This window comes from Flavobacterium sp. W22_SRS_FK3 (assembly GCF_052113665.1).
GTDB lineage: Bacteria > Bacteroidota > Bacteroidia > Flavobacteriales > Flavobacteriaceae > Flavobacterium.
Map to the genome: position 1 here is coordinate 288,358 of NZ_JBGQOF010000003.1, position 56,255 is coordinate 344,612.

38 protein-coding genes (1 of these 38 running past the window's edge) are annotated in these 56,255 nt (G+C 34.2%); 25 read left to right on the forward strand and 13 right to left on the reverse strand.

Translation table 11 applies throughout. From position 1 onward, the window contains the following. The 4 genes from ACEN2I_RS04405 to ACEN2I_RS04420 form a co-directional block, all read right to left on the reverse strand. A protein-coding gene (locus ACEN2I_RS04405) for a hypothetical protein (RefSeq protein WP_441764900.1) crosses the window boundary here: on the reverse strand, positions 1–495 show its 5' portion. Its footprint begins 186 nt before the window's first position; the window shows 495 of its 681 coding nt (coding positions 1–495); it begins with the start codon at positions 493–495; its stop codon lies beyond the left edge, outside the window. A gap of 111 nt (positions 496–606) precedes the next feature. Continuing rightward, positions 607–1,467: a helix-turn-helix domain-containing protein gene (locus ACEN2I_RS04410; protein ID WP_441764901.1), complete on the reverse strand. Its 861-nt coding sequence runs from the start codon at positions 1,465–1,467 to the stop codon at positions 607–609. Positions 1,468–1,505: 38 nt separating this feature from the next. Further along, positions 1,506–1,754, reverse strand: coding sequence for a hypothetical protein (locus ACEN2I_RS04415; protein WP_441764902.1), 249 nt, complete (start codon positions 1,752–1,754; stop codon positions 1,506–1,508). Positions 1,755–1,756: 2 nt separating this feature from the next. After that, entirely contained in the window at positions 1,757–2,488 is a 732-nt protein-coding gene (locus tag ACEN2I_RS04420; protein WP_441764903.1) for a hypothetical protein, read from the reverse strand. 352 nt (positions 2,489–2,840) lie between these two features. Between ACEN2I_RS04420 and ACEN2I_RS04425 the strand changes: the two genes are divergently transcribed. From ACEN2I_RS04425 to ACEN2I_RS04435, 3 genes are all read left to right on the forward strand, one after another. Then, a complete protein-coding gene (locus ACEN2I_RS04425; RefSeq protein ID WP_441764904.1) occupies positions 2,841–4,511 on the forward strand; it encodes a tetratricopeptide repeat protein in 1,671 nt (556 codons plus the stop codon). A 264-nt stretch (positions 4,512–4,775) separates the two neighbouring features. Continuing rightward, on the forward strand, positions 4,776–5,246 hold the full coding sequence (locus tag ACEN2I_RS04430; RefSeq protein WP_441764905.1) for a JAB domain-containing protein: 471 nt from the start codon (positions 4,776–4,778) through the stop codon (positions 5,244–5,246). 157 nt (positions 5,247–5,403) lie between these two features. Continuing rightward, entirely contained in the window at positions 5,404–5,580 is a 177-nt protein-coding gene (locus tag ACEN2I_RS04435) for a histone H1 (protein WP_441764906.1), read from the forward strand. 438 nt (positions 5,581–6,018) lie between these two features. Here the strand turns inward: ACEN2I_RS04435 and ACEN2I_RS04440 are convergent, their stop codons facing one another. The 3 genes from ACEN2I_RS04440 to ACEN2I_RS04450 form a co-directional block, all read right to left on the reverse strand. Next, positions 6,019–6,216, reverse strand: coding sequence for a YqaE/Pmp3 family membrane protein (locus ACEN2I_RS04440; RefSeq protein WP_441764907.1), 198 nt, complete (start codon positions 6,214–6,216; stop codon positions 6,019–6,021). Positions 6,217–6,364: 148 nt separating this feature from the next. Beyond that, positions 6,365–6,985 carry an NADAR family protein gene (locus ACEN2I_RS04445; protein WP_441764908.1) on the reverse strand — a complete coding sequence of 207 codons (621 nt, stop codon included), beginning with the start codon at positions 6,983–6,985 and terminating at the stop codon, positions 6,365–6,367. Between the two features lie 20 nt (positions 6,986–7,005). After that, on the reverse strand, positions 7,006–7,128 hold the full coding sequence (locus ACEN2I_RS04450) for a phosphoribosyltransferase-like protein (protein ID WP_441764937.1): 123 nt from the start codon (positions 7,126–7,128) through the stop codon (positions 7,006–7,008). A 345-nt stretch (positions 7,129–7,473) separates the two neighbouring features. Here ACEN2I_RS04450 and ACEN2I_RS04455 point away from each other — a divergent pair, with 345 nt between their 5' ends. From ACEN2I_RS04455 to ACEN2I_RS04485, 7 genes are all read left to right on the forward strand, one after another. Next, entirely contained in the window at positions 7,474–8,199 is a 726-nt protein-coding gene (locus tag ACEN2I_RS04455) for a DUF6577 family protein (protein ID WP_441764909.1), read from the forward strand. A 28-nt stretch (positions 8,200–8,227) separates the two neighbouring features. After that, on the forward strand, positions 8,228–9,274 hold the full coding sequence (locus ACEN2I_RS04460; protein WP_441764938.1) for a nucleotidyl transferase AbiEii/AbiGii toxin family protein: 1,047 nt from the start codon (positions 8,228–8,230) through the stop codon (positions 9,272–9,274). 38 nt (positions 9,275–9,312) lie between these two features. Next, positions 9,313–12,204: a type I restriction-modification system subunit M gene (locus ACEN2I_RS04465; protein ID WP_441764910.1), complete on the forward strand. Its 2,892-nt coding sequence runs from the start codon at positions 9,313–9,315 to the stop codon at positions 12,202–12,204. Between the two features lies 1 nt (position 12,205). Then, positions 12,206–13,420 (forward strand): restriction endonuclease subunit S, encoded by a 1,215-nt coding sequence (locus ACEN2I_RS04470; protein ID WP_441764911.1) that lies wholly within the window; start codon positions 12,206–12,208, stop codon positions 13,418–13,420. An 11-nt stretch (positions 13,421–13,431) separates the two neighbouring features. Further along, complete coding sequence (locus tag ACEN2I_RS04475; protein WP_441764912.1) at positions 13,432–16,632, forward strand: type I restriction endonuclease subunit R; 3,201 nt, start codon at positions 13,432–13,434, stop codon at positions 16,630–16,632. Between the two features lies 1 nt (position 16,633). Next, entirely contained in the window at positions 16,634–17,308 is a 675-nt protein-coding gene (locus ACEN2I_RS04480) for a M48 family metallopeptidase (protein WP_441764913.1), read from the forward strand. Between the two features lie 88 nt (positions 17,309–17,396). Further along, complete coding sequence (locus ACEN2I_RS04485; RefSeq protein ID WP_441764914.1) at positions 17,397–18,653, forward strand: putative phage abortive infection protein; 1,257 nt, start codon at positions 17,397–17,399, stop codon at positions 18,651–18,653. A 54-nt stretch (positions 18,654–18,707) separates the two neighbouring features. Here ACEN2I_RS04485 and ACEN2I_RS04490 read toward each other — a convergent pair whose 3' ends face one another. Further along, entirely contained in the window at positions 18,708–18,962 is a 255-nt protein-coding gene (locus ACEN2I_RS04490; RefSeq protein ID WP_302097365.1) for a helix-turn-helix domain-containing protein, read from the reverse strand. A 515-nt stretch (positions 18,963–19,477) separates the two neighbouring features. Between ACEN2I_RS04490 and ACEN2I_RS04495 the strand changes: the two genes are divergently transcribed. From ACEN2I_RS04495 to ACEN2I_RS04505, 3 genes are all read left to right on the forward strand, one after another. Further along, positions 19,478–22,507 carry a SusC/RagA family TonB-linked outer membrane protein gene (locus tag ACEN2I_RS04495; RefSeq protein ID WP_441764915.1) on the forward strand — a complete coding sequence of 1,010 codons (3,030 nt, stop codon included), beginning with the start codon at positions 19,478–19,480 and terminating at the stop codon, positions 22,505–22,507. 88 nt (positions 22,508–22,595) lie between these two features. Then, positions 22,596–23,942: a RagB/SusD family nutrient uptake outer membrane protein gene (locus ACEN2I_RS04500; RefSeq protein ID WP_441764916.1), complete on the forward strand. Its 1,347-nt coding sequence runs from the start codon at positions 22,596–22,598 to the stop codon at positions 23,940–23,942. A gap of 10 nt (positions 23,943–23,952) precedes the next feature. Next, complete coding sequence (locus tag ACEN2I_RS04505) at positions 23,953–26,604, forward strand: alpha/beta hydrolase family protein (RefSeq protein ID WP_441764917.1); 2,652 nt, start codon at positions 23,953–23,955, stop codon at positions 26,602–26,604. Positions 26,605–26,665: 61 nt separating this feature from the next. Here ACEN2I_RS04505 and ACEN2I_RS04510 read toward each other — a convergent pair whose 3' ends face one another. The 3 genes from ACEN2I_RS04510 to ACEN2I_RS04520 form a co-directional block, all read right to left on the reverse strand. Beyond that, positions 26,666–26,932 (reverse strand): DUF6520 family protein, encoded by a 267-nt coding sequence (locus ACEN2I_RS04510; protein WP_441764918.1) that lies wholly within the window; start codon positions 26,930–26,932, stop codon positions 26,666–26,668. A 101-nt stretch (positions 26,933–27,033) separates the two neighbouring features. Then, positions 27,034–28,518 carry a MauE/DoxX family redox-associated membrane protein gene (locus ACEN2I_RS04515; RefSeq protein ID WP_441764919.1) on the reverse strand — a complete coding sequence of 495 codons (1,485 nt, stop codon included), beginning with the start codon at positions 28,516–28,518 and terminating at the stop codon, positions 27,034–27,036. Positions 28,519–28,848: 330 nt separating this feature from the next. Continuing rightward, on the reverse strand, positions 28,849–29,139 hold the full coding sequence (locus tag ACEN2I_RS04520; protein ID WP_441764920.1) for a hypothetical protein: 291 nt from the start codon (positions 29,137–29,139) through the stop codon (positions 28,849–28,851). A 692-nt stretch (positions 29,140–29,831) separates the two neighbouring features. Between ACEN2I_RS04520 and ACEN2I_RS04525 the strand changes: the two genes are divergently transcribed. The 5 genes from ACEN2I_RS04525 (at position 29,832) to ACEN2I_RS04545 (ending at position 35,593) form a co-directional block, all read left to right on the forward strand. Further along, positions 29,832–30,227, forward strand: a complete 396-nt coding sequence (locus tag ACEN2I_RS04525; RefSeq protein WP_441764921.1) for a plasmid mobilization protein — start codon at positions 29,832–29,834, stop codon at positions 30,225–30,227. Next, positions 30,212–31,516, forward strand: a complete 1,305-nt coding sequence (locus tag ACEN2I_RS04530; protein WP_441764922.1) for a relaxase/mobilization nuclease domain-containing protein — start codon at positions 30,212–30,214, stop codon at positions 31,514–31,516. Before ACEN2I_RS04525 ends, ACEN2I_RS04530 begins: the two co-directional genes overlap by 16 nt. Positions 31,517–31,533: 17 nt before the next feature. Beyond that, positions 31,534–33,516, forward strand: a complete 1,983-nt coding sequence (mobC, locus tag ACEN2I_RS04535; RefSeq protein ID WP_441764923.1) for a conjugal transfer protein MobC — start codon at positions 31,534–31,536, stop codon at positions 33,514–33,516. Between the two features lie 18 nt (positions 33,517–33,534). Beyond that, complete coding sequence (locus ACEN2I_RS04540; RefSeq protein ID WP_441764924.1) at positions 33,535–34,503, forward strand: PDDEXK nuclease domain-containing protein; 969 nt, start codon at positions 33,535–33,537, stop codon at positions 34,501–34,503. Between the two features lie 100 nt (positions 34,504–34,603). Next, entirely contained in the window at positions 34,604–35,593 is a 990-nt protein-coding gene (locus ACEN2I_RS04545) for a YiiX/YebB-like N1pC/P60 family cysteine hydrolase (RefSeq protein ID WP_441764925.1), read from the forward strand. A gap of 69 nt (positions 35,594–35,662) precedes the next feature. On the opposite strand, the gene ACEN2I_RS04550 is transcribed toward ACEN2I_RS04545, so the two are convergent. After that, complete coding sequence (locus tag ACEN2I_RS04550; RefSeq protein WP_441764926.1) at positions 35,663–39,919, reverse strand: NACHT domain-containing protein; 4,257 nt, start codon at positions 39,917–39,919, stop codon at positions 35,663–35,665. 358 nt (positions 39,920–40,277) lie between these two features. Here ACEN2I_RS04550 and ACEN2I_RS04555 point away from each other — a divergent pair, with 358 nt between their 5' ends. The 7 genes from ACEN2I_RS04555 to ACEN2I_RS04585 all read left to right on the forward strand — a co-directional run bounded on the left by ACEN2I_RS04555 (position 40,278) and on the right by ACEN2I_RS04585 (position 55,944). Continuing rightward, a complete protein-coding gene (locus tag ACEN2I_RS04555; RefSeq protein ID WP_441764927.1) occupies positions 40,278–40,664 on the forward strand; it encodes a single-stranded DNA-binding protein in 387 nt (128 codons plus the stop codon). 30 nt (positions 40,665–40,694) lie between these two features. Next, positions 40,695–41,756, forward strand: a complete 1,062-nt coding sequence (locus tag ACEN2I_RS04560) for a DUF932 domain-containing protein (RefSeq protein ID WP_441764928.1) — start codon at positions 40,695–40,697, stop codon at positions 41,754–41,756. A 324-nt stretch (positions 41,757–42,080) separates the two neighbouring features. Next, the gene (locus ACEN2I_RS04565; protein WP_441764929.1) at positions 42,081–42,782 is read left to right on the forward strand and encodes an outer membrane beta-barrel protein; all 702 of its coding nucleotides are present in this window, start codon (positions 42,081–42,083) and stop codon (positions 42,780–42,782) included. Positions 42,783–42,796: 14 nt separating this feature from the next. After that, positions 42,797–43,528, forward strand: a complete 732-nt coding sequence (locus ACEN2I_RS04570; RefSeq protein WP_441764930.1) for an outer membrane beta-barrel protein — start codon at positions 42,797–42,799, stop codon at positions 43,526–43,528. Positions 43,529–43,559: 31 nt separating this feature from the next. Beyond that, a complete protein-coding gene (locus ACEN2I_RS04575) occupies positions 43,560–45,524 on the forward strand; it encodes a T9SS type A sorting domain-containing protein (protein ID WP_441764931.1) in 1,965 nt (654 codons plus the stop codon). Between the two features lie 41 nt (positions 45,525–45,565). Next, the gene (locus tag ACEN2I_RS04580) at positions 45,566–55,387 is read left to right on the forward strand and encodes a SpvB/TcaC N-terminal domain-containing protein (RefSeq protein ID WP_441764932.1); all 9,822 of its coding nucleotides are present in this window, start codon (positions 45,566–45,568) and stop codon (positions 55,385–55,387) included. Further along, complete coding sequence (locus ACEN2I_RS04585) at positions 55,384–55,944, forward strand: hypothetical protein (RefSeq protein ID WP_441764933.1); 561 nt, start codon at positions 55,384–55,386, stop codon at positions 55,942–55,944. The genes ACEN2I_RS04580 and ACEN2I_RS04585 overlap by 4 nt, the downstream gene beginning before the upstream one ends. A gap of 77 nt (positions 55,945–56,021) precedes the next feature. On the opposite strand, the gene ACEN2I_RS04590 is transcribed toward ACEN2I_RS04585, so the two are convergent. Continuing rightward, the coding region (locus ACEN2I_RS04590) for an integrase core domain-containing protein (RefSeq protein ID WP_441764934.1) at positions 56,022–56,255 on the reverse strand (234 nt) is incomplete at its 5' end.

Here is a 56,255-nt window from a genome sequence, read left to right on the forward strand (position 1 = left end):
TAATTCATCGGATGCCCTTAATATTAAGGCTGTTTGATCGGTTGATAGTTTACATAAAACTTTACCAGAAAAGCCATTCATTATTAAAGGACTAGTTGTCTTCCTTTCAACAATTTGAAAAGGTGCAGTTAAATAGTTTGCGAATCTTGATTCTACAAAAATTATTAATTCATTCAAACAGGATATTAAAGTAGTTGTTACTTCTTTTAGACTATCCCTGTGTAAATCATTACTATTATTTATTTCTGTGATTTTATCTAAAAGAAATAATAATGTGGAATAATAATTTCCAACTAAAATTTTTATCTGTTTCTCCTTAGTAAGTGAAAAAACCTGTATAGTAAACTGTGACTGAATAAAAAATGTTTGTTCATTCGCTTTTTCAATAATCTCTCTTGATTGAATTGGAGAAATCATAGTAAGATCGGTTTTGTTGGGATTAAGGGTTGAAGTCACCGTTAAGTCCATCCATTCTAAAAGATAGGTTTGAGTCATTTCTTTTACTTTTATTTAGTAAATATTTCTCTCGACTTGCAATCGACAGTACTCTAAATCATTGCTTATAGAACATTCTTAACCCAGTCAAAACATTTATTATATTAGTATTTAATTGAAATTTAATTGTAAACGGTATTCGGAAGGAGACAGGGAAGTATGCTTCTTAAAAAAAGTACTGAAAAAAGAAGTATTGGCAAATTTCAGTTCTTCTGAAATATATAAAATGGTTAAATCATTATTTTGAAGCAGGATTTTGGCCTCCAGAATGATTGCATTTTCTATGCATTGTTTCGCTGTGATTTCCGTAATCCGTTTGACAGTTTTAGTAAGATGTCCTGTAGAAACATTTAGGCTATTTGCATAGAATTTCACACTGTGTTCTTTTCTGCAGTTTAGTTCTAATAACCTAAAAAAATGGATAACTATTTTTTCATTACCGGTATGTTTGACATTATCATACCAGGATGATCGATAATATGTTCCAGCCAGTTCGTAAAGGAAAAGATTAAAACTCAAAAGCAATGTTTCTTTTTTCAAAATATTCTTATTTGAACTTCTGACCTTACTATTGATTAATTTAAGTAAATCTACAAGTAATCCAATTTCTTTATTTTTGAGAAAAATCTTGGAAGTATTTTTTGCAATAAAAAATTCAAAATATCCTATGTGTGGCCATCTTATACTATTAGCAAAAGCAAACTCCGAAGAGAATGAAAGCTGGCATATTTGCAATTGATTGCTCATTATTAAAACTTCACAAATAGACTTTTTTGGAATAACGATTAGTTCATTGATAAATAAATGAATCTTCTTACTGTTGATCAACAGGCATACTGCTCCGGAATTTATAATCAAAACGGTAAATCGATTCAATATAATTGATTCTTTAAAAGCAATTCTGGAGGAGAACGTTTCAAAGATGTAGACTTGTAAGCCTGATGGGTTGTATTTTGATTTTAGAGATGCCAAAATAAGCGCTTTAAAATGTTTAATTGTGCTAGAAAGTATTACTTATCGAATAATCTGGCCATCAATGAAACGCAAACGAACAATAAATTTGAAATGCCGTTTACAAAAAATAGATATGCCAATTTTCTGGGAGAATCAGTTTTTATCCCGCCGTCGGTTAAATAGCCTATTATTTCATCATAGGATAATAGATCTATGATGAAATAAAGGCTCACAATATTGAAAAGAATCAAAAACACGCAATACACATATTGCAATTGTTTTTCGATCGACTCTGTTATATACATAACTATTCTGTTTGGAGATTTTGAATTATGAGTCCTGTCACTATTGATTTATTAATTGCAGTTGAAGAATTTGCTACTGCACCTTGTACCGCTCCAACACGATTTCCTACAGAAGTTTCCCAATCCTTATCTTTACGTTCTTTAGCATAATACGCTGAATATCTTGCTATAGAGGAAGTCGTGAGAATGATCCTCTTATCCTCATTGCTAAACTGTGTGTTGGATATAACGAGTGCCTCGAATGAGATTATGGATTGATGAATGACAGCATATTCATTAGTTTCCCATAACAGTATGGAATCCATAAAATTGGAAAGAGAAATTTTAGCGGCATTTGTCATTGAGGAATTTGCAATCGCCTGCTCTAATTTTATTTGAGGATCATCGATAGTTTCTTGAATTTCCTGAAAATTGCAGGGAAGACTTATTGCCATATTTAAAAGATCGCTATTCAAAACTGAGATAGAATCTACTTTTTGGCTAATTTGAGCAATCGTATTGAAAGGATAATTTTCAGACAGGTAAACATCAAGGATGTCATTATGTATTTTACCTGCTATGTCATATGCATTAGCCGGATTTTCAGGGCTCAGGTTCTGAAGCAGTTTTGCCGTTTTTTTAGACTCCTCTTCTGTTAAAGTACTACCTAAAACTTCTGTATTGTCAATATTATCATTGGTACAAGAAACGGATAGTGATGTAAGGATCACTAGCAATAATAAAAAAATTTTCATGATAAAAGTGTTAAATGTAAAGACTGCTTTTTTTCAGTCAGTTCATTTCACCCGGGTTAGCAGAACTTTAATCCGGCACGATGCCAAATGTTTTTGCTATTGAATTCAAGACAAATCTAGAAGTAGAATTTTTTATTTGCAAAACGTTGTATGTGGATTTTCCGAATTTAGGATATCGATTTTCCGAAAATTGACATACCTTTTTTAATTGAAAACACACTAATTATCAATATATTACGTTGTTAATGATGCTGTTTTAAACAAAACACAATATTATATTTGCTCTATAGTGTTTTTAGCTGATAAAAATGCATTTTCATTTCAAGTAATGTCTCATTTTTTAATTTAACTTATGATTAAAAATTATATATTATTAGTAATTATTTGCTTTGGAAATCAATTGTATGCGCAGGAAATGGAATCGAAAATTTCCGATACGCTTCAAAGAAAAAATTATGATTACCTTTTTGAATGTATAGAAGCTACGGCTGAGGATAAAATAAAACAAGCATATTATCTTCAATACTTTTTGAGCAAGGCAAAAACGGATAAAAATTCCAAGGAAATTGTAAATGGATATAAAAATTATTTATTCTATTCTCCTGAAAAATTAAAATTGGTATATGCTGACAGTATGATTTATACTGCTAAAAAAGCCACTGATAATGCTCTTATTGGCTCTGCTTATCTTTCAAAAGGAATTGTTTACTATGGACAGAAAAAACATAAACATGCTCTTGATAATTATCTTGTAGCCGATAATTATATTTCGAAAACCAGCGACAAGTATCTGACTTATAAGGTTAAATACAATATTGCAGGTGTAAAGTATTATCTCGGATTCTATGATGAGGCAATTTCGCTCTATACCGAATGCATTGATTATTTTAAAGGAAAGAATTCAAGAGCATATTTGAATTCATTGCATTTGCTTGGTTTGTGTTATAACAGAATTGGTAATTACGGCTTATGTTCTGAAATAAATGAAAAAGGTATTCAGGAAGGAATAAGATTAGACAATAATGAAATGAAAGATTACTTCATTCATTCAGAAGGTATTAATCAATATTTTAAAAATAATTATAACACAGCTATAAAAAAGATTACCTATTCAATTCCGACCATAAATAAAAACAAGGATTTTGCAAATGAGTCTGTTGGTTATTTTTACATTGGAAAAAGCTATTGGGATCTCCATAAACCAGAAATGGCTTTGCTGTATTTTTTAAAAGTTGATAAGATTTTTGATGATAAAGGATATATACGTCCCGACTTGCGTCAGAACTATGAACTGATTATCAAATATTATAAATCTAAAAACAACTTGCAGAAACATCTTTATTACATTGAGAAATTACTTAAAGCAGACAGTGTGCTGGATAACAGGTTTAGATATCTTTCCGGCAGAGTTCGCAAAGTGTATGATACAAAAGTCTTACTAAAAGAGAAGCAGGATATTGAAGATTTATTTAATAAGAGGAAGTATAATGATTTTATTTTTACTGGTATCGTAGTAGTATTATTTTTAATCGTATCATTCATTGCTTACAGGCATATCAGAAATAAGAATGTTTACAGGCAAAAATTTGAGGAATTGATGGCAAAAAACGAGGCTGTTTCTAAAGTAGAATTCAGAAATGAAAATAAAGGAATTGGAAATATAAATAAAGATACCGTTGCAGATATACTTAAACAATTGGAAAAATTCGAAAAAGATAAAAAATTTCTAGCAAAGGACCTGACTTCCGCAAAGCTTGCTACTATATTCAATTCCAATCCAAAATATTTATCACAGATAATTTATCAATTCAGAGGAAAAAAATTTGTGAAATACATTGCTGATCTTAAAATCAATTATCTAATAAAGTTGTTAAAAGAGGATAGTAAAATAAGGAAATATTCCAATAGTGCATTGGCTGAAGAAGTTGGCTTTAGCAGTACTAAAACATTTACTCAGGCTTTTTTTGCAGAAGCCGGATGTCCAACTTCTTATTTTATTAAAGAAATAAATAAGAAAAATTAATTCAAAAACAGGTAAAATCTTATTTGCCTAACAGTAATACCGCCACTTGATTTCTTTGTAGAAAACATGGATTGCTAATTGTCATTTTTCAAGAACACTATTCTGTCAATTAATACTATTACAAAGTTCGGGTAATGGCTAAGGTTCGCTACAAAAAATTCCCCCATAAATGCCAGGTATGCACCTGACTTTATTGCGTTGCTTTTTGCGCTCGCTAACCACTACCCGCCAACGGTACTATTATTAATTCAAAAATATAGTATCATGGAAAATTCAGTAGCAACACCAAATTTATTAATCGTTTCGGAAATCGAGCTATCCTATAAAACAAGAGTGAAAGCCATAGACAGACCAAAGATAACCTCTTCGGTTGAGGCCTATAATATAACGATGCAGTTATGGAATGCAAATACGATAGAGTTCTTCGAAGAATCTAAAATCTTACTGCTTAATAACAGTAATAAAGTATTAGGAGTTTACACCATCTCTTCAGGAGGGATCTCAGGGACTTTAGTAGACCTAAGATTAATATTTGCAGCAGCATTAAAAGCCAATGCTACAGGAATTATCTTGATTCATAATCATCCCTCTGGTCAACTAATAGCTAGCGAGGCCGATAAGGCAATTACCAGAAAAGTAAAAGAAGCAGGTAGTATTTTAGAAATAACCCTTCTGGATCATCTCATTATTACTAACGAAAGTTACTTTTCCTTTGCAGATGAAGGGGTTTTATAACCCCTTTTTTTGAGGTTGCCACTTTCACTTTTTAGAATGTTCCAACGTATTCTAAACTGGGGGCTAAAAAAGCAATTAGAGGATTAATTTTAACAACATCTTTAGAGTCTATAAACACTAAAATTTTACTTTTGCATTTTTAATTAAAAATTGTATCATGAAAGATCTAGTTGCAAAAATCAATGCAGAAATTGAAACATTTAAAACAGAGTCTGAATCACTGGTTGAAAAAGGAGTGAAAGCTGCCGGAGCAAGAGCTCGTAAATCAACTTTAGAGATTGAAAAACTTTTAAAAGAGTTTAGAAAAGTTTCTATTGCAGAGTCGAAAAAATAATTCAATCTTACTTTACTTAAAAAGCCTTTCATATTTTCTGAAAGGCTTTTTACTTTGATGAAATCAGATAATAAAAATATAGTTGTCACACATCATGTACCCACTTTTGTGAATTATCCAGAAAAATATTGCAATAGTAAAATCATTATTACTGACTGCTGAAGATGATTTTATTCTGCCGGAGAGCATTAAATTTGATATCGAAAATTTTGTAGAAGTTGTTAAAGACGATTTACCGGACAAACAAATTTTTAAAGAAAGAGGGGTAGGAAATGTCAATGTAAAAGAGTTGTTTGAGCTTGTAATTCGAGCTTTTACTATTCAGTAAACTTAAATATAAAAATTTATGGTCTTTCAGAATCACAGAAAGCTTTTTATTTTCAAGTTATGATATGAAGCTCGAATATTATGTATAAAGCGTGGACACTAAATTTATAATTATTTAGATTTCATAGCCTTTATTAGTTTGTTGTTGCGCTTATCAGCTCTGGCATTTTGTAGTGAAATAACAGCCCAAATGGCTGCCGGAATCCAACCAATCAAGGTGATTTGCAGTATCAGACAAAGAATCGATGTTAATATTCTCCCTCGTAGAAAAAAAGAAAGAAAAGGAAAGAAAATAGCAATTAGTGTCATAGGTTTCCGTTTATTCGTTAAAGTATGTAGTCATTTAATGAGTGTGAGAACTCGCGCCAGTGGAATACTTTCACTCATAAATAAGCTTAAATCTAATTAGATATTTTGATGAAAAATGTATTAGTATCTAAAATTAGATTTAAATAAACTAAGCATAATCTAAATCAAAAATAAAGTGATTTTCATATTCAATTTCCGGATTGCAGACCGTCTCAATTTCTGAACCATAAAGAAGAAAACCATTAATATTTAATGGGCTAACGCAATCAATAGAATTATTCTTATGCACAAACTCAGATCGTAATTGCATTAACAATCTTCCCAGTGCATTTTTACCTCTTAAGGTATTATGTCCTTCGGGAACCACAGCCCAATCTTTATCCTTGCTAGATAATTCAACTATTGGGGAATCTGCAGTTTTTTGTAAGAGGTTGTAAAACTTCTCTGAGTTCTGAGAAAGCTTTACCTTCAATACCCAATACATGATATCATATTTTATTTCTTCCCAATCTTGTCTTGTATGTCCATGATATTTACGGCTGATCATTTTGGCAGTCATAGGACTATTTTGAGATATTATTTCTTCTTGAATTTGAGGAAACAAAGGGAATCTGCAGACTTGATATAATGCTTCAGCAGAAGGTATAATTATATCATTAACACGTAAAGAATACCCGGGAGCCATATTAGATAATCCTCCAAATTCTTCCTTAGTACTTTTAAAAGCTATAACATCAGAGCTGTTATATGTTCTTTCAGATATTTTCATATTGCAAATTAATGAAAAAATTAATTAGTTCCTCTGTTCCTTAAACAAAATAACGGAATCCAGTCGTGACCTGGTACATCCCACCAAAATATAACGGGACATGTATTAGATATATTTCTCCATGTAAAAAAAGAGTGCCTAATTCATATTGCTTGCCCTATTTAGTATGTAGCTGCACTCTCACAGTAAATCTCTTCATAGTTTATTATTTTTAATTAAAATTTTGATAAAAGTAATAATTGGAAAAATCTATCTTTTACGGTTTTCCGTAAGGCACTTTTTAATTAGCAAATTAATTCTTTTGATTAATAAAATTATCAAGTATAAATACCTGTTTTTAAATTTTTATTACAATATTAATATGCATGTATCATTGCAAGCATTATCTGAAGAACATCTATATAATATTGGCAATTAATTATTTTTTTTGCCGAAATTATATTTATAATTGAAAAATGATTACTTTCACATTTCAAAACTGATATAAGTTGAATAAAACTCTAGAACATAAAATTCATTATTACTTTGGTAACAATAAGAAACTTTCAAAACCGGAGTTTGTTTTAGCTATCAAAAAAGATTTTCCATCTTGGTCAGGAAACACCATTAACATGTATCTATCTCAACTAAAAAAAGAGGGTATTATTCATAATACTTCAAGAGGTATTTACGAATTAGGCAGTAGCGAAAAGTTTAAACCAATGATTACTCCATCGCTAAAAAAAATATATAACAGAATACACAAAGACTATCCATTTGTAAACTATTGCGTTTGGAATACTTCCTGGATTAACGACTTAATGCGCCACCAGCCTTTTAAAACTTACACAGTAATTGAAGTAGAAAAAGAAGCAGTAGAACAAATTTTCAATAGTTTTAATGATAATTTTAAAAATGTTTATCTAAATCCTGATGAAGAGATATTTGATAGATACATAAGTTATGCCGATGATGTCATAATAATAAAAAACTTAATTTCAGAAGCTCCAATTGAAACAACAGATAAAGTTAGCATACCAACTTTAGAAAAACTATTGGTAGATATGCTTATTGATGATCGACTTTTTGCAGCACAACAAGGGGAAATAGATTTTATTTTTAAAACTGCACTACAGAAATATCCATTAAATAGATTAAAAATGAAACGATATGCAATGAGAAGAAATCGCGAACATGAATTAGAGAATATTTTTAATATAATTTCGGCAAAATAATTATTTTTTTGCCAATAATATATAATTGATGATCAATAAAGAAACCCATAAAATAGAATGGATACTTAACTTAAAAAACAAGTTAGGAAAACGAGTAGATCCCAAATTAATTGAAAAAGTAATTTGGGCATTAACACTATTGGAACAACTGAAGATAAAAGGATTAAACTTTACTTTTAAGGGAGGGACAGCATTATTACTAGCTACTGAAGTACCTAAACGATTCTCCATAGATATTGATATTATTACGGAGCACTCCGAACAGGAAATCATTACTGTTCTGCAAAAAATTGTAGATGAAGAGGTTTTTCTAAGCTGGGAAGACGACAACCATCGTAAACATACCCCAGATGCACCAATTGGGCATTTCAAAGCGTATTATATAAGCGTTGTAGACGGAAATATTGAACCTATTCTTTTAGATTTGTTATATACACCAAATCCGTATCCGGAAGTTCAAAAAGTACCAATAAAACATAGTTGGTTATCTACTTCCAAAGACGAAACTATAATTACAATGCCTACCTTTGCCGCAATCTTAGGAGATAAACTGACTGCATTTGCTCCCAAAACAACAGGAATCCTTTATAGTAAAAATCGTCCTGTTGAAATTATAAAACAGCTATACGATATAGCATTTCTTTTCGATAACATAGATGATTTAGAAATAGTTAAAAGTAGTTATAATAAAGTAGTTCACGAAGAAATTGGTTTTCGAAAATTAGCAATAACTCCACAAGAAGTTTTAAATGATACATCACAAGCATGTTATGTCCTAGCCGAAAGAGATTTAAAGTCTGAAGAATTTTATCATTTACAAATGGGAATTAAAAACTTTACCAATTTTATTATTGACAGATTTGGTATTGACGAAGCCATAATAGCCGCTGCTAAAGTCGCTTATCTAACTAAATTGATTCAATCAGAAGACCAGATAAAAATAGAGAGATTTAAAAATCCTCTAGAAATTAAGGATTGGTTAATTGAAGACCAAAACTATAATAAACTAAACAAATTAAAAAAGAATAACCCGGAAGCTTTTTACTATTGGTATAAAAGTTTTAAAAAACAATAAATTTAAAGTAATCACATTTTACTTTATAAAAATGAAAAATGAAAAACGATAAAATAAAACTCTCTCAACTTGAAGGCTTTTTAATGAAAGCGGCCGATATTTTGAGAGGAAAAATGGACGCATCAGAATACAAAGAATTTATATTTGGAATGCTTTTCCTTAAAAGAATGTCTGATATATTTGAACAAAAAAGGGGACAATATAAAAAAAACGATTACGCACATTTAGACGAAGAAACACTTGCAGTCGTTTTAGAGGATAAATTAACTTACGGTGATACTTTCTTCGTACCCGCTCGAGCAAGATGGAATGATGGATTTATTGACGAAAATGGCAACCCACAACCACCAATAAAATATTTAAAAAACAATATTGGTCAAATGCTAAACAAAGCATTAGATGCAATTGAAGATTCAAATTCTGAAACGTTGTCTGGTATTTTTAAAGGTAGGATTAATTTCAACAAAGAAGTAGATGGAAAGGCAATTGTAAAAAACAACGACCTTATCAAAATGCTGGAACACTTCAATTCATTTCCTGCATTAATCAATGAGAATTTTGAGTTTCCAGATTTATTAGGTGCTGCTTATGAATACTTATTAAAACACTTTGCGGATGAAGGTGGAAAAAAAGGAGGGCAGTTTTACACGCCAAACCAAGTAGTTAGATTATTAGTACAATTGATGAAACCCGAACAAGGAATGTCAATTTATGATCCAACAGCAGGTTCGGGAGGTATGTTAATTCAAGCACATCAATACATCGAAGAACAAGGGCAAGATGCAAATAATTTAGAATTGTTTGGACAAGAAATGGACCCGACTGTAGTTGCAATTTGTAAAATGAATATCATTTTGCATAACATTTCAAAATACACAATTGAATATGGCGATACTTTAGAAGAGCCATTAAATGAAAAAGATGGTCAGTTATTGCAGTTTGACAGAGTAATTGCAAATCCTCCATTCTCTCAAAATTACAAAGAAGCCGAGATGAAATACAAATCTCGTTTTCCTTATGGTTTTGCCCCAGAAGATGGTAAAAAAGCTGATTTTATGTTTGTACAACATATGTTGGCTAGTTGTAAAAAGAACGGTAAAGTTGTCGTTGTAATGCCTCACGGAGTTTTATTTAGAGGTGGTAAAGAAAAGGAAATCAGAGAGGGAATGTTAAAAGATAATGTAATTGAAGGTATAATTAGTTTACCTCCACAATTGTTTTATGGCACAGGTATTCCTGCTTGTGTGATTATTTTAAATAAAAACAAACCTGACTACTTAAAGAATAAAGTGTTTTTCATTAATGCAGACAAAGACTTTGCAGAAGGCAAAAAACAAAATTCATTACGTCCAGAAGATATTGAGAAAATAGATTATGTTTTCACAAACAAGGTTGAAGAACCTAAATATTCTAGATTAGTTGATTTAAAAACTATTGAAGAAAACGAATTTACCTTGAACATCAGAAGATATGTTGATAATACTCCAGAACCTGAACCCGAAGATGTAAAAGCGCATTTAGTTGGTGGTATTCCAATAACTGAAATTGAAGCAGTACAAAACTCCATTTGTAAAAAGTTCAATTACGATGGTAGTGTTTTGTTTGCGAATAAAAACGAACTATACAAAGATTTTGCAATAGGTGATAAAGCAGAAATTAAAAGCCAAATTGAAGAAGATAAAAATGTAGTCAAAACGTTAGTTGATTTAGGATTGCATTTAGCTGATTGGTGGCAATTAGCAAAAGAAGATTTTTCTTCATTAGCACCGGTTAAAGAAACTGTTCAAGAAAACAGAGTTTCAGAGCCAATGGCAGCTTATGTTTCTTTAGGTGGTGACAAAATTCCAAAAGTTAGAAAAGAATTATTAGACACCATTAAAGAAAAGTTTGTTCCAGTTGGTGTATTGGATAAATTTCAAGTTGCAGGAGTTTTCGTGAATTGGTGGGATAATATTAAATATGACCTAAAAACCATAATGCAAAATGGTTGGGATGCTGGACTGATACCTGATCAATATCTTATTGCAGAATTTTTCACAAAAGAACAAACTGAAATTGAAAACCTTGAAATTAGCCAATCTGAAAAAGAAACCAATTTGGAGGAAGCTATTGAAGAAGCAATCAATTTATTAGAATACGAAGCAGAGGAAGACGAAAAAGTAACCAATGCTAAAGTAAAAGAACAACTTAAAAAGAATATTGATTATTTGGTTAAAGAAAAGAAGAAACTCAATGAGGCAAAACCATTTCAAGAAATCAATACAGTAATATTGAAATTGGAAGCTGAAATCAAAGAAATCAAAGCAACTTTAAAAGTAAAACAAGCTGAATTGGAATTGAAGTTAATTCTAAAACGTTACGGTTCTGAAGAAGAAAAAGAAGAAAGCGTAAAGCTTTTGAAAATAGTAAATACCGAATTGAATAAATTAAATACTGCGACAGATGAATTAATTGTTGATTTCAAAACTGATTTAAAAAATAGTACCGATTTTGAGCAAATTAAAAAATCAATAACAGCATTAGAAAAAGAGTTAAAAGCCAATAAAACTAACGAAGCGGAAACACTATTGAAGTTATCAAAAGTAATAGAAGCTAAAAAGCAAATAGCAGAAATTTCAAAACAAGTTACAGCACTAACCAAAGACAAAGGAATTATCAGTAATAAATTAAATAAGTTAGATAATTTATTGATTGAAATTGGAGGAATGATAACTATCGATGAAGCCCAAAAGCTAATTCTTAAAAAGCACTTTGATATTATAAACAACCAACTGCAACGCTACTTAAATGCTGAAAAAAGAGCTTTAGTTGGTGCTTACGAAAACCTTTTTGACAAATATTTTGTTTCTGCTGATAGTATAGAAAAAGACCGAAACAACACAATGAAAGAGCTTAACGATTTTTTAACTGATTTAAAATATTTGAATTAAGATGGAAAATTGGAAAAGTATAACTCTTGGTAATGCTTGTTATATTAAGAAAGGCGAACAACTTAATAAATTAGCATTAGAAGATTCTGGCGATTATCCTTGTATAAATGGCGGTATTTCACCATCAGGTTATACTGATAAATGGAATACAGAAGAAAACACTATAACAATTAGTGAAGGCGGAAACTCCTGTGGATATATAAACTTTATTAAAACTAATTTTTGGAGTGGTGGGCACTGTTATTCACTTTTAGGGATTAAGAATTTTTTAAATAGAGATTTTTTATATTATGCACTGAAAGGTCGTGAAAACTTGATTATGGATTTACGTGTGGGTTCAGGCTTACCAAATATCCAGCAAAAAGCGATTAAATCATTTGAATTTATTTATCCAAAAGACAAAGACGAACAATCCAAAATAGCAGAAATCCTATCTAAAGTTGATAAAGCAATTTCAGAAACAGAAGTTGTTATTGCAAAATACAATCGTATTAAAACAGGATTAATGCAAGATTTGTTGACCAAAGGAATTGATGAAAAGGGTAATATTAGAAGTGAAGAAACACACGAGTTTAAAGATAGTCCTTTAGGTAGAATACCAAAAGAGTGGTCGCCAAAAAAGTTAAATGAATGTATAAATAAATCTACAACTATTACCTATGGTATTGTTCAAACCTATGAACATATTGAAGATGGCATTCCAGTTTTAAGAACAATTGATTTAAAAGAAAATGGCTTAAATTTTATTGATAACTTATTAAGAACAAAAAAATCAATTTCTGATATGTATAAAAGAACATTACTTTTAGAGAATGATATTGTTTGTAATGTTCGAGCTTCAGTAGGAGATTTTAATATTGTTACTATCGATTATGTTGGTTGTAATACAACGAGAGGTGTTGCAAGAATTTCTCCTTCTGATGATGTAAACAATAACTACTTACTTTGGTTTCTTAAATCATATCGAAATGAAAAACAAATGGAGTTACTAATTAAAGGAACAACATTTATAGATATTAATATTGCCGATTTAAGAAAGATTATTGTTTTATTACCAAGTAAAAAAGAACAAGATTTAATAGCTGATAAATTAGATAAAATTCAAAACTCTTTCCACAAATACAACACTGAACTTTCTAAATTGAAGTCAATAAAAACAGGATTAATGCAAGACCTATTATCAGGTAAAAAAAGAGTAACGCATTTAATAAATTAAAATCGCATCCAATGGTAGTAACTAACGATAACAAGTACAGAGGTAATTTGGGTTCAAGTCTAAAACTAGACGAGTATTCACACGTAGAAAAACCTTTTTTGGAGCAACTAATACATTTAGGTTGGGCATCAGGCAACAACGAAGTGTTGGAATTAGCATTACAGCAAACACCACAACAAAGTTATCGTACTTCATTTTCAGAGGTGGTTTTACAACCCAAAATGCGTCAATCTTTAAAAACGATTAATCCTTTTTTAACTGAATCGCAAATAGACGATGTAGTTCGTAAAATAACTACATTTGAAAAAAACAGCTTAATCGAAAGCAATCAAAAAGTATTAGATTTATTATTAGAAAACACAACTGTTTCTAAAAATGAAATAACAGGAGAGTTAAGTCCAACGGTTCGTTACATAGATTTTGAAAATGTAGAAAACAATATTTTTACAGCAATATCTCAATTCAAAGTAAAAATTCCAGGCACAGACCATAATATTATTCCTGATATAGTTTTATTTATAAATGGATTGCCAATTGTAGTAGTTGAAGCAAAATCATCAAAAGTAAAAGAACCAATTCCAGAAGCCATAGACCAATTATTACGTTATTCCGAACAGCGTGGCGATAGCGGAGAGGGAAACAAAGAATTGTTTTTCTACAATCAATTTATAATTACAACTTGTAGTTTAGAAGCAAAATTTGGAACCATTACTACCAATATAGAAAAACATTTTTACCGTTGGACTGATCCATATCCAAAATCATTAAATGATTTAGTTCACGGAAAATCTTCTCCAAACGACCAACAACGATTAGTTGCCGGTATGCTTGATATGAGAAACCTTTTAGACATCATTCAAGTATTCACCGTTTTTCAAATAGATGATAAGGGGAAGAAAATAAAAGTAGTTGGTAGATACCAACAATTTAGGTCAGTAAAATTAGCAACCAAACGTTTAATAGAAGGCAAAAATCCTTTAGAGCGAGGTGGAATTATTTGGCATACACAAGGTTCAGGAAAATCATTAACAATGATGTTTATGGTGCGTGAAATGCGTTTAAAACCAGAATTGCTATCTTGGAAAATTGTTTTTGTTACCGATAGAACACAATTAGAAGAGCAATTGTCAGAAACAGGCGGAAGTATTGGTTTTAATATCAAAACAGCTAATTTCATAAATCCAAAAACTCAACCAAACGGACAAAGTTTAAAAGAATTATTAGCAACTGATAATTCTGATTTAGTTATGGCAATGATACATAAGTTTCAAGAGAATGGAGATTTAAGCGGTATACAAATTTTCCCAGAACTTAATCCAAGTGCAAATATTTTAATAATGACCGATGAGGCGCACCGTTCTCAATATTCATTATTAGCTGCCAATTTAGACAAAGCATTACCCAATGCAACATCAATAGGTTTTACAGGAACACCGACTGGAAAAACTGAAAAGAAATACAAAGATTACATTGATAAGTACACAATGCGTCAGGCAATTGATGATGGTGTAACATTAGAGATTGTCTATGAAGGATTAACCCATAATGCCGAAATTCCTAATAAGTCAGGAATGGATAAAAAGTTTGAAGATGTTTTTAGTGAATATACTTTAACGGAACGTTTACAAATATTAGGATTTGGTACTCGTGATGCTTATTTAGATGCTATTGATACAATTACTGCAAAAGCCGAAAATATGGTTAATCATTATGTAGAACATATCTTTTCGGGAGGTTTTAAAGCACAAATCGTGGGTAATTCTCGTGAAGCTTGTGTTAGATATAAAGTAGCAATAGATAATGCGTTAAAAACAAAAATTGCTGAATTGGAAGTAACAAATCCAATGTTAGTAAATATCGAAGTTTTAAAACAATTAGAAACAGCTGTTGTAATATCAGGTAATCATAATGATGCACCACATATAAAAGCTTTTACAAATGGAGAATACCACAAAAAAAGTATCAAACGTTTCAAACTACCATTTGGTAAAACAGATGAAGAAGATAAATCGTTAAACGGTAATGTGGGTATAATTATCGTAAACAATATGTTGCTTACAGGTTTTGATGCTCCAATAGAACAAGTTATGTATTTGGATAGAGTAATTGTTGCACATAACTTATTACAAACCATTGCTAGGGTAAACAGAATTGGACCAGAAGGAAAAGACAGAGGTTTTATCGTAGATTATGTTGGTATTGGACATCATTTGAAAAGAGCATTAGATACCTATACAGAAAAAGAATTACAAGAAATCATCGACTGTATTACGGATGATGAAACCGAATTAAACGAGTTAATAAAAGCGCATAATGAAATTTGGGAATATCTAAAAGAGCAAGGATTAGATGACTTAACGGATATTGATGCTTTCTTTGATGTATTTTATGATGAAGATATTCGTTTTGGATACATCAAGTTATACAACAAATTAACAGCCTGTTTTAATAATGTTTTACCAAGAAAAGAAGCATTAGACTTTTTTACAGATTGGAAGTCATTTACCGAAATTAATTCTTTAGCAAACAAACATTTTAGAGACAACCGTTTCAGCATGAAAGGCATACCGCAAAAATTGAGAGGGATTGCAGACGAGTTTCTTAAATCAAAAGGTATTGAACAAACGATTGCGCCAATTTCAATTATTGCAGATGATTTTCTTGAAAATGTAAAAAGTAAAGAACGAACAAAAACCAAAGCAGCTGAAGTAGAACATGCAATTCGTCATTACATTGATATAAATTTAGATGAAGATCCAGAATTGTTTGCATCATTCTCAGAAGCATTAGAAAAGATATTAGAAAACTTCAAAGGAAATTGGAAAGTAATTTATGAAGAATTAGAAAAACTTCGAGAGAAAATAAAAAATAGAGAAAAAGAGGAAACCTATGGTTTAGACCGTAAAAAGCAAATGCCTTTATTCCGCATTTTTAAAGCAGAATTGTTCGAAAACAGAGTCTTGAACGAAGATGAAATTACGCAAAATGTAAATTTGACACAACATATTTCTAATTTAGTAATTACCGAGTTAAAACTAGTAGGATTTTGGGATAGTGTCCCGTCACAACTAAGACTTAAAGGAGAATTACAAAAAATGTTATTATCTCCAGAATTCAATAAATTGCCAAATATTATCAAAAAAAGGAGTGAACTAATTTCAAGAATAATGGAGCTTTCAAAAACCAATCATTTCAAAATGATATCAGATTAATATGCAGTTAGAATATGAAATAAAATTCAGTAATAGAAAAACACTCAACATCACAGTTGAACGTGATAGAAAAATTATTGTCCGTGCTCCTCTTAATTTATCAATAGAAAAGATTGAAGAAATAGTTCAATCTAAACGACAATGGTTAAAGGAAAAAATTAACCATGCTCAAAAGTATCCTGCAGATACAAAACCAAAAGAGTTTATATCCGGAGAAACATTATTGTATTTAGGTAAAAACTATCAGTTATTAGTTGTTGATGAACCTATAGAAGGAATAGAATTCAATCAGCGTTTCAGGATCTCAAGAGAAAATCAAAAAAATGCTAATAAATTATTTAAAGCCTGGTATATGAAGCAGGCATTGAGTAAAATTGAACCATTAGCTAAAATGTATGCAACTAATTTAGGTGCAAAATTCAATGAATTTAAAACATCCCAAATGAAATACCGTTGGGGTTCTTGTACGCCAAACAATAATATCATTTTCAATTGGAGAATAATCAAAGCACCAATGTATGTTTTAGAGTATCTAGTAGCGCACGAACTAGTGCATCTTATAGAAGAAAATCATACACCTCGTTTTTGGAATATTTTATCTATTCAAGTACCTAACTATTTAAAAGCAAAAAATTGGCTTAAAGTAAATGGACATTTGTTGGAGGTTGATTTTTAATAATAATTACAGAATAAAATAATAGATGAGCACTTACAATATATTACTTACTTGTATATTAATAATTTTCGTTTTTTTACTTTTATCTATGTTAAGTTTTAAAAGCATAATAGATAATTATTTTAAACGAGTAAATAAAAACTACATTATTACACCATTGATTGTAATAAGTGTAATTTTAATAATAGTTTCTTTCCTTTCGCCATATTATTTTACTAAAAAAGAAATTGGAGATACATTAGTATTTAATGCTTCAACAGGTTGGACAGGAGATACACTTGGAGGAATTATGAATCCTTTTATTGCTCTTGCGGGTGCTGTACTGACATTTATTGCTTTTTATATTCAAAAAATAGCAAACGATGATATTAAAAATCAATTCAAGATACAACAATTTGAAAGTCAGTTTTATGAAATGTTGCATCTTCATAGGGAAAATTTAAATGAAATGACTATTGAAGGTTATGTCTTTGAATATAATAATAACGATAAAAGTAAGGAAGCAAAAAAAGATTCAAAGGAAGAAAAGATAACTTCCGGTAAAAAAGTATTTGTTACAATGCTAAAAGAATTTGAATCTATTCATTTAATATGCACAAAAGTATTCATGTTTAGATTTAACCTTTTGCAATCTCCACAAAAAGAACAAGTTGATTTTCTATTAAAACAATTTATTTTTGATCACTCCTATTATGTCTTCTTTAATGGAATCAATTTGTACAAAAAAAATATTGAGAGGTATGAACAAAAAGATATAACAGGCTTCTTAAATTTAGTTTTGAATGATTTTATTAAAGAATTAGAATCAAAAAGAAGAAAGCATTTAGAATTAGGTATAAAAGAATTTCATCTTTATTATAATACGGGAAGTGCTTTATCAAATAGTTTTAAAGCAAAAAGTTTATGGTTAAGTTTTAATTATAAGCCATTCTCAGGTCATCAGTCAATTTTAGCTCACTATTATAGGCATTTATTTCAGACAGTAAAATTTGTAGCAAAACAAAATGAAAATCTTATTACATACGAATCAAAAAGAGATTACTTAAGAGTTTTACGCTCTATGATGTCTAACCAGGAACAAATACTTTTATTATATAATTGGTATGGTGGTTTTGGTTCTAATTGGGAAGAAAAGGCAAGTAATAATAGAAAAAATAAAAAAGGAAATTATTTTTTTACTGATTACAGAATGATTCATAATATTCCCCCTGATTTATTAATAAATGAAATAAATTTAAGAGAGATATTTAATGATAATTACAGAAGTTTTCTTTATGAAAAAGATAGAAAAGGAGAAGATACTTTGTTTGAGTTAATTGACGATATTTATAATAAAGAAGAGTAAAAAAAAAAAAATCTTACGTAATTTACATAAAAAAAGATGCCTGAGCATCTTTTTTTATGTATTGTCGAATATATCACTATCAAAAAAATCTTTAAGTGTAATTCCTAAAGCTTTACAAACTCTGCCGATAGAATAAATACTCATTCCTCTTCCAATCTCCGGTTTTTCCCATGCCTGAAAATTTTGTCTATCTATCTCAACATCTTTCGATAGATTAGACTTATTTTGGCTTGCTTTTTCTCTTAACTCTTTAAGCCTTAATTTAATCTGATCTCTTAAAATTATATCCTCTGGTCTTAAATTTCCCATATAGCAATTTCATTTTTTTTTATATTTTTCATGTAATGCATTTGCATTACATATTTTTTTTCTATACTTTTGAGTAGAATTATTAAATTTGCGATACTTCATTTAAAAATATTTGAAGCATTCGCTTTGAATCCTGCTCCTTAAAACTGGTAATTTTCGTACGCGCAGGACGATAAGTGTAAATGCTCACGCCTTAAAGGGCGTGGGCTCACTTATTCGCGTACGGGTATACCAGTACCTTAGGAGCAATAAGCTGAGTACCTGCCCTTTTTATTTTTAAGCAAATCCTTCAGTTTTCATTCATAGCACCAATCTTCATTACTTTTTTAGGTTCGTAAAAATTCTAATTAGTTTAACTAACCAAAATTTAGTGCCCATGATTCAACAAAAATGGTAGTCGATACCATAAACCATTCAACTTACTACATAAAAAATGACCCTCTACTTCGTCTCGCAAACTAATATAGAGGATCATAGCTAATTCAACCATTGTTTCAATTAACCAATCCAATATTATGAATATTTTTTCATTTTACAAGGATGGGAAAGGTCTTTATTGCCTATTTTTTATATGGCTTTGTTTTTCTTTTTCATCTCTTTATTCCAAAAACACAGTCCGGCACAATACTCTTTTTACGCAACAATATCAAATACAGGGAACCATCACCGATGGCAGTAATCCTTTGCCTGGGGTAACTATTGCTATTAAGAATAAATCAGGTATTTCTGCAATTTCAGATTATAGCGGTCAGTATAGTATTTCTGCCTCAGCTACCGATACCTTAATGGTTTCGTTTATAGGTTTTAAAACTGCTCTCGTGCCAATAAAAGGGCGTAAAACGGTAGATGTCCAATTGATTCATGATACTACAACCTTGCAGGAAGTTCGTGTGAATGCAGGGTATTATTCCGTAAAAGAAAGTGAGCGTACCGGAAGCATTGCCAAAATATCGGCAAAAGACATCGAGAAACAGCCTGTTACCAATGTACTGGCCACCATGCAGGGGCGAATGGCAGGAGTAGATATCATTCAGGATTCAGGAACACCCGGTGGAGGTTTTCAGATAAAAATTAGAGGAATCAACAGTCTTCGTGAAGAAGGCAATCAGCCACTATACATTATTGATGGGGTTCCTTATTCTTCTGATATTATTGGGTACAGCAACACCACAACAGGCATTCCAACTCCGACAAGCCCTCTTAATAATATCAATCTCTCTGACATTGAAAGTGTCGAGGTTTTAAAAGATGCCGATGCCACTGCTATTTATGGCTCGCGTGGAGCCAATGGCGTTGTACTGATTACCACCAAAAAAGGAGCATCAGGAAAAACTCGTGTAACAGTTACTGCCTCATCCGGATTTGGACAGGTAACCAAAATGATGAATCTGATGGATACTCCACAGTATCTGGAGATGAGAAGACAGGGTTTTGTCAATGATGGTATTGCTTCTTATCCTGCTTCTGACTATGACATCAATGGAACTTGGGATCAAAGCAGATATACCGACTGGCAGAAAGAGCTCTTGGGCGGAACCTCGGTTATGACCAACCTTCAGACATCCGTATCAGGAGGTTCAGATTTAACCCAATATCTTCTTAGTGGAACCTATCATACAGAAACAACTGTTCTTCCCGGAGATTTTGGATATGATAAGGGAGCAGTTCATTTTAATATGAACCATGCCAGTGAAGACAGAAAATTCAAACTTACTTTTTCAACCGGTTACACCTTCCAAAACAACAAACAGGCCGCAACAGATCTGACCCGTACTGCCAGAAACCTAGCGCCAAATGCTCCGGCTTTATATAATCCGGATGGGAGTCTGAACTTCGAAAACAGTACTTTTCAAAATCCTCTAGCGGCACTTCGGGCTGTAACTACTGCCAAAACTAATGATCTTGTAGCCAACAGTGTGATCAGCTATGAATTCAGACCGAACTGGGAACTTAAAGTCAATCTGGGATTCACGGACCTAAAAAATACAGAACAGCGATTACTGCCTTCTACCATGTATGATCCTGCTTATAAGATCGGCAGCAGCAGGTCATCGATGTACTCCAATCTTACCTCAAGACAATCCTGGATTATCGAGCCTCTGCTTCGCTGGAACCATGAATTTGAAAGTAGTAAACTCGATGTTTTAATTGGTGGTACGGCACAGCAGCAAAACTCATCAAGATTATACCAATACGGTCGTGGTTTTACAAGCAACAGCCTAATTACTGATATTGCATCGGCAACAACAAAATCAATTTTCGTAAGCGATCAGACCCTTTATAAATATCAGGCTTTCTTCGGCAGGCTCAACTACAACTGGGATGAGAAATACATTTTGAATCTTACTGTCAGAAGGGACGGTTCAAGCCGATTTGGTACGGAAAAACAGTTTGCTGTTTTTGCAGCCGCAGGAGGCGCATGGCTGTTTTCAAAAGAAAACTTTTTAAAAGAAAGTTCTTTTCTGAGCTTTGGAAAACTTCGTGCCAGCTATGGAAGTACCGGAAGTGACCAGATCGGAGATTACCAATATTTAGACACCTATGTGTCCTCGGGTCAAAGTTACAACGGCATCATCGGTATGGATCCTACGCGTCTTTACAATCCAAATTTCAGTTGGGAAATCAATAAAAAACTAGAAACAGCAATTGAAACCGGTTTTTTGAGGGATCGTATTTTCTTTACCGCTGCCTGGTACCAAAACAGGTCTTCAAACCAGCTCGTTGGAATCCCGCTTCCTGGTACCACAGGATTCAGTTCCATAAATGCCAATCTGGATGCAACCGTACAGAACTCAGGTTTCGAATTTACCCTTCGTACTGTAAATTTTAATGCCGGAGCTTTTAAATGGTCTACAAACTTTAATATATCACTTGCCAAAAACAAGCTGATTTCTTTTCCCGGACTCGAAGGATCTACCTACTCCAACAACTACGTAATAGGACGATCTACAAACATTGTAAAAGTTTACCAGTACAAGGGAATTAATCCACAAACCGGATTATATGAAGTTGAGGATGTAAATAAAGATGGTCAAATTACTTCTTTGGAAGACAAAAAAACGATCGCTGATCTGACTCCAAAATATTTTGGAGGTTTGGAAAACCAGCTTCAATACAAAAACTGGCAGCTTGACTTTCTCTTTCAATTTGTAAAACAGCAAAATTACAATTACACTTCAAATGTGCCTGGAGGCAATGCAATAAACCAACCCTCAGAGATGACTAGTGCATGGACACAAGTGGGGGATAATGCCTCCTTTCAAATTAATACCTCGGGGCAAAACTCAGATGCAGTAACCGCCTATTACAATTACATTGACAGCAATGCCGGGATTGTAGACGCTTCCTATATAAGGCTGAAAAATATAGCCCTGAGTTACGATCTTCCCTTGAACACCATAAAGGGCGTTCATTGCAGAATATCGCTTCAGGGGCAGAATATGCTGACTTTCACGTCATACAAAGGCGGTGATCCTGAATTTAGATATACAGGTTATCTGCCTCCTTTGAAAGTATGTACAGCAGGAATCCAGCTCACATTTTAACTTAACACGTAAAGCCATGAAAAATATACTTAAAATACCACAGGTTCTCTTTTTTAGAGATAAGAATCGTTTAAGTCATTATCAATTCTTGCTCCTTGCACTATGTACCCTTTTGGGCTCCTGCAATGACTTTGTGGATGTGGACATTCCTAAATCCCAGCTTACAGCCCAGGCTGTTTTTGAAGATGCCGCAACAGCCAATGCTGCTATGGCCGGAGTATATACCAAAATGCGAAACAGTGGAATACTAGCAGGAGACGCAACGGGTATTTCCTGCTATCTGGGTTTGTATGCTGATGAATTTGACTATTATCAGCAAAATGCCGTGAGCAGCTTTTACAACAACTCTTTATTTGCTGCAGACTTGGGAGTAAATGATATATGGAATCAAAGCTATAACCAAATATATTCTGCCAATGCTATAATTGAAGGATTAAATAAATCCAATTCCATTACTGAACCCGACAAAAAACAGCCTCTGGGAGAAGCCATTTTTATAAGGGCCCTGTTACATTTCTATCTTTTAAATCTCTACGGGGATATTCCGTATATCACCACAACAGATTATTTGCAGAACAGCCGGGTTTCAAGATTATCTGCAGATCAGGTTTACCAGTATATTGTAAAAGATCTGGACCAGTCCATTACATTGCTTTCGGAGAATTATATCTCAACTGATCGCATTCGTCCCAACCGAGGTACAGCCCAGGCTCTTCTGGCAAGAGTATATCTCTATATGAAGTTATATCCCGAGGCGTCCAATGCTGCATCGGCAGTAATCAATAATCCGCTTTATGTAGGAGAGAATGATTTAGATAAAATATTTCTAAAAACAAGTAAGACCACCATTTGGCAGTTTATGCCCTCAGTAGCCGGGGCCAATACATCAGAAGGCAGTCTCTATATTTTTACAGCAGGACCTCCGGCTATTGTAGCCCTTAAACCTGAATTTATAAATGCTTTTGAGGGCAATGATCAGAGAAAGACACACTGGACTGCAGAGGTAACAAACGACGGAGCAACGTGGTATTATGCTTCCAAATACAAACAGGAATCCAGTACACCCACTTCGGTGGAATACTCCATCTTGTTTCGACTCTCGGAGCAATATCTTATCCGAGCAGAAGCCAGAGCCTATCAGGGAGATTTAATTGGTGCCAAGGAAGATTTAAACATCATTAGAAACACCGCAGGGCTTCTTAATTCAACCGCCATAAGCGCAGAAGAAATTGTGAAAGATGTTCTCAACCAGCGTCGTTTTGAACTCTTTACTGAATTTGGACAACGTTTTTTTGATTTGAAACGAACCGGAAAATTAAATGAAACTTTATCCGCTTCTAAGCCCGGCTGGAATGCAACGGACAGTCTCTGGCCAATTCCTGTTCTGGAACTAAATGCCAATCCAAATTTAAAACCACAGAATCAAGGATACTAAATAACACGTTATGACCAATCTCTTTTTAATAAAAAGAAGCATTAATATTTCCATTTTGAATTGGTTGCTTTTGCTGTTAACCTGCCCTTTAATGGGGCAGGCGCAGCAAAAAAAACACCTTAAGGAAAGTGATTACATCAAATGGGGAACTTTAAATATAAAGGCTCTTTCTGATGAGGGCAACTGGGCGAGTTATCAAATGTCTTATGAAAACCATCTCGATACTTTGTTTGTGCAGAGCACTTATACAAATAAAACCTTCGCTTTTGCAGGCGCTCAGGACGGCCATTTTGCAGGGAAAAACATATTCACGTTTACACAGCCTGAATCCCGCTTAAAAATCCTTACTCTTAAAACAGGTAAACTTAAATCAATTGAAAATGTTAAGCACTATGAACTGGCATTGGACGGAAAGTATATCCTCACTTTTGATCAGGATTATGGAAAAAAAAGTCTTTTGAAAATTAGAAATGATAAAGGAGAAATAATAGACAGTCTGACTAACATTAGAGAGTACTGTTTAAGTTCCCAAAAAAATGCCATGCTTTATACAAGCAAAGCAAAAAAACAAATTGAAGTGGGGATAGTCCGGTTTCAGCCTTACTCCAGATATATTATACTAAAAGACAGTGTTGGCAAATTCTGCAATTTAGTCTGGCAGATTAATGCCGAATCAGCCGCTTTTCTGCATGAAACAGATTCTGTTTCAAAAGCGTTCCGTCTTAATTCTTTCAGGATTGCCGACAAGAAACTTTTTTCTTTTGATTATACTGCTCAAATAGGATCTCTACAGAATCGGACTGTATTTGAAAATACTCCATTATCGATTTCTCCTGACGGGAAAAAAGTGTTTTTTATGGAGATTAAAAAAAAGGATCCCATTGTAAAAAAAGATTCAAAAACAGTAGAAGTCTGGAATGGAAATGATAAATGGCTCTTTATAGACAAACAGCGTATAGAAAGTAAAACAGGGATTCGAGATCTGGCGCTCTGGTATCCTGAAACTAATAAATATTCGAGAATAAACAATACTGAACTCCCAAATTTTATGCTGACCAGCCAGCAGGATTATGCTGTTCTTTATGATCAAAACGCGTATGGTCTGCAGTCCAAATATTATGACGAAGTAGACTACTATGTCAAAGATCTGAAAAATGATGCCCAGAACCTGATTCTACAAAAACAATCTTGTGATCCCAATCAAATCGGATTTGATCCATTGAGCAACAAAATACTTTATTATAAAGAGAAAAATTGGTGGATTTATGATCCTTTGCAAGATACTCATATCAGTCTTACAGATAAGATTACAACTTCATGGGATAACAGTACAGAATCATCCGTCCCGCACCAGTTTATGGCCTATGGAAATCCTGGCTGGAGCTCGGATGGCAATAATGTTTTGCTCTACGATGTTTATGATATCTGGCTTGCAGCAACAGATGGTTCTAAATGTATACGGCTCACTCGTGGTCATGAGCAAAACATCGTTTACAGGATCGCATCCTGTGAGTTCAATAACAGCTCACAGCTCAGTTATAACGGAAGACTGCAGGCATCTTTTGATATGTCCAAAGATTTGATCCTCTCTGTTGAGAATACACAAAACCATTCAACTGGTTATTCCATTTTAAACATCCATTCCGGTATAAAACCAATTGAGTATGGCTCATATGATTTAAGTGAAATACAAAGAAGCCCGAATAACTCTTATCTGTACAAAAAACAGACCTATGATCAGGCGCCATGGCTGGAAATCAAAAGAAAAACAGATAGCAAAGCTGCTGTTTTATTTGCTTCCAACAAACAGCAAAAAAACTATTTCTTTGGTAAATCCGAGTTGCTCTATTACAAGAGTCCCAAAGGAGAAGAATTAAAAGCTACCCTCTTTTTTCCTGCTGATTTTGATCCTTTAAAAAAATACCCAATGGTGGTCTATATCTACGATAACATGTCTGATGAAATCCACAAATATGTCAATCCGTCTTTACTAAACAGTGAAGGCTTTAACATCACCAACTATACTCTTAATGGCTACTTTGTATTGTTGCCCGATATCCAGTATGAATTAGGAAATCCAGGTATATCAGCCTTGGCCAGCGTGACTGCAGCAGTAGAAACTGCTACGGAAAAAGGTTATGTCGACAAGAGTAAAATAGGTTTGTTTGGACACTCCTTCGGAGCGTACGAGACTAATTTCATTATTTCGCAAAGCAATCTTTTTGCAGCGGCTGTATCAGGGGCGGGAGTCAGTGATGTTATCGGAGCTTATTTCAACATCAGCAAAAATGGCATTTTTCAGTCCGACATGTGGCGCTATGAAAGCCAACAGTGGCGCATAGGAAAATCGTTATATGATGATAAGGAAAGTTACTTTAGAAATTCCCCTATTTTAAATGCACAAAATGTAAAAACGCCATTGCTTTTATGGACAGGTAAAAAAGATCGGATCATTCCGTGGAACCAGAGTGTTTCCTATTATTTAGCCCTTAGAAAACTGCGGAGTAAAAGCATTATGCTGGTCTATCCAAGCGAGGATCATTCCCTTGAGAATCCGGACAATCAAATTGATCTTACCAATCGGATGATGCAATGGTTTGACTACTTTTTAAAAGATGATCTCAGACCTTCATGGATTAGCAAAGGAGTATCTTATAATTAAAAAAAATAATGCAGTTTCTACTTATAGAAACTGCATTACATTTTTGATTAATTTGATTCATTTAATTGCGGTGCAATTGCATAGTACAGGACTCTGCTGACTCCTTTCCATAAGCTGTAAAGCTGCCGCTAAGACACGTTGGGCCAGCTCCTGGGCTACAGTCAACCTGTACAGGCTGACAGTCATCCACTGCCGGATTGTGAATGTAAGCAGTAATTAAAACATCTGCTTTACTCTCTTTTGCAGTATTGGTGCTAACAGCACCGGCACTTGCCAAAACAAATGCAGCCACAGGCAGTACAATTGCTTTCAAAATTGTAGTTTTCATAATCTTAAAATTTAAATTAATAAAATTTGATCTACTCTTTTCTACAGGTTTTCGATCATTACTCCTGCTACCGGCCGGTATCTTTTAAACTCATTATTAAGTCACTTTTTAAATTTTGATGTAAGGTTTTTTCCGTATTCATATTTGAGCAGATAATGTCCCGAAATGATATACATAGAGGAATCGGTTGCAAAAAAATTGTTCATGCGAAAACCTTCTTCATCATACACATAAAAACTCAGTACATAACGCTGTTTTGAGATGTCATAAACATCAACAGCGGTGGCATGTTTCCATACATTATTCCTTTCATATCTGCCTCGCAGCAGGGAATTGACAAAGAGCAGATTATCACAAAGTGTGGTGTGCCGATTGACCATATAAGGAGGCGCTGCAAGTTTTGTATCTCCTGATTGTTTTAATTTTACCACTTTAAGTTTCGCTCTACTGGTGGTATCAATAGTATTAGCCCGATATTGAAGTTTTAAATTTTCATCCGCTGCGATATACCCGTTGCGGTAGTAATAAACATAAATCAATTTACGCAGTGATCTGCTGTATTGCATTGTTCCATCGGTATCAAAAATCCCATCAATCTGTTTCTCTAACAAAGCCTTATTATATTGTATCTCTGAACCAGTGTAATCATTACTTAAGCCCAGAATATTTTCCCCTGTATACTGCTTTTGAGTTCTGATGAATGCCTGTTTGTCATCGCTGAAAATAATATCTGAAAATCGAAATTTACCATCACTTATTACTTTTGCTTCCCATGTAGAAATAAACCCTCTGTAAATTACCGGAACACTCCCGTCAATAACATAAAAATATGGAGGATTTAGCCGGACCTCAACAGCCCTAAATTTGAAATTCTCACGATCCAGTGTAATGGTAATACGCTTTTTATTTTTGAAATCGGAATCCACTTCTAAGATTTGAAGCGGAGCCAGACGATTGGCTAAATATATTTTATCATTATCGGTACCAATAATATAATAAGAGGTATTCCTTAAGTCAATTCGATCAGTTTTTGCTGCACTGGCATTTGGAAAGCGACGAATAAAGGGATTTTCTTTTTCCATGATATCTTCTGACAAAAGAAATAATACTGCTACGAAAACAACAGCCGCTAAAATGGCAACTATGAGTGGTATTACAGTACGATTACTTTCAGATTTGAGCCTTATGGCAGTAATGGCTAGAAATATAAATCCAAGATTAAAAATCAAATGCGCTTTCCATCCTAACTTTTCTAAAATGCCTCCGCAGGAGCAGGGAATAAAAGAGCTAAAATTTAAAATGATTACAATATAAGCGGTAAACATACTCATCAAAACTACTGCGCCCCATAAACCAAAATACCTTGATCTGGGAACACTTATTAAAATTGCTATAACAAGTTCTATTACAATTACACTAATTGAGAAAAAATCAGAATAAAGGCTTAAGATTGGAGACTGTCCCAGTTGAGTTTGAAAATTCTCAAAGTCTAATAATTTGCTCACAGCCGCATAAACAAAAAGAAGAATGTACAGAAGACAAATTGACTCTATAGCAACACTTTTAATATTGATCTTTGATTTCATTTTTCTGCACGTTTAGTAAAAAATATTAGAACTTTGAACTATCAACATCATCTGAAGATTCTTTACCTTTTTATATATCAGTCATGTTGATTTAGTACTAGGTTAAATAATACACTAGACTAAATTTCCTGTTCGTTTTATTCAGAATCATATCCAAAGCAAAATTACTATAGATTGTAAGTATGATTGTTATCAAAAACCTGCCAAGATTTTTCAATAACATTCAATCGTAGTTAAAAAAAGGATAAGGTGCAGTTGATAATGAAAAAGATACCATTAGAAAAATAATTTCTAATGGCATCAAAGTAATTTGCTGGTTTTTTAATGTCGCTATTTTATTGTATCGCCAAGGGCACTTAGTTTTTCACTAAGTTCAATCAGCCCGGCTTTTTGTAAACACTCCTCTCCAAAGAGTTTTAGCTCCTGAAGGTTTTCTTCCTGAATACTAGTCATAAGAATCGATGGTTTATCATTGTCCTTAGCTGATAATCCACGTTCAATAACATGGTTTAATAGCAATACATTTTTTCGTGAAATTTTCAAATCAATCTTCACTACATCATTCATGCCTGGGATACTAAGTACAGTATCAAAAACTTTGGCCACATCATTTGTTGTCATAATCTTCACGTTTTTAATTAATAATTTATTTCTACAAAGGTATAAAGCCAGTATTAAAGTCTCATGGACATAATATGTCCATCATAGGTAAAATCCATTTCGCTTACTTAATTTTGTATCTGAAACAAAAATGAAAGGTTAAATGAGCAACCAAAAACCTTCCCTAAAACAGTCAGGATTTTGTTGTTTTAAAATTGGTTTATTGCTTTGAAAGAGCACGTTTTTCAATCTAAAATTCGGAAGATAAATTGGCATAATATCTGCAGTTATAAGTTTCTGCATTTTAAGCAGTGTGCACTTTCTTTGAGTTCTAAAAATAAAAATCAAACAGATTTTATAAAAGGATATTGAAATTTTAATGAGGGAATAAATACAGCATTAAATTTCCGGAATACTACGATTAATACATCACATAATATAAAAAGAGTTTGTAAAAAGAGAAATTTAAGTTTTGAGTGTTTTAGAAATATTAGAATGTCTAAAGAAGATCTTAAAGTATCGGGAAGATTGCCACGTTCCTGCAATCGGCAAGATGTCCTGTTGTTAAACAACAGCCTTCTTGCTGCTCTATACTCGGAACTCGTGAGCAGTGATTGCGGAAGGATAAATAAGGTTTGATAACAATGAAATGCAGCTGAGCAAATTCACGAATACCAATAAAAACAATTTTGAATTAATGAGTAAAAAGAGAGATGATGAAAAGAGAAAATTCAAACAGAACACGCATTGTCGGGTTACGCTTTACACCTGAAGAGTATGCGAAAATTGAGAAAAAATGGAAAGCGAGTACTTGCCGCAAGCTGAGTGATTACATTCGCAGGCACCTATTTGAGAAATCTATAACCACCATTTACAGGAATCAGTCTTTAGATGATATGATCCATGAAATGATGCCGTTGTTCAAGCAATTAAACGGCATTGGAAACAACTTCAATCAGGCCGTAAAAAAACTACATACACTAAATCAAATTCCGGAATTTAAAGTATGGATTATAAGTGCTGAACTGGATAAAAAAAACCTTTTTGACAAGATTGATGAAATCAAAAATTACATCCGGAAAATTTCGGAAAGATGGTTGCGATCATAAAAACAGGATATTCTATCCACAAGGTTTTCTATTACAATGAAAACAAAGTAAAAGAAAATGTGGCAGAGTGTATAGGTGCTGGAAATTATCCGATTGATGTTGATAAAATGGGGCTTACTTTAAAACTGAACCGCTTTTTAAAACAGCTGGAACTAAATGAAAATGTAAAGCGAAACAGTGTACATATTTCGATCAATTTTGATCCTTCAGAAAATCATTCCAAAGAAAAATTAATGGCTATCGCTGGTTCCTATATGGAAAAAATCGGATTTGGCCAGCAGCCTTATCTAGTTTATCAGCATAATGATTCCGGGCATGAACATATCCATCTGGTCTCCATAAATGTTCAAAGAGATGGTACACGTATTGACATGCAAAATATTGGAAAAAATCGATCTGAACCGGCAAGAAAAGAAATCGAAGAAGAGTTTAGGCTTGTTAAGGCGCAAGGGAATAAAAAAAGTCCGGATTTCCAGCTAAAGTCAATCATTTCAGGAAAAATTCAATACGGGCGAAGCGAATCAAAAAAGGCTATTACAAATGTACTGGATCAGGTGCTTTCATCCTATAAATATACCAGCCTTCCGCAGCTCAATGCGGTGCTCAAACAATACAATGTTTTAGCAGACCGGGGCAATGAAGATTCAAGAATGTTTAAAGCAAAAGGATTAATGTACCGGATACTAGATGAAAATGGAAAACCTATTGGAGTTCCCATAAAAGCAAGTCTCTTTTACAACAAGCCAACACTGAAATTTTTAGAAAAAAAATTTGCGTCTAATAATACAAATGAAGTCTCAGATATAAGAAGGGTAAAAAATGCCATTGACATGGCACTTTTCAAAACTCAAATATCGCTCACAGAACTGGTTCTATTACTGCAAAAAGAGGGTATCAACACTGTTTTTAGAAAAAATGCAGAAGGCTTACTTTATGGGATTACCTACGTTGACCATACCACAAAATGTATTTTTAACGGCAGTACACTCGGTAAACAATACAGTGCTAAAGCGATACAGGAACGATGTGCATCCGTTAATACTGACGAGCAGAAAATGACAGGTTCAGTTAGTAAAAAATTACACGAAATCAAATTTGAAACACCGAAATCGGAAATAGTTGCAGCACTGTTTGGTGATGATTTCAGGAATAACAAATACGTAGGATCCAACACTATAATGGGTCAATTAGCAGAGATGCTCACCCAAGCGGAACAAACAGCTAATTATCTTCCATACGAGCTGAGAAACAAAAAGAAAAAAAGAAGAGGACAGTCCAATAATCGATAAAAATTTACATTATGGCTATGCAGACAGGAGAAAACGAACAGGCGCTGAGAAAGATCTTGGATATGACAAGACTTATCAGCATCATTATTTTAGTAATCCATTTTTATTATTACTGCTATGCTGCCTTTCAGCAGTGGCATCTGGTCAGCGGGTTTAGTGATAAAATAATGGGTAATATTTACCATACCGGATTATTCAGTAATTTTCATAAATCTAAACTCTTTGTACTGGGATTTTTAATCATTTCTTTAATTGGTGCAAAAGGGCGAAAAGATGAAAAGCTCAATTACAAAACAGCTTTTGCTTACATCATTACTGGCATTCTTGTATACTTTATAAGTTATCTTTTATTATACCTGAAAATAGAATTAATGCTGGCTGCAATTGCCTACATGATCCTAACTTCCTGTGGTTTTCTTCTGATGCTTTCAGGTGGCACATTATTATCGCGTATTATAAAGAACAGGCTCAACAGTAAAGATGTCTTTAATAAAGAAAATGAAACTTTTCCTCAGGAAGAAAGATTCCTGGATAATGAATATTCCATCAACCTTCCAGCCCGATATCACTTAAAGGACAAGGTAAGGGACAGTTGGATAAATATTATTAATCCCTTTCGGGGACTCTTGGTTTCCGGTACTCCCGGAGCCGGAAAATCTTATTTCGTTATACGTCATGTGATTACCCAGCACATTCGTAAAAAATTTACCATGTTTGTCTATGATTTCAAGTTTGATGACCTGACCAGAATTGTCTATAATACCTGGCTTAAATACAAACACCTCTATCCAAAATTACCTCAGTTTTATGTCATTAATTTTGATGACCTAACCCGGACCAACCGGTGTAATCCGTTAGAGCCGTCAGGTATGAGTGACATTACGGATGCTTCAGAATCTGCGCGCACTATTTTGCTCGGACTCAATAGGGAATGGATCAAAAGACAGGGTGATTTTTTTGTGGAATCTCCGATTAATTTTCTCTCGGCCATAATATGGTATTTACGAAAATACAAAGACGGCGAATTCTGTACACTTCCCCATGTAATTGAACTCATGCAGGAAGATTACGATAGTCTCTTTACCCTGCTTAGAACTGAGAAAGAAATCGAGGTACTCATTAATCCCTTTGTGAATGCCTATTTAAATAACGTAATGGACCAATTGGAGGGTCAAATTGCGTCGGCAAAAATTGCCATGGCCCGTCTTTCCTCTCCACAATTATATTATGTTTTATCAGGTAGCGATTTCACATTGGATATCAATAATCCTGCAGATCCCAAGATCGTTTGTATGGGGAATAATCCGCAAAAAATCCAAATATATGGAGCAGTGTTGTCACTTTATGTAAACCGATTGGTTAAACAAGTGAACCAAAAAAACAAGCAGAAAAGCAGCCTGATATTCGACGAATTTCCAACTATTTATCTCAACAATATGGATAGTTTAATTGCTACTGCCAGAAGTAATAAAGTAGCAACTTGTCTGGGCATTCAGGATTTTAGCCAGTTGCGTAAAGATTATGGACGAGAACAGGCTGATGTGATTATGAATATTGTTGGAAACGTTGTCAGCGGACAGGTTACAGGTGATACAGCTAAACAATTATCGGAGCGTTTTGGAAAAATTATGCAGGACAGGGAAAGCCTTTCCATTAATAGCGGAGATACTTCTATAAGCCGGTCCAAACAATTGGAATCCGCAGTGCCGCCATCCAAAATTTCTGGACTTAGTTCCGGCGAATTCGTAGGTATGGTAGCGGATGACCCTGATTGTAAAATAGAACTTAAAACCTTTCATTCTGAAATAATAAATGACCATGAAGCATTAAAAAAAGAACAGGATGGTTATCTCGATATTCCTATCATTCGAAAAGTCGATAATTCAATGGTACAGCGCAATTATCTGCAGATAAAAAAGGACATCAAGGATATCATTTATGCTGAAAAAGAAAGATTGTTAAATGATCCTGAATTGAAAAATTTAGTGATTAAGAAATAAACAATTAAACTCAGAATAATGATACAGCAGCAATTTATCGATATTATTCAATTAATAAAACAATCCAGATCAAATGCTATTGCAGCTGTTAACACTGAAATGATTAATCTGTACTGGAATATTGGGCAGTACATTCACAATCGTATAGAAACAGCACAGTGGGGAAAATCAGTAGTAAAAGAACTGGCTGATTTTTTACAGAAAAGCGAACCTGATTTAAAAGGATTTTCGGATGCCAATCTTTGGCGTATGAGGCAGTTTTATGAAATCTATAAAGATACACCAAAACTCGCACCACTGGTGCGAGAGATTAACTGGTCCAATAACCTGATTATCTTTTCAAGATGCAAAACAGTAGAAGAACGTGAGTTTTATCTAGGCTTTTCAAAAAGAGAAAAGTATAGTAAACGAGAACTGGAACGCCAAATTTCCTCAAGCCTTTTTGAAAGAACAATGATTGGAAATTCAAAACTCGCACCACTGGTGCGAGAAATACATACTGATATCAATAATACTTTCAAAGACAGTGATATTTTTGATTTTTTAAATCTTTCTGAATCCTATAGTGAAAACGAATTACAGCAGGGATTGATTAAGCAAATGAAAAATTTTATTTTAGAATTAGGCAAAGATTTTATCTTCATCGACCAAGAGTATAAACTGCAAGTAGGGAACAGTGACTTTTATATTGACCTTTTGTTTTACCACAGGGGATTGCAATGTTTAGTTGCTTTCGAATTAAAAGCCGATAAGTTTAAACCAGAACATTTGGGACAATTAAATTTTTATCTGGAAGCATTAGATCGTGAAGTTAAGAAGCCAAATGAAAATCCAAGTATTGGAATATTGTTATGTACTGATAAAGATAGTAAGGTTGTTGAATATGCACTTAATAGAAGCCTATCTTCTACTATGGTTGCAGAATATAAAATCCAGCTTCCAGACAAACAACTGCTAAAGCAAAAAATGCAAGAATTATTGAAATAGAAATAAATTAAATATATTAGCGATGCTATTTCACGAAGATAAAATTGATTTGATCTGAATTTCCAGGTTCAATTTAGTAAATGAATTAAAAAAGAATGTCATGTATGTATTAGACCATACCAAATTAATTACCGGGGATATTATTCTTATCCGAACATGGGATAAAACCTGTGTATTTATTAGAAAAGAATCTAATAGTAACTATTCTCATGCCCTTGTATATATGGGCGATATGAGCTGCTTGGAGTCAAACGCACTTGGAGTTGCGTCGCAAAACCTTCAAAGGTTAGGCTTTAAAAATATTGATGACGCAAAAGTTTTGAGATTAGATGATTTTGCTGACATAAAAAAATTGAGAACAGGAATAAATTTAGGCAGGTGTAAAGTCGGAACCAGTTATGCGTCTCGACATGAAGTAGAGAGATCAAATTTGGATACCGCCGAGAATGCCATGGAAAGCAATAGGCAATTCTGTACGAGATTTGTTGCCCAAATCTATTCAGATTCAGGAATAAATATAGTTTCTAATCCAGATTACTGCTCTCCAAAGGATGTCGAGGAATCAGATATTTTATTTGAAGTGATAGATGTATTACGACCTGCTTCGCCAGAAGAATGGGAATTAACACAGGAAGAAGATAATATAACCGTTTTACAGAGAGATGCCGGTTATATTTTTTTAAATGTAATTCGTACTATTACAAAAGAAGATATTCAAAGCTTTGATCAGGTCGAGGAATATTTGATTAAGAATCCAGATTATGATGAAGAATTCAATAATGAACTTATAAAATCTGAATATCTAAATTTGGGCGACCTTGAAAAAAATGGGAACCCCTCTGTTTATGATTTAGATTTATTTCTCAAGACTTACCATGAGATTTATGCTCTGGAATTGTCACAACAGCAATATTATGATGAATTAAATCGTATTCAAAATTTTAAGGCAGCTGCAGATAAGTATAATAAAATTTTCTTGAATACGAATTGTAAATATTTCGAGTCTATGATGAAATGTTATTTAAGACAAGTGCAGCTGGCAACAGAAAGAATGGCGGTTTGGACTGGTACCCTAAACCTATTCAAATGACATTTTAAGTTTTTTATTAGTCTCAGGTCGCGGTTCAAATTGGTTAGTTATCAAAGCAAAATGCTCTTATTAAATAAACAAGTATCTATTGTCATCTAATATTTTTAAGACTTGTGCTATTTTATAAGGCTTTGATTTGTGACTGTAAAGTAACTCATGGATGTCGCTTTTTAGTTTATTCAAATAGAATAGATCCATATTCTTTGCTTTAAGTATCCCAGTGTCTATAATGTTGAGCAGTTCTAAGGCTTTAATGCAGGTAGTTTCATCGTTTGCTTTACAGATGTTGCTAATGGTTTCAAAACACACTCTTAAAGGCGAATAATGATCGCCAAATAAATCTTCTGTTTTTGGAACTGAGAGGCATATATCAAATGTAGAAACCAGTATTTCTAATGCACTTGGATGGGTGAAATTCAACCATTCCTGGTTTCTAAAAGAAAATTCTCCTGCTTTATTATTAGCAATCTGATCCTTTATTATTTCGTTATATTTTATAAAACCATTCTCGTAATTTAAACTTATCAGCTTTCTTACAATTTCTTTTTCTGTATAAATATCATCAGCCAGTAAACTTGAGGATTTGTTAATTAAAAAATCTCTGGCGATGTCCTGCCGGTCTGCTTTTGTTAAAAGGGACACAATGGAATCATATAAAGATCGATTAGTTTCTCTGTTATTTTCTAGATTATAATTCAAAAGCTCTTTTAGGGTTTCCAAATCCCTGCTAAAGAAATTTTCTATTATTTCTCGTGCATAATAGTACCGCCCATCCTCTAGAAAAGTATATATTTTGGATTTTAAATCGAGATTTAACTTTTGAATGTCAATTTTATTTTCCTGGAGGTATTTTAAATGGTTACAATAATTTACTGGTGTAAGCGTTCCATTTAACAAGTTGTATATAATGCGTTCTTTAATTTTTTCAACAGGGACAAAAGCTTCCATATATTCTGTTGTAATGCCTTTCTCCAGAGAATTAAACCAGATCATGTTTAAAAGCAGCTCATTGTCAAAGTTAAATTGGAAAAACTTTTGGAATTTATAAATAGCTTCAAATACATAATATTTGTAGCTGGGTTCATTGTTCCCGGTAAAAAGGTGATTTGAGTAATATTCTTTAACTAAAGGAGTGTTTTCATCACACCAGTCTTTAATGAATTGTTTTTGTTTATCACAGATTTCAATTTTTTTATTTTTTTTATCTACTGGTAGGCTGTTTAATATATCGTGCATTATATTGGGCTTTGCTTCCAATATTTCTTTGTGGACTTTAGCTATATTTAACTTTTCCTTTCCAGAGTAATTGTCTCTCAGGATTTCATACAAAAGTTGTTTTGCATTACCGGTAACGCTTTTCTGAAGTTCAAAATCATTGTAATATTTATGATAGAATTTATCAAGATCTTCAAAGTTTAATTCTGTTTTACCAAGGTATTCATAAAGGATTGAAATTTGAGTTGCAATTTCGTTATTGTCAAACAAGACATTAAAATTCTTTTGATCTTTTGTTCGCCAATGTTCGCTCCTTATATCTAGTTCTTCCTGACTGCATTTCTCCTGAAAAATGTAAGGGTTTCGGGACTCAATATACTTTTCAAACTCTTTACTTAAATCAAAATTTCTATGGCTTAGTACATTTCTAAATTGATGCAGGAATTCTTCATTTACGCTGCCCGAAATGTATCTCTGCAGAACTTTTTCAAAATCATCTGCATTGATAATTGCCGCTAAAAAATGTCTGTCGCAGGAGTTTCCGCTAACGGATTCAATTATTGTATCAAATAGAGGCGTTTCAAGACCACAGGCTTCAGCAACATCTAACAGCAGATCATCATCGTAATGATTTGCTTTATCGTTTATGACTGCATTTGAAATAATTCTAATTAAATCCGGATGAAATTGTCTATTCAGTCTGAAAAATCCTTTTACATGAGCTGAAAACTCTTTTATCAAACTTTCTTTAAACGAATGGTTTTTCTGCCTTTCTATGGAATATTCATAAATTTTCAGTAGTACAGATCCGTTCTCAATCTTAGTAAACAAGCTGAATATATCGTCCTTGGTTGATGTAATGGAACCATATTTTGCTTGTGATTTCCATTTTTTGATCGCAATTGTTTTGTCTAATATTTCTAAAAAGTAATCAATATTTTCAATTGTTGATGCTACGGGCACACTCGATAGGATTGCACGGATAATTTCTTTTTCATCTCTGTTTTCAAGCAGTTCGATGATTTGATTAAAAAAAACAGAATCTTCATTAAGGCCTAGGCTCTTTGTAAGCATAATGGCATCCTCCACAAGATATATGTAATTTTCCTCTGTAGAATTGTTTTCCCTGATGATTTCCAGAACTATTGTTTTTATCTGCTCAAAATATACCGGCGGGACATTCATGTAGGACAGAAGTTTTAAAGCGGACATTCTGGCTCTTCTATGACGATCTTTACTCCTTATTTCAGAAATAAGGAATCCAATATTGGCCTCGCATTCACTAAATAATGCAATGCTTTTTAAGTCGTTAATCCAAAGGTTGTCTTCTATGCAGTTTTTGGTAAAAAAGTTTTCCAAAACCTTAGATTTTATTTGGTCTGTAATCCTGTCTGAATCCGCATTAAAAAGCAATTCAAAATCATGTTTAAGCAGCCAACCAATCAAGGAATCGTATAAACTTTTCTTTGAAAAAATAAGATTCAACAGAAAGGTAACAACATTATGCCATGTTGGGTGAACTTTATTTGTCTCTGCATCAATTTTAATTATTTCAATAATTTCATCAAAATCCAAATCAGACAAAATACTGGCAACAAAATATTCTTGAATATTTTTAAGCACAAAGCTCCAGTTGTCAGCCATATTTTCTTCCAGAAAAGAGTTTTTAGCAAGACTTATTTCATCCACCTGAGCCACTCTTTTAATTTCACCGGCAGTTAAAAATGGTTTCTGCATAGCTTCTAATGCAAAAGCTATTTTTTTGGTGTAGCTTAAAATTCTGTCTTTATCAAATATGGTGTCATTGCTGAATTTATTCATTCTGTCATCATTTAATCTTGAGTTGACAAATTCCTGAATTAGCAAGGCCTTGTTAGTCAGCAGCACTTTGTGGATTTCATAATAGCTTCCTATTAAATCAAGATAAAAAGGATTTTCTAAAATTTCCCTGTTTTTAGAGTAGTCAAAAGTTCTGTGATCTTCTAAATCTAAATGATATTTAGATTTAAGAAATTCTATTCCACTGGAAACACTGACCTCATTTAAAAAGTATATATCCAGATCATTGATGTTTTTTATATATTTTTTGTAAATATTTGTTCGGCAGCTAATTATAAGCGAGAGACTTTTATTATCAAATAATCCGTTGTTCTCAGCGATAAAACTTCTCAGCTTGCTGCTGAAGTCTGTAATGTTTTCAATTTCATCAACACCATCAAAAATTACAGCAAGCTTTGGAATTAACTTGAAATTTGCCGGTAGAAAATCTTCTATTTGAGAGGAAATTGTGAAATTCTTTAATGTTTTAAAGAAAGGGATTATGTTTCCCGTTTCTCTGGTATTCCAAAGTTCAACAGCTAACTGTTTTAATTCTGAAGTTTTGCCGTATCCCGGATTACCTAACAAAACAATGCCCTTTTTACTTTTTTCCAGTTCAGAGAGCAAAGTTTTCTGATTTGAAATTGGCATATAAAATTCATGCTCCCTTTTTTGGTTTTCCCTTAAACTCCTCTTAATATGATATTTGTCAATTTCAATATTTTCGATATACTTTTCCTTGTCCGACTCATCAACGACAATCTTTTGCAAATTTTTGTCCGAGAAAATAAACTTGTCAAATTGGTTTAAAACATCTTCTCTTTCTTCTTCATTCAAAATAGGGGCATCAATGCTGTATACTTGTCTAAAGATTTCAGGATATAGCGCAAAGTACTTTTCAACATCAGTATCCGGACTTAAAAAGGCAACCTTAAATTGCGCATTGGCAAGGCTTTCCAAAAAAGGTTTATTTCTGGTTTCCTCAAAAATATTACTGAATTTTCTACGGGGTGATATAAAAAGCGCCAGATCAATTTTATCATGGGTAGATGCAAGTTGAGGCAGCTTAATCATCGCATCTGTATAATTCAGCTCTGTGGTATAATCTTTACATTCACTATAAATGGATCTGCTCAGGTATCTATTATCAACAATGTCAACTAGGTTGTCATATCCATCTTGTGAGCCTGATAACTGGACTCTTTTGCGTACAACAGCAAACTGTAATTCCTTAAAAATTTTTTCAAGAAAATCCATAGCTAGGATTTCTAAATCTCCTCCTTTTTTTGACATAAAAAACAAATTCTAAATGAAATACAAATATAGTATAAGAAGAAGCAAAAATATGATGAGGTTTTTTTAAGTATATGCTTTCCGATTGCGTCGTTTGATTACATATAAAGTTAAAATTTTCACTTAAAGCTTTCACTCGAAACGGACTAAAAGGGCAGCTAAGATAGTGACTTAAGCATGCCCCGTGCGCATAATGGCGTCGCTCCCCTTGCCACCCTTCGGGACTTATAGCACTTACCCATCCTTAAGCCACTGGCATCTTGCTTTCTTTTTTCCCGTTTTTTCGTTTTGAAAACATTTTTTGTGGGAGCAGGATTAGAGAGAAAGTAAACAATAGTAATCTTTAAATTTTAAAATTATGGAAATCACAGGACGATTAACAGCAGATGCATCAGTTCAAAAAGTGAACAATGACAAACAAGTGGTCAATTTCAGTATTGCCATCAACGACAATTACAAACCTAAAGAAAGTACCGAAGTAAAGGAAGTAACAACCTATATCAATTGCTCTTATTGGTTAAATACTGCTACAGCACAGTGGCTTAAAAAAGGAACTCTTGTACAGCTCTTTGGGCGTATTGGCATGAATGTCTACAATAACAGCCAAGGTGTAGCGGTGGGCAGTTTGACCTTTCACACCAACAATATTAAAATTTTGGTTTTTCCCAAAAAAGCAGAAACTGATACAGCCAATTCAACAGTAAAGGAAAAGAAATCAAAAAAAGCACAGGACGTACCTTTTTAATAATAGAGTAATCATTTAAAATTTAGCATCATGGCACACAATATAAATTACAACGAGCAGTCAGGAAAACACAGTTTTTTCAGCACGAAGCAAACAGTATGGCACAATTTAGGGCAGGTTATTACCGATTACCCAACAAGCGCCGAAGCAATTAAGCACGCAGGTTTAGACTATCAAGTAGAAAAACGTACACTATTTACCCCCAGTTCAGACGAAATTATTTTGGATAATGAAAGAATGCACAATAAAATAGAAGTCCCGAATTATTTCAGTACGGTTCGCACCGATAACGATGCCGTATTGGGCGTAGTTGGTAAAGATTACCAAATTGTACAAAATAAGGATGCCTTTTCTTTTTTTGACAGTATCGTAGGCGGTGACGGTATCCTATACGAAACCGCAGGAGCACTCGGAAAAGGAGAACGCATTTTTATAACAGCTAAACTTCCTGATTATATCAGGGTTGGCAATGATGATTTGATTGAAAAATATCTTTTCCTTACCACTTCCCATGACGGAAGCGGAAGCATAACTGCGGCATTCACGCCCATAAGAATCGTATGCAACAATACGCTGAATGCCGCTATGAACAACAAGACCAATACGGTGCGTATTCGTCATACTTCTAATGCTAAACAGCGTTTGGAACAGGCACACAAAGTGATGGGTATATCCGATATGTTATCGACACAAATGGAATCCATTTTTAACCATTGGACAAAAATCAGAATCACGGACAATGAAGTAAAAAAACTAATACAGTCTGCCCTTGTTCCAAATAAGGAAGTGCATAAAACCATACAAGATGGTAAGGAAGAGGAACTTTCTACTTGCTTTACAAATATGGTGGATAATGCATTTGAATATGCCATGAGCAACCCGACACAATTGATGGATTCCACAAAAGGAACTGTCTTTGGGGCGTACAATGCAGTCACAGGATATTTTCAGAACGTGAGAAATTACAAAGATGAAGAGGCTAAATTAACTTCCCTTTTGATGAGGGGTACAGGGCAAATCCGTACACAATCGGCTTTTAACCTTTGTGTGGATTTTGCCAGTAAAGGCTCAGATACCTTGATTTTCAATTAGCTAATCAGGACAGGCATAATCTGCCTGTCCTTTTAAACCCTGAAAACATGATACAAATAGAAGAAAAAATGGAGAGAATATTGAAGTTCTAAATTTAGCAGAGGCAATAAAAAAAGCAGACTACTCATTACGCAATCGCAATATAGCTAATGATGTTTGTGTATTTTAGTATTTTTATTTTCAAACATCTTTAGTAATCGACAAACACGTCTATAAGCTTTAGATAGATGTTAGTTCCGTATCAGCGATTTTAAATTGTCTTTTGTCGATTTTTTAAAGATAAAAATCAGAAATTAATACATATATTCGCAAAAATTTTCGTGAATGAAAGTACTATTACACTTATTAATATCTTGTTCTTTTTTTAACGCTGTAACCTACGCACAAAATGAGACCAATATCACCTACGGATTAAAACTCGGAGGAATTTATTCCAAAATCAGTAATTTACCTGAAAGCATTAAAGGCAGGGATAACACTTTTGATAATAGTGTTATGGAAAGCAAAGGGGGCTACGGAATCGAAGGCGGCTTCTTTTTAAACTGTAAACTTTACGATACACGTGTTGCGATTCAACCAGAACTTTTATTCAGGCAGTCATCTCAAACTGTCAATTATCACGATACTACAGGCAAGGAATTTGAATTAGGATTAAAATATTCCTATTTGCAGATTGGGGCATTATATAAAGTTTATCCCTACGAAGGTTTAAATTTAGGGGTTGGTGCCTTCTACGGCATCAGTTTATCTCCCAACAATATTACGTATCAATCTAACGAAGCTGGCGGAATGTATGATGTTGCCACCAGACAGTTCTATCAGGACGGTCTTGACGGCGCAGACGATTTCGCGCTATGCTTTGCATTAGGTTATGAATTGCACGAAAGTATTCACTTTGATTTACGCTATTATTTAGGGGTAAAAGATGTGGTAAAAAGTAATGCATCTTCTTTTCAGTTTATCGAAAATCAAAACAAAAGCGGAGTATTTAGTTTTTCGTTAGGCTACAGTTTTCATCAATGGTAATTTCAATAAAAAACATGAAAAAAATTATTTTGCTACTACTTTTAGTGAGCACAAAATCGCTGTTTGCACAAGGGAACAGAGAAATCACGTATGGCCTTTTTGGAGGCGGTATTTATTCAAAAATGTCAAATCTTCCCGATGTGATAGTTCCAAAAGGAGTTTATGAAGGCTATACGTTAAAAGAAGAAGGCAAATTTGGCGGAACGGCAGGTTTAGTAATCAATTGGAAATATCCGTATGCAAATGTTGCAATCCAGACTGAAATCTCCTATTCAGGTCAAAGTACTGATTTAAATTATGATGACATCAAAGGATTAAAATACAAGATGACTTTTGGCTACAGCTATATCAACATTGGTGCACAGTTCAAATATTATCCGGTTGAAGGATTTTATATAGGCGCAGGACCATATGTTGGGTTTAATATTGCCAGTGATAATATCAAATATACCTCGAATGCCCAGGAAATATTTGCCGATTCAGGTACTTACTTTGAACCGGATGCCAATGTGCAAAAAGTACTGAAAGAATCATTGACCGGGAAGAATTATTTCTACGGAATGTTGTCTGCAGGATATGAATTCAGTTCTAACTTATCTATTGGGGCAAGATACACTTTAGGTCTTACAGATGCTTTGACAACGGAAGAAAACGGGCACCGCTACAGCGAAAATAAAAACAAAATCAATAGTATTTCCTTGATTATTGGTTACTCATTTGACTTTGATGATCTGGCTAATTTCTAAAGGTCGATTTCATTTTAAAACATAGAGAATTATGTATAGAAAGATTTTTTCAGCATCGGTTTTTATAACGTTATTGGCAGGTAACTTAATTTTCTCCCAGCAAAAAGTACTGCCTGGAGCTGTTGAAGATCCCACTTTCTGGATTAAAACCCGAAACAACGCAGAAGCTTATTATTGGGAAAACCTGATGAAAAAAGAAGGCAAAATATCAGCAAAAAAGCATACCGGAGCCCCTTTTAATTTTAATCCGAGTATTGTTTTTGATTCGGCTCAGGATTCGCTGATCTTGCCTTTGGGCACAGAGAGTAAAAGACGCCAGACCTTATTTATGGTTTACAAAGTAAAAGACAGTTTGAAAGAACAATTTTTATGGACGATAAACGATCCCCAAAAAATGCTTACAGTTGCAACCAATAAACGTTTGGTTGATCTAAAAAAATATTCTTACAAATCCTATCAGGAAAAAATTAAACCTCATAAAGCCAACATTCATTTTTTTCAACAGAATGTAACGGATAGTGTTGCAAAGTTATCGTCATTAACGATTGGGCAAAAGTCTAAATTTGAGAAATTACCACCGGAAGAGTTTAAAGGAAATATAAGTGAAATCTTGGTTTACAACAGAGTTTTATCTGGCAAAGAAACCCAAAAAGTAGCGAGCTACCTCGGAATCAAATACGGTATTTCACTTTCGCAATTTGAAAGCAAAAACTACCTCAACAGTAAGGGAGAAACCATTTGGGATATCGACAAGCATAAAGGTTTTGATTCCTCTATTACCGGTGTTGGAAGAGATGATGCCAGCGGATTGCTGCAGTTGAAGAGCAGTAACATGATTGAAGAAGGATTGTTGACCATGGAACTCAAAAGCAAATCCAATATAATACCAAACAATTACTTTACTTTCTGGAGCGATAACGGAAAAAATCTATTAGTCAAAAAACAGGAACAGGGAGAACCAATTGGTATTGCAAGACAATGGCAGTTAGATTTTGCTAACCCTACTGATCTTAGTCTTGACTGGTCTTTAAATCCCAATTTTATAAAAGGGACTTTACCCAAAGACACCTATTACTGGCTGTTGGTTGATTATTCAGGAAAAGGAACCTATGACGAAAACAATTCCGAATATGTTCGTTTGGCAAGCACGTCAACTACAGAAAAATTGGTTCTAAAAGATTTTGACTGGAACAAGCAGAAAAGCGGAACAACAAAATTTACGATAAAAGTCGCACCTGAAATGTTCAGCAGGGTCTGGATAACGGAAGCCACTTGTGGCGTATCAGGGTCCGGGCAGTTAAATTATAGTATTGAAGGCGGCGAAGCTCCTTTTACCGTTACCGTTAAAAAAGAAGGAAGCGCTGATGTGGTAAAACAGTGGAATCAGGCCGCGAAAAGTACTACGGGAGTCCAGCTTTCTTCTGGAACTTATGATTATATTGTTCGGGATGGTAAAGGAAATTTATATACGGAAACCGTTTTTGTAGCTGATAAAGAGGGAACATTTCCGAATTTAAAATCAGATTATTTATTGACGGGTGGAAATGCCATAACACTTGATGCAAGTGCAGGTTTACCAACCGGAAATTATGAATACCAATGGTTTTATGAAGGAGATTTTATAGACAATAATCCTAAAATTCTGGTAGATCAGCAAGGTAATTACGAACTACGATTGATAAATGGTCAGGAATGTAAAACGGCGACCAAAATTGCCATCGCTACTGATGGAAAAGAAATTACCAATTCGAGTGTCATTATTTTATATCCTAATCCAACTACAGACGGTCATTTTTCCGTTGCGATGCAATATCCACACAAAACAGATATAACTATTAGTGTTTACGCCCTCACAGGAGCTCTTATAAAACAAAAGCACCTTACTCAAATAGAAACTTATTTGTATGAGGATACGATCAATAGTCCATCTGGAATGTATCTGGTTACTGTAGCTTCAGAATTTGGTACAAAAACTTTTAAAGTTATTGTGAAATAATTTAAACATAAACGATTCCCCATAATCGATTAACCTGCTTTATGAAAAATAAAATTATAATACTGGTGTTTTTAATAGGTACATTTTTGTTTGCCGCAAATTTTGGACCGTACAAAATAGCTTATTTATTCGCTGAAAGCACTTCTGAAAAACAATCGGATGTTGTAGCAACGGATTCGATTAGTATTGTTAAAAACGAAACTAAAAACACGAAATCATTTTCGGCAGATATTGCAGAAGGAATTATTGGTGTTGCCGATGCTTCTGATGTGGATGATGCTTATGATAACGTTTTTCATCTTACAGTAGATGCTTTACCTGATAATGGAGAAAGCGCTTATTTAGAATACGAATTATACGGATACGATCAGGCAGCTTCGATTTCAAGAAGTTTAAACAACCAGCCCAGTATAGGAGGACAATTTTTATCTCAAAATAAAAACTGGACCAAACAATCAGAACTGCTTTCTGAAAAATCTTTGCGCACCGGAGATAACGTTTTGTTATTTACCGCTCCTGAAGGTATTTCGAATTCATATCGAATCAAAAATGTTAGAATTGTTTATAAATCGGCACTTCCTTCAACCGACTTTACGTTATTGAAATCAGAAAATAAACTGTACATCAAAGGGACAAATTTTCCGTCTCAGATAAAAAAAATGACAATTGGAGGCATTGCAATTGATGTAAACCAGCCTGAATTTGAATTGATTTTTGATACAGCCGCCATCGGTAATTCTATTGTTGTGACTAAAGAAACTTCAGCCGGAATTATAACCAATGAAAAATTAGAGGTAGGGCATTTTTCTAAAGTTGACCGTTTCAGACCGATAGAAAATGCAAAAGAGCGCATATTCAAAACCATTCATTTTGAAAGTGAAAACAAATTAGCTTACAAGGAATTCTCTGCTGTTTTTCCAGTTGGAGCCTTAAAAAATAACATTTCTGTTTCTGTAAGCGGACTGAGAAAAATAGACATTGCACCATTAAATTCAGCAATGGTCAATGTTACGGGAACAAATGCAGGATTCCGATTATTACCTCACGGAACTATCTTTGAAAAAGCCGTAACCTTATCACTGCCCTACGATAAAAAAACAATTCCCGAAGGATATACCGAAAAAGACATCAATGTATTTTATTTTGATGAGAATAAGAGACTATGGCAGGAAGTAACCAAAGATTCATTGGACATTAAACAAGGAATCATTAAAGCGAAAACGACACACTTTACTGATTTCATTGCCGGAATCATCAAGATGCCCGAATCTCCGGAAACTTCAGGTTATACCCCTACAAGCATCAAAGATCTAAAAGCCGCAAGTCCGCTGGTTGGTATACAATCTATAGCACCCCCTTCAGCAAATGGAAGAGGAACAATGAGTACAGGGTTTTCTATCGTGATTCCAAACGGACGTGGCGGTATGCAGCCTTCATTGAACCTTCAATATGACTCTGACGGCGGACACAGCTGGGCCGGAATGGGCTGGGATATTTCTACCCCGGCAGTAAGTATTGAAACACGATGGGGAGCACCGCGATATGATGCATCTTATGAAACTGAAAGTTATTCAATTGCTGGAGAGGCATTAATACCAAATTCCCACAGAGCAGCCTGGATCGGAAGAACCTCTGATAAACAATTTTATCCTAGACGCGAATGTGCTTTTCAGCAGATCATCCGTAAAGGATCTTCTCCTAAAAACTACTATTGGGTCGTAAAAGACAAAAGCGGTGTTGTGAGTTATTATGGAGGAAATGCCTTAGGGCTTTCAACTGCAGGGATTTTGCAGGATGCCAACGGGAATATCGGGCATTGGGCGCTTTGTCTTCAGGTTGATTTAAAAGGAAATACTGTCGAATACGAATACGATAAGAAAGACGGAGAGCTTTATCTTAAGAAAGTATATTACACCGGTTTTGGCAGTACAAAAGGAAATTACACTGTCACTTTTGTAAAAAATGCTGATTTAGGCGAAGCCAACCGCCCCGACGTTCAGGTATCGGCCCGACTAGGTTTTAGACAACTCAACAATCAGTTACTGCGAAAAATTGAAGTGCGCTACAAAGATGAAATGGTGCGGAGCTATGAGCTGAATTATAAAGAAGGCGCTTTCAAGAAAACGTTGCTTAAATCGATCTCTGAGTATGATTCGAAATCTAAATTATTTTATACCAACACACTCGATTATTTTGATGATGTTCGTGATACATCTGGTAAATATAATCCTTTTGGGCCGGAGATAAATTGGACTGTACCGGGAGATAATCTGGTCAATACCGCTATTCCTTCGATCAATGATATTTTATTTTCGGGACATCACTCCTTGGTTAGCAGTTCAGAAGGATCGAATGTTGGGATCAATTATCGTATTGGAGTTGGATTTGCCGGTCAGACCGGCAATCTGAAACCTTTTACAGTTGGAGGTCATGGTGGAAATGGATGGGGAACATCAGATACAGCCGTACTCATGGAAGATCTTGATGGAGATGGTCTGCCTGACAAGATATTTAAAAATAAAAACGGGGTTTTTTACCGAAAAAATCTATCTGCAACAGGTCAGAATTCTTTCGGGGAAATGCAGGAAATCAACATTAGTGATCTTGGATATTCTAAGTCAACATCATTCAGTTGGGGAGTCGATTTAAACCTGAAATTTGGAAATATCGGATACGATCAGCAGCGTTCTACCAGTAAAACAAAAATCTATTTTATGGATTTTAACGGTGACGGACTAATCGATTATGTTCGCAACGGACAGGTTTATTACAACAGATTGGTAAATGGGGTTCCAACTTTTAAAAACAGCAGTTCAGGAACACCATCGCCGGTTGCAGGAGGTGGAAATGTAACCATTTCCGGAACAACAACACTTTCGATCGAAGAAATAGAAAAACAAAATCCCCTGCATGATGTTGTGCGTATGTGGGAAGCTCCTGTAAAAGGAATAATTTCAGTTTCACACGAATATCAATTAGTTGCAGCAACTACTGTTGAACAAATTAAGGCACGTGCAGAATACGTAAATAATGCAGGAGATGACAAAGCAGATGGTGTACGCTTATATTTTCAAAAAGGAACGCAACTTTTATGGGATGAGGCAATTGGCGCAACAGATTACACCACTAAAACGAAACAAAATAATGCTATTTCAGTAGAAAAGGGAGAACGTTTATATTTCAGGGTCAGTGCTGTAAAAGATGGAAATTTTGATACCGTTATTTGGGATCCGGTTATTACGTATTCTCAGGTAAAACAGTTCGACAGAGCTCTTAATAACAATATATTTTCAAGCGATTTTAATGTTCCGGCAGCTTTAAAAGATGCCAATTTATATTCGTTATCAACCTATAAAGCAAGTAATGATTTTTTTAGCAGTAACAACACATCAAAAGTAATTCCGGTAGCAGGAACAGTTTCCTTTAAAGGAATCTTAAATAAACCCGTTACATCGGATCATATTCGACTGGTAATTACCAAAACCTATTTGGGACAAACAAATCCACCGGTAATTGTCTACCAAAAAAACTTTTTGGCAAATGATGTCGCTACTTTTGATTTGGCATCTGTAAGCCTGCCTGCTTTTGAAGCAGATACGCAGGTAACATTGTCCTTAGAAACAGATACCAATATCAATTGGCAGACCATTTCATTTGCGCCAACTGTTACCGTTCCTTCTTATCCGGGTACACCAACAGAAGAGGTTCCTATGGAAGTATATCATTTATTGTATAATAAAAGAGAAGGCAATTATATTATACCGGGTGTTACTTCAACAGTGAGCGGAAAAGTGAAACTGAATATACTGCCTCAGGATTTGGTTTTGGCAACCTCTTTTCCTCCGGGGCCACTTAATAAATACAACGGAGAAGTTATCCTTTCGGCAAAGCAGAATAATATCCTATTGGCACGTAAACGATATCAGCTTACAGCAGGAACCTTGGTTGAAGTTCTCAATGCTTTTGACAATGCAGTAGTTTATCCCGATGCAGCAGCAGGAATACCGATTCAGTTAGAAACTACGGTTTCAAATCCGCTGAGTGTAGATATTCTTAGAAATTATCCAAAAGCAAATGCACTGAATATTCAGGTTCAGGTAACAGATCTAAAAGACCTGACCGATCTTACCGATGATGTGATTTGGAACGCTGCCACAGATAATTTTGCAATTTATAGCCTTTTTAATCCTGATGAAAGAACCTTGGGGTTGTATTATAGAAATTGGGGTGGATTTGTAATTAACGGAAATCTGGCTACAAACACCATAGATCAAACTAAACTAAAACAATCAGATGCCTATGCGACAGAACCGGATGTAAACAATACCGATCCGGACAGTTATGACGGCAAAGGATATGAAGTTTCTGATAGTTATTTTGTATCCTTAAATCCATCTTACACAAAAGCAAAATGGGAAGGTCTGGAAGAAACGATTTATATGCAAGGAGCAGTAATAGGAACTTCCAGACTTGGAGAAGACGATATTGCTGATTATACTGATTTTTCTTTACCAACATTAAATGGAGGAAGCACATCGGCACTGGACATGATTAGCGAAAGTAAAAGTAAAAGTATCGCCGCCGGACTGAGTGCCGGTCCTGCTAATATGGGATACAGTAAATCTATTGATGGAGATTCAAATGTAACCCAGACCATGGGAGATTTTAATGGAGACCGATTTCCAGATTATATTAGGGGAAGTAACGTGCAATTGACAAAACCAATAGGAAGTATTTCTGATGAAGTAATTAATTTAGGTGATAATTTTAGTCACGCCGAAACAACATCAGAAGGCCCAAGTTATGGTGGAGGTTACAGTCACGGTACCGCTAAGAGTGCTGGAACCCTTGTAATAGGAAAAGAAGCCGCAAACAGGATCGCGGCACAATCTGCAGCAGATAAAGAAGCAGCAAAAGCATCGGATAAACTGTCTGTCAATGCCTCTCAGGGTTATGGCACGGATAAATCAAAAATGATCCATGCTGATATTAACGGTGACGGATTACCGGATAAAATTACCGATAATGGAACGGTCTTATTAAATACTGGATATGGTTTCTTAACAGCTGAAAACTGGAATAACAATGGACTTAATGCAGGAACTTCTACCGACTGGAGTTTAGGATTGGGTTACAATTTTAATGCAGGCTCTATTACAGCCGGAGCCAATTATGCCCGTTCAACATCCAATGGCGATAAGTCCTTTATGGACATTAATGGTGACGGACTTCCAGATAAAATTGAGTATGTACAGGGAAAAATGATTGTAGCTCTAAACTTAGGAGGGTCGTTTGATACACCTATTACTTATCCTACTTATTCTGAAATGAACCAGAATAAAAGTGTGAGTTATGGTTTTAATGTCGGTTACTCGTATGATATACCTATTTGGCTGCTACGCCTTACACCATCATTAGGAGCCAGTAAAGGATGGAGTACGTCACGTTCCGAAGCTACTTTTATGGACATTGACGCAGATGGAAATACCGATTATGTTATCTCTACCGACGAAGATAATTTGAAAGTCCGCCTGTCTAACATCAAAAGAACCAACAAGCTAAAAAGTGTTACCAACGGCGCTGGAAACAGCTATGTAGTAGATTACGAATTAACCAAACCAAGTTACGAAAATCCTTCAGCCAAATGGGTTCTGCAATCTGTAGATATTTTTGACGGACATACTGGCGATGGTATAGATCATTCAATTGCCAAATTCAGATACGAAGATGGTTACCAGGACCGTCGTGAAAGAGAATTTTATGGTTTCGCAAAAGTAATTCAGGAACAAATTGATGCAGCTGATAACTCGGTTTTCTCAACAACGGTTCAGGAATTTTACAATAGCGATTATTTCCGTAAAAATTTGTTGAAGCATAGTTACACGTTGGATAAAAACAACAAGATGCGTCAGGAGTCAGAGAATGAGTATAGTTTTATTGACGTAGCGACTCAGGCAAGTGTACCGGTATCAGACCTGAATTTACCTTCGTGCGATGCCAAACGTATTTTTATAGGTTTGGTACACTCCAATCAAAAAATGTATGAAGGCGGAAGTGATTATCTGGAAACCAATACTTTTAATAAATATGATGCAAACGGAAATATCATTCAATATGAAGATTTAGGCAATGGTTCAGCTGTTGGCAAGGTAACGGCAAAAATCAGTTATTACGAAAGCACAACACCTTATTACGGCGGAATTCCGAAACAACTGGAAATTTATACTACGGATGGACTTCGCCGCAAAAGGGCTACAACAATTAATACCAAGACAGCAGAAGTTACCCAAATTAAAAATTACGCAGCTGCGGATAAAATTGCACTTACGGATATTGCGTATGATACTTACGGAAACCTTCAAAAAATAACAGGGCCGGAAAATCATAAAAAACAGCGTATGACCCTGGAATATACTTATGACACAGGCAATCATCAATATATGACCGAAATAAAAGATGCTTTTGGCTACCAGAATAAAATGGAATATGATTACCGTTTTGGCACGCCATTAAAAACCACAGACCGTAACGATCAAAGCACAATATATTCGCTGGATAGCAAAGGGCGAGTGGCCACAATCAAAGCACCTTACGAAATTGCCTCGGGAAAACCCTATACGATTGCTTACGAATATTTTCCGGAGGCCAAAGTGCCGTATGCCAAAACTAGAAACTATGATCCTGAATTGGATAAAGATATTGAAATTTACTCTTATAATGACGGATTAGATAGATCGTTGCAAGTAAAAAAAACTGCCAGTTTGTTCACACAAGCAGGCAATCCAGATAAGGATGCATTAATTGTTTCAGGTAAAATTATTTATGATGGTTTAGGTCGTCAAATAGCTAATTATCAGCCAACCATTACCAATAGCATAGATAATGATTTTAGTACAGTCATTGCAAATGCATCACCTACCATAACAGAGTATGACGAAGGAAGTCGAGCAGTTAAAATAACTCTACCAGACAGAACTACTAACTTTACAGAATATACAATAGATACTTATGAGGGAATAACTGTATTAAGTACGGTCAAGAAAGACGCTCTGAATAAAATTACTCAAACTTTTACGGATGCCACAGGCCAAAATGTAGCTATTATTCAAAATGATCTAGTTGTAAAATATGAAACTAATGCATTAGGCGAAATGATAAAAGTAACCGACGCTATGGGGCAAGTTACGAAAAGCAGTTACGATTGGTTAGGCAGACGAATTGAGTTTACACATCCTGATGCAGGAACAACAACCATGCAATATGATTTGGCAGGTAACTTAACTAGTCGAATTACGCAAGACATTAAAAATACAGTACCAAACGATGGTGCAATACAATGCGAATACAATTATAACCGATTAGAAAGCATAAAGTACCCGAAGAATCCACAAAATAATATACAGTACAATTATGGTAAGTCCGATGGAACAGCATCGCGCCGGGGCAGATTGTGGTTTGTGCAGGATGCCAGCGGTGGACAGGAATTTTTCTATGGAAAATTAGGCGAGATCGAAAAAGAAATCCGCACCCTTCGTATTACGCCAACCGATATTCAAACCTATATTTCGCAATATGAGTACGATACCTGGAACCGTCTCCAAAAAATAACTTATCCTGATGGGGAGGTTGTTGAATATACCTATAATCGTGCTGGTAAGTTGTATAGTATGAAAGGTAAAAAAGAAAATCATACTTATGATTATATTAAACAATTAGGATATGATGAGTTCGAGCAACGCAAATATTTGAAGTACGGAAATGATACCGAAATGTATTACACTTACGATCCTGTTATGAGGAGATTGCAGCAATTGCAATTGCAAAGCGTTTCGAGACAAGTCATGAACAATGCTTACGGGTACGATTCAGTAGGGAATGTTTTAAGTATAAAAAATACGGCACCAATTGTAAACAATACATTAGGAGGAACCTCTGCACATGAATACCAATACGATGATTTCTACCGTTTAAAATCGGCAAAAGCATCTTATCAGGGCGAGTTTACCAAAGCCAGTTATGAGCTCAATATGAGCTATAACAAAATGCATAATATTACCAAAAAAGATTTGGTGCATACGGTTAACAACGAACAGAAAGGCTATGCGTTGGATTATAATTATGACAACGAACTGCATCCTAACGCACCAAACAAAATTGCCGAAGCAGGAAAAACCGAACCACGGGAATATGTATATGACGGCAACGGAAACCCAACCAGCTATACGGAAGAAAAGAGTTTCAGAAAAATGACATGGGACGAAGAAAACCGTTTAATGGGAATTAACGACAATGGAAGAATCCATCAGTTTACATACGATGCAGCAGGCGAACGAGTTATTAAAAGTTCAGGCGATTCTCAGAATGTTGCCATTAATGGACAGACCGCAGCAACCATTGTACATACCGATGATTACACCGGGTATGTTTCGCCTTACTTTGTGATTAGTAAAGGAAAGTTTACCAAACATTATTTCGAAGGTGCAGGAAGGATTGTAAGCAAGTTAGGAAACGGATCATTTGCCCAGCCCTTAAAATTGACTGCAGGAGGAGTAAATTACGGCAAACTCACTGCCGAGCAGCAAAAAGCTTTGGACAATTATGTGAAAGGTTTAGGAGTTCCTCCTGGACCACCAACACAACAAGGAATTTATGCAACACCTGAGTTTACAGGTGATCCTTACCCAAGTGAAGCACTTAAACCTGTTGAAGAAAATCAGGAACCGCCAGAAGGCTGGCCAAGAAATCCAATATTCAATGCACCGGGTGATGTCCCGGGACCACCGGTACAATTTGGACCACCCGTTGAACCAGAGACTGTAAAGTCAGGAGAAGGATTTACCGGAATTGGATTGCCGGAGAATGATATTTTTTACTTTCACCCTGATCATTTAGGAAGTACTTCGTATATTACAGCTAAAAACGGTTCTATTTCACAGCATGTGGAGTACATAGCTTTTGGGGAGGTTTTGTTTGAAGAGCATTCCAGCTCGTTTTCTTCGCCGTATCTTTTCAACGGAAAAGAGTTAGATCGGGAGACTAATTTGAGCTATTATGGGGCAAGGTATTTGGATATGAAGACTAGTTTGTGGTTAAACGTTGATCCACTTGCAACAAATAATCCAATATTTGAGAAAGAGTTTTATTTTGACGGAGATCATAATGGTGGGATTTTTAATTCTGGAAATTTGTCAAATTATAATTATTGTTATCAAAATCCTATTAAATTTGTTGATCCTAATGGAAAGCAATCATGGGCATACGCAATATTAGGATTTATTGAAGCAGATATACTTGTACCAGAACCAACTGATGCAGCATGGCCAAAATGGGTAGGTTATGGCGTAGCATCTGCTGTTGCAGGAGTTGCAATCGGATTAACAGCTCGCGAAATCTCAGATTCAAAAGATACTTCAGTTACTATTCCTAGGGCTATTACAAAGCCTAAGGAGGAATCTGAAAATACAGTTAATTTCTACAGACAGATGTCGAAGGAGGAATATGCGCAAACAGGAGGCTATCTAATGGATAGCAATAAATCTGGCGAAGCTAAAGGTGGTCACGTAAGAAAGGACTTAAAATATATAAAGGATGCTAATTTTCTAAAAAAGAAAGCAGCAAATGAAATATTGGTAAAATATACATTAGATGCAAAAGCCGCCCTTACTTTGGAAGCAACACCGTTTCAAACTACAGCTGGCCCAAGTAATGATAATACTGTATTTAATAAAGCCCGTAAAGCAGGATTTTGGTATAAGAAATTTGAAGGAAATAGAGATACAAATGGAACTTATGGTTTTCCAGGAAAATCTACAACAATTTTTAATAGTGCATTAGTTAAACCCCCTGAAATAGTTAAAGAATGATGATATTTACAAAAGATTATATATCTGATATTAAGAGTTTAAATGAATTAGAAGTGTTAAATACGAAATCTAGAGAATTTCTTATTGAGAAAGTAAACGCAGGATTTGAAGAAATTGTTACTAAAAATACAAATATAGGAGGGAGTTTAGAAAGCTTATTCGTAGAATCTTTAAAAGCTTTTAAAAGTTATGATGTAAATGTTTGTTTTACACATTTAGATTTCCTGATATGGTACTGTGAAGAACATAATATTGATAAAATTTTGAATATTGAATTTAATTATGAAGTAATAAACTTTTATGATTATTTAAAATCTATCAGTATGATAAGTTTTTTTCATATTGCTAGAGTAATAACATTTATGAATGATTCTTTTTTAGGAGAAGATTTATTTAAGAAAATTATTTATGATTTAAATGAATCACTTGATTTTTCTCAGTTAGATGGAACATCAATAGAATATTTTAAAATGTATATGGAAGAACTCTTGTTGGAAAGTAAAACATTTAAGGTCTGGCTAGAGTCAAATATCAAATTATGTGAATTTCTAAAGTAGTGTTTCTAGTAGTGTTTCAGATTAGGTGTTTTTATAAATTGGACTTGCAACAAAAAGTCGGACAAATTTTCTAAGACCTATGCTACACTTTCTATTTTATAAAATTCTAGTTCCATTTCTTTAGGTGTTTTATATCCCAAAGAAGAATGCAGACGTTTTCTATTATACCATACTTCTATATATTCAAAGACTGCTAATTTAGCTTCTTCAATGGTTGTGAATTTATGCTGATAGATAAGTTCTGCTTTAAGGGTCTTGAAAAAACTTTCAGCTACAGCATTATCCCAACAATTAGCTTTTCTACTCATACT

What these genes read in the sequence shown, in the direction of transcription:
- ACEN2I_RS04415 (WP_441764902.1), bottom strand. Translation starts at nt 1,754, where the DNA reads ATGTATATAACAGAGTCGATCGAAAAACAATTGCAATATGTGTATTGC.
- ACEN2I_RS04420 (WP_441764903.1), bottom strand. Translation starts at nt 2,488, where the DNA reads ATGAAAATTTTTTTATTATTGCTAGTGATCCTTACATCACTATCCGTT.
- ACEN2I_RS04425 (WP_441764904.1), top strand. Translation starts at nt 2,841, where the DNA reads ATGATTAAAAATTATATATTATTAGTAATTATTTGCTTTGGAAATCAA.
- ACEN2I_RS04430 (WP_441764905.1), top strand. Translation starts at nt 4,776, where the DNA reads ATGGAAAATTCAGTAGCAACACCAAATTTATTAATCGTTTCGGAAATC.
- ACEN2I_RS04435 (WP_441764906.1), top strand. Translation starts at nt 5,404, where the DNA reads ATGAAAGATCTAGTTGCAAAAATCAATGCAGAAATTGAAACATTTAAA.
- ACEN2I_RS04440 (WP_441764907.1), bottom strand. Translation starts at nt 6,216, where the DNA reads ATGACACTAATTGCTATTTTCTTTCCTTTTCTTTCTTTTTTTCTACGA.
- ACEN2I_RS04445 (WP_441764908.1), bottom strand. Translation starts at nt 6,985, where the DNA reads ATGAAAATATCTGAAAGAACATATAACAGCTCTGATGTTATAGCTTTT.
- ACEN2I_RS04460 (WP_441764938.1), top strand. Translation starts at nt 8,228, where the DNA reads ATGATCAATAAAGAAACCCATAAAATAGAATGGATACTTAACTTAAAA.
- ACEN2I_RS04465 (WP_441764910.1), top strand. Translation starts at nt 9,313, where the DNA reads ATGAAAAACGATAAAATAAAACTCTCTCAACTTGAAGGCTTTTTAATG.
- ACEN2I_RS04470 (WP_441764911.1), top strand. Translation starts at nt 12,206, where the DNA reads ATGGAAAATTGGAAAAGTATAACTCTTGGTAATGCTTGTTATATTAAG.
- ACEN2I_RS04475 (WP_441764912.1), top strand. Translation starts at nt 13,432, where the DNA reads ATGGTAGTAACTAACGATAACAAGTACAGAGGTAATTTGGGTTCAAGT.
- ACEN2I_RS04480 (WP_441764913.1), top strand. Translation starts at nt 16,634, where the DNA reads ATGCAGTTAGAATATGAAATAAAATTCAGTAATAGAAAAACACTCAAC.
- ACEN2I_RS04485 (WP_441764914.1), top strand. Translation starts at nt 17,397, where the DNA reads ATGTTAAGTTTTAAAAGCATAATAGATAATTATTTTAAACGAGTAAAT.
- ACEN2I_RS04490 (WP_302097365.1), bottom strand. Translation starts at nt 18,962, where the DNA reads ATGGGAAATTTAAGACCAGAGGATATAATTTTAAGAGATCAGATTAAA.
- ACEN2I_RS04495 (WP_441764915.1), top strand. Translation starts at nt 19,478, where the DNA reads ATGAATATTTTTTCATTTTACAAGGATGGGAAAGGTCTTTATTGCCTA.
- ACEN2I_RS04505 (WP_441764917.1), top strand. Translation starts at nt 23,953, where the DNA reads ATGACCAATCTCTTTTTAATAAAAAGAAGCATTAATATTTCCATTTTG.
- ACEN2I_RS04510 (WP_441764918.1), bottom strand. Translation starts at nt 26,932, where the DNA reads ATGAAAACTACAATTTTGAAAGCAATTGTACTGCCTGTGGCTGCATTT.
- ACEN2I_RS04515 (WP_441764919.1), bottom strand. Translation starts at nt 28,518, where the DNA reads ATGAAATCAAAGATCAATATTAAAAGTGTTGCTATAGAGTCAATTTGT.
- ACEN2I_RS04520 (WP_441764920.1), bottom strand. Translation starts at nt 29,139, where the DNA reads ATGACAACAAATGATGTGGCCAAAGTTTTTGATACTGTACTTAGTATC.
- ACEN2I_RS04525 (WP_441764921.1), top strand. Translation starts at nt 29,832, where the DNA reads ATGATGAAAAGAGAAAATTCAAACAGAACACGCATTGTCGGGTTACGC.
- ACEN2I_RS04530 (WP_441764922.1), top strand. Translation starts at nt 30,212, where the DNA reads ATGGTTGCGATCATAAAAACAGGATATTCTATCCACAAGGTTTTCTAT.
- mobC (WP_441764923.1), top strand. Translation starts at nt 31,534, where the DNA reads ATGCAGACAGGAGAAAACGAACAGGCGCTGAGAAAGATCTTGGATATG.
- ACEN2I_RS04540 (WP_441764924.1), top strand. Translation starts at nt 33,535, where the DNA reads ATGATACAGCAGCAATTTATCGATATTATTCAATTAATAAAACAATCC.
- ACEN2I_RS04545 (WP_441764925.1), top strand. Translation starts at nt 34,604, where the DNA reads ATGTATGTATTAGACCATACCAAATTAATTACCGGGGATATTATTCTT.
- ACEN2I_RS04550 (WP_441764926.1), bottom strand. Translation starts at nt 39,919, where the DNA reads ATGTCAAAAAAAGGAGGAGATTTAGAAATCCTAGCTATGGATTTTCTT.
- ACEN2I_RS04555 (WP_441764927.1), top strand. Translation starts at nt 40,278, where the DNA reads ATGGAAATCACAGGACGATTAACAGCAGATGCATCAGTTCAAAAAGTG.
- ACEN2I_RS04560 (WP_441764928.1), top strand. Translation starts at nt 40,695, where the DNA reads ATGGCACACAATATAAATTACAACGAGCAGTCAGGAAAACACAGTTTT.
- ACEN2I_RS04565 (WP_441764929.1), top strand. Translation starts at nt 42,081, where the DNA reads ATGAAAGTACTATTACACTTATTAATATCTTGTTCTTTTTTTAACGCT.
- ACEN2I_RS04570 (WP_441764930.1), top strand. Translation starts at nt 42,797, where the DNA reads ATGAAAAAAATTATTTTGCTACTACTTTTAGTGAGCACAAAATCGCTG.
- ACEN2I_RS04575 (WP_441764931.1), top strand. Translation starts at nt 43,560, where the DNA reads ATGTATAGAAAGATTTTTTCAGCATCGGTTTTTATAACGTTATTGGCA.
- ACEN2I_RS04580 (WP_441764932.1), top strand. Translation starts at nt 45,566, where the DNA reads ATGAAAAATAAAATTATAATACTGGTGTTTTTAATAGGTACATTTTTG.
- ACEN2I_RS04585 (WP_441764933.1), top strand. Translation starts at nt 55,384, where the DNA reads ATGATGATATTTACAAAAGATTATATATCTGATATTAAGAGTTTAAAT.